The sequence below is a fragment of the Echinicola salinicaeni genome (genome assembly GCF_014280965.1).
Classification (GTDB): domain Bacteria; phylum Bacteroidota; class Bacteroidia; order Cytophagales; family Cyclobacteriaceae; genus Echinicola; species Echinicola salinicaeni.
Genome location: NZ_JACODZ010000007.1, coordinates 115,343 through 173,013, shown reverse-complemented (window position 1 = coordinate 173,013; position 57,671 = coordinate 115,343). Strand labels below are relative to the sequence as shown.

General features: G+C 39.1%; 50 protein-coding genes (2 of these 50 running past the window's edge). 31 read left to right on the top strand and 19 right to left on the bottom strand.

Annotated features, from left to right (window positions below):
* The 4 genes from H7U17_RS14890 to H7U17_RS14875 form a co-directional block, all read right to left on the bottom strand.
* On the bottom strand, nucleotides 1–413 hold the 5' end (the start) of the coding sequence (locus H7U17_RS14890) for a glycoside hydrolase family 15 protein (RefSeq protein ID WP_186757546.1). The gene continues 1,378 nt to the left of window position 1, outside the view; the window shows 413 of its 1,791 coding nt (coding positions 1–413); the start codon lies at nucleotides 411–413; the stop codon falls past the left edge of the window.
* A gap of 199 nt (nucleotides 414–612) precedes the next feature.
* The gene (rsmG, locus tag H7U17_RS14885; protein WP_186757545.1) at nucleotides 613–1,257 is read right to left on the bottom strand and encodes a 16S rRNA (guanine(527)-N(7))-methyltransferase RsmG; all 645 of its coding nucleotides are present in this window, start codon (nucleotides 1,255–1,257) and stop codon (nucleotides 613–615) included.
* Between the two features lie 206 nt (nucleotides 1,258–1,463).
* Complete coding sequence (locus tag H7U17_RS14880) at nucleotides 1,464–2,075, bottom strand: RNA polymerase sigma factor (RefSeq protein WP_186757544.1); 612 nt, start codon at nucleotides 2,073–2,075, stop codon at nucleotides 1,464–1,466.
* Nucleotides 2,066–3,196, bottom strand: coding sequence for a glycosyltransferase (locus H7U17_RS14875; protein WP_186757543.1), 1,131 nt, complete (start codon nucleotides 3,194–3,196; stop codon nucleotides 2,066–2,068). The genes H7U17_RS14880 and H7U17_RS14875 overlap by 10 nt, the downstream gene beginning before the upstream one ends.
* A gap of 133 nt (nucleotides 3,197–3,329) precedes the next feature.
* Between H7U17_RS14875 and tgt the strand changes: the two genes are divergently transcribed.
* From tgt to H7U17_RS14855, 4 genes are all read left to right on the top strand, one after another.
* Nucleotides 3,330–4,460: a tRNA guanosine(34) transglycosylase Tgt gene (tgt, locus tag H7U17_RS14870; RefSeq protein WP_186757542.1), complete on the top strand. Its 1,131-nt coding sequence runs from the start codon at nucleotides 3,330–3,332 to the stop codon at nucleotides 4,458–4,460.
* A complete protein-coding gene (locus H7U17_RS14865; protein WP_186757541.1) occupies nucleotides 4,460–5,533 on the top strand; it encodes an LptF/LptG family permease in 1,074 nt (357 codons plus the stop codon). The genes tgt and H7U17_RS14865 overlap by 1 nt, the downstream gene beginning before the upstream one ends.
* 295 nt (nucleotides 5,534–5,828) lie before the next feature.
* The gene (locus H7U17_RS14860) at nucleotides 5,829–6,902 is read left to right on the top strand and encodes an LptF/LptG family permease (RefSeq protein WP_186757540.1); all 1,074 of its coding nucleotides are present in this window, start codon (nucleotides 5,829–5,831) and stop codon (nucleotides 6,900–6,902) included.
* Nucleotides 6,903–6,907: 5 nt separating this feature from the next.
* On the top strand, nucleotides 6,908–7,828 hold the full coding sequence (locus tag H7U17_RS14855) for a DMT family transporter (RefSeq protein ID WP_186757539.1): 921 nt from the start codon (nucleotides 6,908–6,910) through the stop codon (nucleotides 7,826–7,828).
* A gap of 73 nt (nucleotides 7,829–7,901) precedes the next feature.
* Here H7U17_RS14855 and ispE read toward each other — a convergent pair whose 3' ends face one another.
* The gene (ispE, locus tag H7U17_RS14850; RefSeq protein WP_186757538.1) at nucleotides 7,902–8,714 is read right to left on the bottom strand and encodes a 4-(cytidine 5'-diphospho)-2-C-methyl-D-erythritol kinase; all 813 of its coding nucleotides are present in this window, start codon (nucleotides 8,712–8,714) and stop codon (nucleotides 7,902–7,904) included.
* Between the two features lie 565 nt (nucleotides 8,715–9,279).
* Here ispE and ilvD point away from each other — a divergent pair.
* From ilvD to H7U17_RS14795, 11 genes are all read left to right on the top strand, one after another.
* On the top strand, nucleotides 9,280–10,962 hold the full coding sequence (ilvD, locus tag H7U17_RS14845; protein WP_186757537.1) for a dihydroxy-acid dehydratase: 1,683 nt from the start codon (nucleotides 9,280–9,282) through the stop codon (nucleotides 10,960–10,962).
* A gap of 53 nt (nucleotides 10,963–11,015) precedes the next feature.
* Complete coding sequence (ilvB, locus tag H7U17_RS14840; RefSeq protein ID WP_186757536.1) at nucleotides 11,016–12,710, top strand: biosynthetic-type acetolactate synthase large subunit; 1,695 nt, start codon at nucleotides 11,016–11,018, stop codon at nucleotides 12,708–12,710.
* 10 nt (nucleotides 12,711–12,720) lie between these two features.
* On the top strand, nucleotides 12,721–13,224 hold the full coding sequence (gene ilvN / locus H7U17_RS14835; protein ID WP_186757535.1) for an acetolactate synthase small subunit: 504 nt from the start codon (nucleotides 12,721–12,723) through the stop codon (nucleotides 13,222–13,224).
* 11 nt (nucleotides 13,225–13,235) lie between these two features.
* Nucleotides 13,236–14,279: a ketol-acid reductoisomerase gene (gene ilvC / locus H7U17_RS14830; protein WP_186757534.1), complete on the top strand. Its 1,044-nt coding sequence runs from the start codon at nucleotides 13,236–13,238 to the stop codon at nucleotides 14,277–14,279.
* A 160-nt stretch (nucleotides 14,280–14,439) separates the two neighbouring features.
* Nucleotides 14,440–15,837: a 3-isopropylmalate dehydratase large subunit gene (leuC, locus tag H7U17_RS14825; RefSeq protein ID WP_186757533.1), complete on the top strand. Its 1,398-nt coding sequence runs from the start codon at nucleotides 14,440–14,442 to the stop codon at nucleotides 15,835–15,837.
* Nucleotides 15,838–15,857: 20 nt separating this feature from the next.
* Complete coding sequence (gene leuD / locus H7U17_RS14820; RefSeq protein WP_186757532.1) at nucleotides 15,858–16,454, top strand: 3-isopropylmalate dehydratase small subunit; 597 nt, start codon at nucleotides 15,858–15,860, stop codon at nucleotides 16,452–16,454.
* Between the two features lie 129 nt (nucleotides 16,455–16,583).
* A complete protein-coding gene (locus H7U17_RS14815; RefSeq protein ID WP_186757531.1) occupies nucleotides 16,584–18,167 on the top strand; it encodes an alpha-isopropylmalate synthase regulatory domain-containing protein in 1,584 nt (527 codons plus the stop codon).
* Complete coding sequence (leuB, locus tag H7U17_RS14810) at nucleotides 18,136–19,203, top strand: 3-isopropylmalate dehydrogenase (protein ID WP_186757530.1); 1,068 nt, start codon at nucleotides 18,136–18,138, stop codon at nucleotides 19,201–19,203. The genes H7U17_RS14815 and leuB overlap by 32 nt, the downstream gene beginning before the upstream one ends.
* 98 nt (nucleotides 19,204–19,301) lie before the next feature.
* Nucleotides 19,302–19,889 carry a Crp/Fnr family transcriptional regulator gene (locus H7U17_RS14805; RefSeq protein WP_186757529.1) on the top strand — a complete coding sequence of 196 codons (588 nt, stop codon included), beginning with the start codon at nucleotides 19,302–19,304 and terminating at the stop codon, nucleotides 19,887–19,889.
* Nucleotides 19,890–19,933: 44 nt separating this feature from the next.
* Nucleotides 19,934–20,665, top strand: a complete 732-nt coding sequence (locus H7U17_RS14800) for an SDR family oxidoreductase (RefSeq protein ID WP_186757528.1) — start codon at nucleotides 19,934–19,936, stop codon at nucleotides 20,663–20,665.
* A gap of 93 nt (nucleotides 20,666–20,758) precedes the next feature.
* Complete coding sequence (locus H7U17_RS14795) at nucleotides 20,759–21,289, top strand: dihydrofolate reductase family protein (RefSeq protein ID WP_186757527.1); 531 nt, start codon at nucleotides 20,759–20,761, stop codon at nucleotides 21,287–21,289.
* A gap of 51 nt (nucleotides 21,290–21,340) precedes the next feature.
* On the opposite strand, the gene H7U17_RS14790 is transcribed toward H7U17_RS14795, so the two are convergent.
* The 9 genes from H7U17_RS14790 to H7U17_RS14750 form a co-directional block, all read right to left on the bottom strand.
* Nucleotides 21,341–22,507, bottom strand: a complete 1,167-nt coding sequence (locus tag H7U17_RS14790) for an FAD-dependent oxidoreductase (protein ID WP_186757526.1) — start codon at nucleotides 22,505–22,507, stop codon at nucleotides 21,341–21,343.
* Nucleotides 22,508–22,785: 278 nt separating this feature from the next.
* Entirely contained in the window at nucleotides 22,786–23,604 is an 819-nt protein-coding gene (locus H7U17_RS14785; protein ID WP_186757525.1) for an enoyl-ACP reductase FabI, read from the bottom strand.
* A gap of 121 nt (nucleotides 23,605–23,725) precedes the next feature.
* Nucleotides 23,726–25,375 carry a DNA repair protein RecN gene (gene recN, locus H7U17_RS14780; protein WP_186757524.1) on the bottom strand — a complete coding sequence of 550 codons (1,650 nt, stop codon included), beginning with the start codon at nucleotides 25,373–25,375 and terminating at the stop codon, nucleotides 23,726–23,728.
* A gap of 50 nt (nucleotides 25,376–25,425) precedes the next feature.
* On the bottom strand, nucleotides 25,426–26,328 hold the full coding sequence (gene porD, locus H7U17_RS14775) for a type IX secretion system protein PorD (RefSeq protein WP_186757523.1): 903 nt from the start codon (nucleotides 26,326–26,328) through the stop codon (nucleotides 25,426–25,428).
* Nucleotides 26,329–26,368: 40 nt separating this feature from the next.
* Nucleotides 26,369–27,580: a bifunctional phosphopantothenoylcysteine decarboxylase/phosphopantothenate--cysteine ligase CoaBC gene (coaBC, locus tag H7U17_RS14770; protein WP_186757522.1), complete on the bottom strand. Its 1,212-nt coding sequence runs from the start codon at nucleotides 27,578–27,580 to the stop codon at nucleotides 26,369–26,371.
* Between the two features lie 5 nt (nucleotides 27,581–27,585).
* Nucleotides 27,586–27,903, bottom strand: coding sequence for a DNA-directed RNA polymerase subunit omega (locus H7U17_RS14765; RefSeq protein ID WP_186757521.1), 318 nt, complete (start codon nucleotides 27,901–27,903; stop codon nucleotides 27,586–27,588).
* A 33-nt stretch (nucleotides 27,904–27,936) separates the two neighbouring features.
* Nucleotides 27,937–28,884: an outer membrane protein assembly factor BamD gene (locus tag H7U17_RS14760; RefSeq protein WP_186757712.1), complete on the bottom strand. Its 948-nt coding sequence runs from the start codon at nucleotides 28,882–28,884 to the stop codon at nucleotides 27,937–27,939.
* A gap of 70 nt (nucleotides 28,885–28,954) precedes the next feature.
* Nucleotides 28,955–29,671 carry a T9SS type A sorting domain-containing protein gene (locus H7U17_RS14755; protein WP_186757520.1) on the bottom strand — a complete coding sequence of 239 codons (717 nt, stop codon included), beginning with the start codon at nucleotides 29,669–29,671 and terminating at the stop codon, nucleotides 28,955–28,957.
* A 170-nt stretch (nucleotides 29,672–29,841) separates the two neighbouring features.
* Nucleotides 29,842–31,494, bottom strand: coding sequence for an OstA-like protein (locus H7U17_RS14750; protein WP_186757519.1), 1,653 nt, complete (start codon nucleotides 31,492–31,494; stop codon nucleotides 29,842–29,844).
* Between the two features lie 10 nt (nucleotides 31,495–31,504).
* On the opposite strand from H7U17_RS14750, the gene tilS reads away from it, so the two are divergent.
* The 5 genes from tilS (at nucleotide 31,505) to H7U17_RS14725 (ending at nucleotide 39,063) form a co-directional block, all read left to right on the top strand.
* Nucleotides 31,505–32,866: a tRNA lysidine(34) synthetase TilS gene (tilS, locus tag H7U17_RS14745; RefSeq protein WP_230981436.1), complete on the top strand. Its 1,362-nt coding sequence runs from the start codon at nucleotides 31,505–31,507 to the stop codon at nucleotides 32,864–32,866.
* Between the two features lie 6 nt (nucleotides 32,867–32,872).
* Complete coding sequence (locus H7U17_RS14740) at nucleotides 32,873–33,388, top strand: Crp/Fnr family transcriptional regulator (protein WP_186757518.1); 516 nt, start codon at nucleotides 32,873–32,875, stop codon at nucleotides 33,386–33,388.
* Between the two features lie 148 nt (nucleotides 33,389–33,536).
* On the top strand, nucleotides 33,537–34,475 hold the full coding sequence (gene mdh, locus H7U17_RS14735) for a malate dehydrogenase (protein WP_186757517.1): 939 nt from the start codon (nucleotides 33,537–33,539) through the stop codon (nucleotides 34,473–34,475).
* Nucleotides 34,476–34,612: 137 nt separating this feature from the next.
* On the top strand, nucleotides 34,613–37,336 hold the full coding sequence (locus H7U17_RS14730; RefSeq protein WP_186757516.1) for a hypothetical protein: 2,724 nt from the start codon (nucleotides 34,613–34,615) through the stop codon (nucleotides 37,334–37,336).
* Between the two features lie 65 nt (nucleotides 37,337–37,401).
* Entirely contained in the window at nucleotides 37,402–39,063 is a 1,662-nt protein-coding gene (locus tag H7U17_RS14725) for a mechanosensitive ion channel family protein (protein WP_186757515.1), read from the top strand.
* A 3-nt stretch (nucleotides 39,064–39,066) separates the two neighbouring features.
* Here H7U17_RS14725 and H7U17_RS14720 read toward each other — a convergent pair whose 3' ends face one another.
* Nucleotides 39,067–39,789, bottom strand: a complete 723-nt coding sequence (locus tag H7U17_RS14720; protein ID WP_186757514.1) for a VTT domain-containing protein — start codon at nucleotides 39,787–39,789, stop codon at nucleotides 39,067–39,069.
* A gap of 133 nt (nucleotides 39,790–39,922) precedes the next feature.
* On the opposite strand from H7U17_RS14720, the gene H7U17_RS14715 reads away from it, so the two are divergent.
* Together H7U17_RS14715 and H7U17_RS14710 are read left to right on the top strand one after the other, a co-directional pair.
* Nucleotides 39,923–40,447, top strand: a complete 525-nt coding sequence (locus H7U17_RS14715) for a hypothetical protein (RefSeq protein WP_186757513.1) — start codon at nucleotides 39,923–39,925, stop codon at nucleotides 40,445–40,447.
* A gap of 129 nt (nucleotides 40,448–40,576) precedes the next feature.
* Complete coding sequence (locus H7U17_RS14710; RefSeq protein ID WP_186757512.1) at nucleotides 40,577–41,722, top strand: cystathionine gamma-synthase; 1,146 nt, start codon at nucleotides 40,577–40,579, stop codon at nucleotides 41,720–41,722.
* Nucleotides 41,723–41,743: 21 nt separating this feature from the next.
* Here the strand turns inward: H7U17_RS14710 and H7U17_RS14705 are convergent, their stop codons facing one another.
* The 4 genes from H7U17_RS14705 to H7U17_RS14690 are packed head-to-tail and all read right to left on the bottom strand — an operon-like array spanning nucleotide 41,744 to nucleotide 49,449.
* Complete coding sequence (locus H7U17_RS14705; RefSeq protein WP_186757511.1) at nucleotides 41,744–42,583, bottom strand: hypothetical protein; 840 nt, start codon at nucleotides 42,581–42,583, stop codon at nucleotides 41,744–41,746.
* 6 nt (nucleotides 42,584–42,589) lie between these two features.
* Nucleotides 42,590–43,549, bottom strand: coding sequence for a Smr/MutS family protein (locus H7U17_RS14700; protein ID WP_186757510.1), 960 nt, complete (start codon nucleotides 43,547–43,549; stop codon nucleotides 42,590–42,592).
* Nucleotides 43,546–44,841, bottom strand: a complete 1,296-nt coding sequence (locus tag H7U17_RS14695; RefSeq protein ID WP_186757509.1) for a cryptochrome/photolyase family protein — start codon at nucleotides 44,839–44,841, stop codon at nucleotides 43,546–43,548. The genes H7U17_RS14700 and H7U17_RS14695 overlap by 4 nt, the downstream gene beginning before the upstream one ends.
* 33 nt (nucleotides 44,842–44,874) lie before the next feature.
* The gene (locus H7U17_RS14690; RefSeq protein WP_230981434.1) at nucleotides 44,875–49,449 is read right to left on the bottom strand and encodes a translocation/assembly module TamB domain-containing protein; all 4,575 of its coding nucleotides are present in this window, start codon (nucleotides 49,447–49,449) and stop codon (nucleotides 44,875–44,877) included.
* A gap of 57 nt (nucleotides 49,450–49,506) precedes the next feature.
* Here H7U17_RS14690 and tsaD point away from each other — a divergent pair, with 57 nt between their 5' ends.
* The 9 genes from tsaD to rpsA all read left to right on the top strand — a co-directional run.
* Nucleotides 49,507–50,517, top strand: coding sequence for a tRNA (adenosine(37)-N6)-threonylcarbamoyltransferase complex transferase subunit TsaD (gene tsaD, locus H7U17_RS14685; RefSeq protein WP_186757507.1), 1,011 nt, complete (start codon nucleotides 49,507–49,509; stop codon nucleotides 50,515–50,517).
* A gap of 14 nt (nucleotides 50,518–50,531) precedes the next feature.
* Nucleotides 50,532–50,996, top strand: a complete 465-nt coding sequence (gene smpB, locus H7U17_RS14680; RefSeq protein WP_186757506.1) for an SsrA-binding protein SmpB — start codon at nucleotides 50,532–50,534, stop codon at nucleotides 50,994–50,996.
* Nucleotides 50,997–51,024: 28 nt separating this feature from the next.
* Nucleotides 51,025–51,771, top strand: coding sequence for a C40 family peptidase (locus H7U17_RS14675; protein ID WP_230981433.1), 747 nt, complete (start codon nucleotides 51,025–51,027; stop codon nucleotides 51,769–51,771).
* A 4-nt stretch (nucleotides 51,772–51,775) separates the two neighbouring features.
* The gene (locus H7U17_RS14670; protein ID WP_186757504.1) at nucleotides 51,776–52,291 is read left to right on the top strand and encodes an HNH endonuclease; all 516 of its coding nucleotides are present in this window, start codon (nucleotides 51,776–51,778) and stop codon (nucleotides 52,289–52,291) included.
* 164 nt (nucleotides 52,292–52,455) lie between these two features.
* Nucleotides 52,456–53,772, top strand: coding sequence for a gluconate:H+ symporter (locus H7U17_RS14665; protein WP_186757503.1), 1,317 nt, complete (start codon nucleotides 52,456–52,458; stop codon nucleotides 53,770–53,772).
* 53 nt (nucleotides 53,773–53,825) lie between these two features.
* Entirely contained in the window at nucleotides 53,826–54,287 is a 462-nt protein-coding gene (locus tag H7U17_RS14660) for a RidA family protein (RefSeq protein ID WP_186757502.1), read from the top strand.
* Entirely contained in the window at nucleotides 54,274–55,416 is a 1,143-nt protein-coding gene (locus H7U17_RS14655; RefSeq protein ID WP_230981432.1) for a D-TA family PLP-dependent enzyme, read from the top strand. The genes H7U17_RS14660 and H7U17_RS14655 overlap by 14 nt, the downstream gene beginning before the upstream one ends.
* A gap of 53 nt (nucleotides 55,417–55,469) precedes the next feature.
* On the top strand, nucleotides 55,470–56,540 hold the full coding sequence (locus tag H7U17_RS14650) for a dipeptidase (protein ID WP_186757501.1): 1,071 nt from the start codon (nucleotides 55,470–55,472) through the stop codon (nucleotides 56,538–56,540).
* Nucleotides 56,541–56,794: 254 nt separating this feature from the next.
* A protein-coding gene (gene rpsA, locus H7U17_RS14645) for a 30S ribosomal protein S1 (RefSeq protein WP_186757500.1) crosses the window boundary here: on the top strand, nucleotides 56,795–57,671 show its 5' end (the start). The gene runs 896 nt beyond the window's last position; the window shows 877 of its 1,773 coding nt (coding positions 1–877); it begins with the start codon at nucleotides 56,795–56,797; its stop codon lies off the right edge, out of view.

Here is a 57,671-nt window from a genome sequence, read left to right as displayed (position 1 = left end):
TTCAGAAACTTTTCTCCTCTATTGGTTACAGGTTTACAGTTGATTTTGACTTTGGGCTCTCCCATGATAGGTACTATTTTCCTTACCAACATCAAGGGTTTATGATAGCGGTCAAAATTATGGAACCTTGGGGCAAAGTCTGTTACTGAATAGGCCTCCTCTCCATTGTCCAGGGTGATGGTTGTTTTGAGGATATTGGTGTTTTCTAGATATTCCTGATCTGAGGTAAAACTACCTTTTTCAGGAAGCACATTGAACTCTCCTCCTTTTTCCTTATCCAGCATGCTGCCAAATATGAAATCACTGTCAAATCTTGGAAAGCACAACCAACTTATATTGGTGTTTTTTTCAATGTGGGCGATGTAAGCACAGTTTCCGATTAGTCCGGTACCGTAATGATGCGTTTTATTCATAATCAATAGTTGAATGGTATAAAAAGTGAGCGGCTATTCTGGAATAGCTTTGAAGATAAGAAAAAAAGGAAAGTTGAAAAACACTATTTTGGCATTTTTTGCACTGCTTGCGAATAAATAGGTTAATAAATAGGCTGGTTTTATGCAAAAAATGAAACTGCCCATAAATCTAGGATTTATGGGCAGGGCTGTGGTTTTTCTATCTTTTCCCTTCAAATGGAACGTAAACCACTTTTTTGGTTTCGAAGAATTCTTCTTTGAAATAGTCATCCAAATGATAGGTCACATATGAAATATCCAGTTCTTCCATTTCTTCATCTACTTCTCCACCTTTCAGGTAAAGGATGCCATTTTGGAATTCGTTAAAATCTTCTTTTTTAAACTTTCCTTTTACCCAAGGGTAGAAGTTGGCCATCCGGGTCACTGCCCTGCTGACGATAAAATCATATTTTCTGGCTAAGGATTCTGCGCGGACCTGTTGGGCTTCAACATTGCTCAGTTTTAGGCTTTTGGTGATATCTTTGACCACGGTGATTTTTTTGCCTATTGAATCTACCAAATGGAAGTTGGTGTCAGGAAAGAGTATGGCCAAGGGAATGCCAGGGAAACCACCGCCTGTACCAATGTCCAGCACCCAGGTGCCTGGTTCAAAATTCATGACCTTTGCGATTCCCAAAGAATGTAGGACATGGTGAATGTAAAAGGAATCCATGTCCTTTCTACTGATTACATTGATTTTTTGGTTCCAATCCCGGTAAAGGTCCCCCAAGGCAGCAAACTGTTCTTTTTGTTTGTCCGATAGATCAGGGAAGTATTTTAAGATCAGGTCTAATTCCTGGTTCATAGCCTTTGTTTGTTATTTGCACTTAGAATCAGGCAAAGATAAGGCTTTCGCTTTAATGATGATAATAAAGGTGTTGGCAATAGCAGCCAAATGGATAAACAGGAAAGTTAAGTCAAGAGAGGTAATATAAAAGGCTGCTTTGGATTGCAAATCTAGAGCAGCCTTTTGTCTTGTATCTAATGTCTTATTTCTCCAATCTCAATCATCTAAATATGTTTGTCTTTCCCTTGGGCAATTTCATAGAGCAATTCCCTTGACCTGTGCAACTGTGCCTTTACAGTTCCTAGTGGTTTGTCCAGTTCTTGGGCAATTTCATCATAGGAAAGCTCATCGAAATACCTCAGTTTTACCAGTTTCCTGTATTTGGCGGGAAGCTTGTCCACAAAAATCCTGACCATTTCTATCCTTTGGCTTTTGATGAACTCATCCTGAGGATTATTGTCATCATCTTCCACGTCTATATTGACAGAATTACCCCCGTCATCGGTAAGGGTATTGTTCAAACTCATGGTCTTGAGTTTTTTCTTCCGGATAAAATCAATGGTATTATTGGTAGCAATCCTAAAAAGCCAGGTACTAAAAGTATAATCCTTTTTGAATTTATGCAGGTTACGGAATGCTTTGGCAAAGGCTTCCATGGTCAGGTCTTCAGCATCGTCTGCATCACGGATCATTTTTAGGATCATGAAGTAGACGGCCTTCTTGTACCGTTTCATTAAAGTTGCATATGCTTGCTGGTCTTTTTGATCTACTGCTTTGTCAATTAAGTCAAAATCTTCTAGCGCTTTGTCTGAGAACCCTCTTTCGTTTATTTCCATCTAACTGTTTTTGATAGGTAACCTTTTGCCCCAATAATCCAAAAATAACTTAAATACATTAAATCGAAAAACATCGTCCAGAACACTTTTTGATGTCCTTCAATTTTCTTTATCGCATTATTGATCGCAGAAAATTGGAGTATTGCCCTTATAATTATAATACTGATAATTATGGCAATTGGTTCCCATTGCCGAACAATACCCAACAAAGCTATTGCTGCAGTCCAAAAAAACAAATGACTAATCGCATAAATGCCTATTTTAGCTTTATCAGTGGTCTTATAGTATTTTCCAGTTTGAAAATGCCTCTTTTTCTGGATATAATATTCCTTAAATGTCTTCTTGGGAATAGAACGAGTAATGCTTTCCGGATGTATCACCACAGAAGTGTTTTTTCTTCCGGCGTATTTATTTACATAGAGATCGTCGTCTCCCCCTAGTATCTTCCAGAGATCTTTGAAGGCTTTTTGATCCATGAAGAATTGTCTGCGATAGGCCAGGTTTCTGCCTACCCCCATAAATGGGGCTTTCCATAGGGCAAAGGAAAAATACTGGATGGCTGTAAACCAGGTTTCATATTGGATAAGTGCATTTAGAAAGCCCTTAGCTTTTTCATAGCCACCATAACCTAGGGCGAAAACTTTATTTTCGTTTCGGATAGGCTGGGTCATTCTGCGGATCCAATTTTCGGAGGCGGGACAACAGTCCGCATCTGTAAGTAAAAGCACATCATATTTTGCCACTTTTATACCAAGCGTGAGCGCATATTTTTTTGGCGTGACATGCTCAGGGGTATAATTGACCGTAACCGTTCTGAGTCTGGGGTAATCAGACATCAATTTTTCCAGCAGGAACCTGGAATCATCATTTGATCGGTCATTGACTACCAATACCTCATATAATGGGTAATTTTGTTTGAATAGCTCAGGGATGAGTTTTTTTAGGTTTTCTTCTTCATTTCGGGCTGCTATAATAATACTGACCCCTTCTTGGTTTTGGTGCAAGTCGGGGCTGGGTTTCGCTTTATAAAAGAAGCTTAGCCTTCCATAAACAAAAATTAGATAAATAAATTGAATTAATGTTGCTGCCCCTAAAATGAGCCACAGAAAATTGATGATCATGCGTTGTTTAGTTACAACGTAAAGATAAAATCAAAAACAGCAACTCTTTTAAGGATAAGCTTATATTTTTGTGCTTGATTTGATAACTAAATCATAACATGGTCGTTTTGATCTTGTTTGAAAAGAAAAATAAATGAAATTCATTCTCGAAAATAAAGACGAAAAGAGTAAAGCCCGGGCAGGAGTGGTGAAGACAGATCACGGGGATATACAGACACCTATATTTATGCCTGTTGGAACGGCGGGTTCTGTAAAGGCAGTGCATCAAAGAGAACTGACCTATGATATCAAAGCCCAGATTATTTTGGGGAACACCTATCATCTTTATTTGAGGCCTGGCTTGGATATTTTGGAAAAAGCCGGTGGTTTGCATAAGTTCAATGGCTGGAGCAAGCCTATTCTTACAGATAGTGGAGGATATCAGGTTTTTTCTTTGGCCGGCACTAGGAAGATTACCGAAGAAGGGGTACTCTTTAAGTCCCATATAGATGGCTCCAAACATAAGTTCACGCCGGAAAATGTGATGGATATTCAAAGGTCCATTGGTGCAGATATCATTATGGCTTTTGATGAATGTACTCCTTATCCTTGCGAATATGGTTATGCCCGTGAATCCATGGAGATGACCCATAGGTGGCTGAAACGTTGTATAGAACAAGTAGATAGCACGGAAGGGAAATATGGCTATAACCAGACTTTGTTTCCTATTGTGCAGGGAAGTGTTTACAAAGACCTGAGAAAGCAATCAGCAGAATTTATTGCTTCTTGCGGTCGGGACGGTAATGCCATCGGAGGTCTTTCAGTAGGAGAGCCTGCTGAGATGATGTATGAGATGACTGAGTTGGTGACAGATATTTTGCCTAAGGACAAGCCAAGGTACTTGATGGGGGTAGGTACTCCTGCCAATATTTTGGAGTGTATTGCTTTGGGTGTGGACATGTTTGACTGTGTGATGCCAACCAGGAATGCCAGAAATGGTATGCTATTTACTTCTGAGGGAATCATGAATATGAGAAATGAAAAGTGGAAAGATGACTTTTCACCTATTGATCCTAATATCAATAGTTATGTGAGTAATTTTTACTCAAAGGCCTATTTGAGACACCTGACCATAAGTAAGGAAATTTTAGCTGCCCAAATTGCCAGTATTCATAATTTGAGTTTTTACCTTTGGCTGGTAGGGGAAGCTCGTGAAAAGATCAAATCAGGGGAGTTTTCTGCTTGGAAAGATATGATGGTGAAAAAAGTCAGCAGAAGGTTATAATGAAATTATTGGATAAACTTATTATAAAGGATTTTCTCAAAACTTACTTTTTTGTGGTTTTGATGCTGATCATGATTGTCTTGGTATTGGACTTTACCGAGAAGAATGATGCGTTTATCCGAAATGATGTGCCTACTCCCGAAATTCTGGAGTACTTATTCAATTATGGGCTTTATTTGAATAATCTGCTTACTCCGATTACTGTCTTTATCTCGGTGATATTTATTACCTCCAGAATGGCGGGAAGAACGGAGATCGTAGCCATATTGAGCAGTGGGGTGAGCTTTATGAGGATGTTGGTGCCTTTTTTAATGGGCGCTTCCTTGATTGCTGTTGCCAGTTTCCTGTTGAATGGCTGGGTCTTGCCGGGTGCTACAGCAGGAGTATATGAATTTAAAAGGGAATATTTAAAAGACGAAAGTCAATATAATTATCAAAACCTCCATGTAAAAGTGGCTCCTGATGTGTATGCTTATATATCAAGGTATTATACAGGTCCAAAAACGGGCTATTCTTTTACCTTGGAGCATATCAAAGAAGGAGAGCTGCTGTCAAAACTTTCAGCAGATAGGATTGTGTGGGATACTGCCGCCAATGCCTGGGAGGTTCGGAACTGGAAGCTTAGGGAGCTGAAGGAAATGAGAGAGGAATATTCCGTGGGAGAAAGGATGGATACGGTACTTTCCATCACTCCTGAAGATTTTGATCTTCCGCCAAATCATCATGAAACCCTTAACCTTCCAGAACTCAGTAGCCAAATCAAGGTTTTGGAGGACCGTGGAGCAGATAATGTGAGTTTTTATAAGATTGAGCGATATGTTCGGTTTATGTCTCCTTTTGCTGCTATCATTCTGACTTTTATAGGGGTGATCGTTTCTTCCAAAAAGACCAGAGGTGGCTCTGGCTTTAAGATAGCACTGGGTTTCCTGCTGGCATTCGTTTATATCATTCTGTTTTTGCTTTCAAGGACTTTTGCAGAGGCTGGAACTTCCTATCCCTTATTGGCGGTATGGCTTCCTAATCTCATTTTTGCCACAACAGGTTTGGTGATGTATAAGACTGTTCCTCGATAAAATATAAGTTGGATTGATTGTTTTGGGTGTTTGTATGATGCCAATTTATACATCAAGAAAATCTTAGCTCTCTTCCAAGGAGGGGATATTGGGCTAGACAAAGAGGATGAAGGTTGAATTTTTATCTGTCAACCCTATTAGTAAATAGGGGTTTGAGTGAATTTTCAAAAAGGCTTAATTGAGATATTGGACTGTAAACAAGAAGTTTTTAGTTGATAAGCTAATAAGTATTCATAATTTACGTTTTACCTTTGCTTGGATGAAAATGGCTGGATAAAGTCAGTAGAAGATTATAATGAAATTACTGGATAGACTTATTGTAAAAGATTTTCTCAAAACTTACTTTTTTGTGGTTTTGATGTTGATCATGATTGTCTTGGTGTTGGACTTCACCGAGAAGAATGATGCCTTTATCCGTAATGAGGTACCTACTTCCGAAATCCTGGAGTATTTATTTAATTATGGGCTTTATTTGAATAATCTGCTTACTCCGATTACAGTCTTTATCTCGGTGGTTTTTATTACTTCTCGGATGGCAGGAAGAACGGAGATCGTCGCCATATTGAGCAGTGGAGTGAGCTTTATGAGAATGTTGGTCCCTTTTTTAATGGGAGCTTCTTTGATTGCTGTGGCAAGTTTCCTTTTGAATGGCTGGGTCTTGCCCGGAGCTACTGAAGATGTATATGAATTTAAGCGAGAGTATTTAAAAGAAGACAGTCAGAGCCATTATCAAAACTTTCATGTTAAAGTGGCTCCTGATGTTTATGCTTATATTTCAAGGTATTATACCAGTTCAAAAACTGGGCGTTTCTTTACCTTGGAGCATATTAAAGACGGCGAGCTCTTGTCAAAACTTTCAGCAGAAAGTATTGTGTGGGATACTGTCGCTAATGCTTGGGAGGTACGAAACTGGAAGCTTAGAGTGTTAGGTGAAATGGGAGAGAAATACATGGAGGGAGATAAAATGGATACAGTGCTTTCCATCACTCCTGAAGATTTTGATCTTCCGTCAAATCACCATGAAACCTTGGCCCTTCCCGAACTGAATAAACAAATTAAGGTGTTGGAGGATCGCGGGGCAGATAATTTGAGCTTTTATAAGATTGAGCAATATGTTCGGTTTATGTCTCCTTTTGCCGCTATCATTCTGACATTTATAGGGGTGATCGTTTCATCTAAAAAGACTAGAGGTGGTTCTGGTTTTAAGATAGCGCTGGGTTTTATGCTGGCATTTATCTATATTATTTTGTTTTTGCTTTCGAGGACTTTTGCAGAGGCTGGGACTTCCTATCCCCTATTGGCGGTATGGCTTCCTAATCTGATTTTTGCTGTAACAGGTTTGGTGATGTATAAGACTGTTCCAAGATAAAACATATGGATACTAAAAGTGTCAAGGACTATATAATGCTTCATTTCGTAGTGTTGATTTGGGGTTTTACAGCCATTTTGGGTTTGTTGATCAGTATACCTGCGGTTGAAATTGTCTTTTATAGAACCTTGATGGCTACGGTCATACTTGGGATGGTTTTTGCTATCAAAAAAAGAAAACTAGGGCTTCCCTTTGATGAGTTAGCAAAGATTCTTGGTACTGGTGCTTTAATAGGACTCCATTGGATTTTATTCTTTGGGGCAGCCAGAATTTCTACAGCTTCCGTTTGTCTGGCTGGAATGGCCACTTGCTCGCTTTGGACAGCTTTTATAGAACCATGGGTAAATAAGGTTAAGATAAAATGGTACGAAGTGATCTTGGGGATAATGGTCCTGGCAGGGCTTTATGTAATTTTTAGCTTTGAGCTTCAATATTGGGAAGGGCTTTTAATGGCTGTTGGAGCTGCGTTTTTAGGGGCCTGTTTTACGGTAAGTAATGGGCGGCTTACGAAAAGACATTCCCCTTATTTAATTACTTTTTATGAGATGATGGGGGCATGCATTTTTACTGCCCTGTTTATGCCTTTTTATGTGAATTACTTCTCTGGAAACGGCACTTTGGAGATGGTGCCGACTTTAAGTGATTGGTTCTGGCTTTTCTTATTAAGTGGGGTATGTACGGTATATGCCTTTTCTGTTTCTGTAGAATTGATGAAAAGGTTAAGTGTGTTTGTGATTAATTTAACGGTGAATCTGGAGCCTGTCTATGGGATTATTTTGGCGGTATTGATTTTTGGCGAGGAAGAGCAGATGACTTCAGGATTCTATATAGGGGCCTTGATTATCCTTATATCTGTATGTTTATATCCGGTTTTTAATTATGTATATAAAAGGAGAAAGAATAAACAGTTGTTGCGCGTTCAATAAGTCCATCATCCTGATCTTAGAGGGGAGAATTTGATGCTTCAAATCTATAAACTTGAAGCATCATGTTTTTGCGCTAAAATTGAAGTTCTCCTTTAAAGGTGAAGTAGTCATTAGGCCAGTCTTCGAGGACGGGTTCCTTTTCGAAAAGTCCAAATATTGTTGATCCAGAGCCAGACATAGCGGAATAAAATGCGCCTTGTTCGTAAAGTTTTTCCTTTATGGAGGCAATTTCCGGGTATTTGGGGAATATGCTTTCCTCAAAATCATTTTTTAGTTGTTCTTTCCAGAGTGTGCGGTCTGCCAGCGTTTTTTTAAGGTCATAAACTGGTTGTTTAGGGCTTATCCCTGCATAAGCTTCCTTGGTGCCAATATGGATTTTCGGATTGACCAGGGCGATCCAACAGCCTGCAAGGTCAAGTTTTATTGGTTCTAAAATTTCACCTCTTCCGGTAGCGATCTTGGGGGTGTTTTCTATAAAAAGCGGGCAGTCGCTTCCCAATTGTGCGGCATAATCCTCCAGAAACCAATCTTCAAGGTGCAGATCAAAAAGGCTGTTCATCATTTTGATAGCAAAGGCACCATCTGCAGAGCCTCCTCCCAGCCCAGCTCCCATAGGGATGGCTTTGTGAAGGTGAATTTTGATATGAGGAAGTTCGTTAAAATCCTTTCTCAATAATTTAAGGGCTTTGAGAATGATATTGTCCTTTTCTTTTCCTGGTATGGCGAGCCCCGTTCCTGTAAAGGAAGTTTTATTAGCAGTGGATATTTCCAAAGCGTCACAAAGTGGGACGGGGATCATGCAGGTTTCAATATCGTGATAGCCGTCTTTTCTTTTTTTTGTAATATGTAGACCAAGATTGACCTTGGCATTTGGGAATTGTATCATATTGATAGGTAAAAGGATTTGTCTTGCAAATCTATTAAAAACAGGGTATTAATTTCGAAGGCTTTGCTTTATGTTATTTATAAATTTTGAATGAATGCTTGAATAATTGTCAAAACATTGGTTAGTGGACTGTTAAGTAGGTAAATTTTTAACAAAAATTAAATAAATTTAAAATTCAGAAGAAAATTCTGAAAAATGAATAAATCTTTTTTTTATAAAAGATAAAAAAGGGTAATACCTAAATAAGGTGTTTCATATTCCTGTAAATGTGTGGGTTTGCAATAGTTTAATTTTTGATTCAATTTAAAAAAAGAAATAAAATATTGTAAGTCTCAATTTAGGGTTTTACTTTTGTAAAGAAATTATAAAAAGTGAAGAGCAGAAACCACTAAACACACTAATAAACATGTTCAAAATAGTTAGCGTCATTAACCTTATCGTCATTCTCATTTTCAACTGTAAGTGAGGCGCTAAACTATTGTTAAAACATCCATAAAGCAATAAAGTGCCTCATCTCGTGAGGCACTTTTTTTTATAAAGATAATAACAGAATATTAGAGATAATATGAGTGATTTGAAGAAATATAGTTGGGAAATCAGTGATAATCAGGAGAATCCTGCTGCTATGGCGATGCTGTATGCGACTGGTATCAGTGATGAAAAGATGAAACAGCCTTTTGTAGGAGTGGCAAGTTGCGGTTATGAAAGTAACCCATGCAATATGCACTTGAACAGTTTTGCAAAGGATATTAAGGAGTCTGCAGATAAGGCAGATCTTTCTGGCTTTGTTTTCAATACCATTGGTATTTCTGATGGGCAATCAATGGGTACTTCAGGAATGAGGTACAGTCTTCCTTCTAGAGAAGTGATTGCAGATTCAATTGAATCATTCATTTTAGGACATTCTTTTGATGGAGTGGTGACTATTCCTGGTTGTGATAAGAATATGCCGGGTGTGGTGATGGGGATGCTTCGTATCAATCGTCCAGGAATCATGGTCTTTGGAGGTACGATCAGATCAGGAATTTATAAAGGTGAAAAGTTGAATATTGTTTCGGCTTTTGAGGCTTATGGTAAGAAGATAAACGGTCAGATTTCTGATGAGGATTATATGGGCGTTATCAAAAATGCCTGTCCTGGAGCGGGAGCTTGTGGAGGTATGTATACGGCCAATACCATGTCTTCAGCAATTGAAGCTATGGGGCTGTCTTTGCCATTCAGTTCATCCTATCCAGCTACCTCAAAAGAGAAAAAGGAAGAATGTAAAAATATAGGGAAGTATATCAAGCAATTACTTGCACTGGATATTAAGCCAAAAGATATCGTTACCAAAAAGAGCATTGAAAATGCTGTACGTGTTACTGTGGCTCTTGGAGGAAGTACCAATGCGGCTTTGCATATCTTAGCCATTGCGAGGACAGCTGGGATTGATTTTACCCTTGAAGACTTTAAGCGGATCAATGCTGAAACTCCTGTACTTGGTGACTTTAAGCCAAGTGGGAAATTTATGATGGAAGATCTTTATGAAATGGGCGGTTTGCCTGCTTTCTTAAAATACTTCCTGAATGAGGGGCTTTTGCATGGTGACTGTTTGACTGTAACAGGAAAAACCATGGCAGAAAACCTAGAGGGGATCGAGCCTGTGAAGACTTCAAAAGATAGTGTGATTCATCCATTGGATAATCCAATCAAAGAATCAGGACATTTATGTGTACTTCATGGAAACTTAGCGCCAGAAGGTGCCGTAGCCAAAATTTCCGGTAAAGAAGGAAAGTCCTTTACAGGGATAGCTAGGGTGTTTGATAGCGAGCCAGAGGCCAATGAAGCCATGAAAAACAAGGAAGTTCAGAAAGGTGATGTGGTAGTCATCCGTTATGTAGGTCCAAAAGGAGGACCTGGAATGCCAGAAATGCTCAAGCCTACTTCCATTATTATCGGAGCGGGGCTTGGTTCTGATGTGGCTTTGATCACAGATGGTAGGTTTTCTGGTGGTACGCACGGATTTGTTGTGGGGCATGTTACACCTGAGGCCTACTTGGGTGGTCCTATAGGTTTGATCCAAGATGGTGATAAGATCACTATCAGTGCCGAGACCCTAGAAATTAGTGTTGATGTTTCGGATGAGGAGTTTGAAGCAAGAAAGAAAAATTGGAAGAATAAAGACTTAAGTCATCTCCAAGGAACGTTAAAGAAATATGTCCAATTAGTGTCTACTGCGTCTGAGGGTTGTGTTACTGACAAACAGTAAAACAATAGACCAACCGACATAAGACTTAAACCTCAAATATAATTTAAATACACATGAAAGATTCGAGAATCAGAGGAGCTGAGATCGTAATCAAGTCTTTGGTAGCCGAAAACTCAGAATATATTTTCGGTTATCCTGGAGGAGCCATCATGCCAGTGTATGATGCGCTTTATGATTACGCGGACCAAATCAAGCATGTACTGACCAGACATGAACAGGGAGCTATCCATGCCGCTCAAGGCTATGCACGAGTCTCTGGTAAAGTCGGGGTTTGTATGGCTACTTCAGGGCCAGGCGCTACTAACCTGATCACAGGTATAGCAGATGCCATGATTGATAGTACTCCTCTGGTCTGTATAACAGGACAGGTTGCTTCTGCATTATTGGGTACCGATGCGTTTCAGGAAACTGATGTTGTGGGTTTTTCAATGCCAGGTACCAAATGGAATATCCAAGTACGTAGGGTAGAGGATATTGCTCCTGCCATAGCCAAAGGTTTTCATATCGCTAGGTCTGGAAGGCCAGGACCGGTATTGATAGATATTACCAAAGATGCTCAGAATGATTTGGGTGAATTCAATTATGTTCCTTGCTTGGGTATCCGGTCTTACAGACCTTATCCAAAGGTAAAGGAAACTCAAGTAGCCCAAGCTGCTGAGGTAATTAATTCAGCCAAAAAGCCTTATGTGCTTTATGGACAAGGTGTTGTGATTGGTAAAGCGGAAGAAGAGCTAAAAGCATTTTTGGATAAAACCGGAATACCCGCAGCCTGTACACTTCTTGGCTCAGGAGCTCTGAGTGAAGATCATCCTCAGTATGTTGGGAAATTAGGGATGCACGGGAACTATGCCCCTAATATGCTTACTAACCAATGTGATGTTTTGATCGCTATAGGGATGAGGTTTGATGATCGTGTGACTGGTGATTTGAAGCGTTATGCTAAGCAAGCCAAAGTGGTACACTTGGAGCTTGATAATGCAGAAATTGATAAAAATGTAAAGGCAGAAGTAGCTGTTTTGGGAGACTGCAAGGAAAGCTTGCCTATGCTTACAGAGAAAGTTAACCAAAACAGCCATGAGGAATGGCTAAAGGAATTTAGGACGTTAGAGGAGAAAGAAAAGAGCGCTGTGGTTTCTCTTGATCTTTTGCCTACCAAATCAGGTTTGACCATGGGAGAGGTCATCCGTTATATCAATGATTATAAGAAGGATGATGCTATTTTGGTTACTGATGTAGGTCAGCACCAAATGATTGCATGGAGGTACTTTAAGTATAAGACTACCAGGACACAGGTTACATCAGGAGGTTTGGGTACAATGGGCTTCAGTTTGCCAGCAGCTTTAGGTGCGCAATTGGCTGATTTAAACCGTCAGGTGGTTTGTGTTGTTGGAGATGGAGGTATTCAAATGACCATACAGGAACTAGGTACCATTATGCAAACCCAAAGCCCTGTAAAGGTGGTGTTATTGAATAATAACTTCCTGGGAATGGTAAGACAGTGGCAACAGCTTTTCTTCGATAAGCGTTATTCATTTACTGAATTGGATAATCCAGACTTTATTAAGATTGCAGAAGCCTATAATATGAAAACCTCTAAGGTTACAGAAAGGGAGGACCTTAGTGATTCGGTAGCAGAAATGATGATACATGATGGCCCTTATTTCCTTGAAGTAGTGGTGGAAAAAGAGGACAATGTATTCCCAATGATTCCTACCGGGTGTTCAGTTGAAGAAGTTAGATTAAGCTAAGCCGCATATTATGAATCGATATACAGTATCCCTTTTTACGGAGAATTTCATTGGTATTCTTAATAGAGTGACATTGATTTTCACTAGAAGAGGTGTGAATATAGATGCCCTTACAGCTTCAGAAAGTAAGGAAGATGGTGTGCATAGGATCACCATAGAAGTAACCACAACTGAAGAACAGGTAATTCAGATTGTAAAGCAAACTGAAAAAATAATCGATGTCATCAAGTCTTTTTACTATAAAGATGATGAGGTCGTTTATCAAGAGATCGCTCTTTATAAAATCCCTATCAGCAGTCTTGATCCAGGCTTGGAAAAAGTTATCAGGCAGTACAATGCCAGGATTATTTCTGCAGAAAAGGAATTTGTGGTGATCGAAATGACAGGTCATAAAGAAGACACCAAAGCTTTGTTGGAAATTCTTAAGGATTTCAATATCCTGGAATTTGCCAGATCAGGTAGGGTGGCTGTGGCCAAACCAATGGGAACAATTGAACAATATTTGAATAATTAAAACTAGAAACAATGAAACTGAAATTCGGAACAGTTGAAGAAGATGTAGTAACAAGAGAAGAATTTCCTCTTGAGAAAGCCAGAGAAGTACTTAAAGACGAAGTGATTGCTGTATTGGGCTATGGTGTACAAGGTCCAGGTCAAGCACTTAACTTGAAAGATAATGGTTTTAATGTAATCGTTGGTCAGCGAAAAGATTCCAAAACTTGGGACAAAGCTGTTGCTGACGGTTGGGTTCCTGGTGAAACGCTTTTTGAATTGGAAGAAGCCTGTGAAAAAGGTACTATCCTTCAGTTCTTGCTTTCTGATGCAGGTCAGATCGCTCTTTGGCCAACTGTAAAGAAACACCTTACTCCAGGTAAGGCATTGTATTTCTCTCACGGTTTCGGTGTGACTTACAATGATCAAACTGGTATCATCCCTCCAAAGGATGTTGACGTGATTTTGGTTGCTCCTAAAGGTTCTGGTACTTCTTTGAGAAGAATGTTTGTAGAAGGTAGAGGTTTGAACTCTTCTTTCGCGATCTACCAAGACGCTACAGGAAAAGCTAGAGAAAGAGTTATCGCATTGGGTATCGGAGTAGGTTCTGGCTACTTGTTCGAAACTGATTTTTACAGAGAAGTTACTTCTGACCTTACAGGTGAGAGAGGGACTTTGATGGGGGCTATCCAAGGTATTTTCGCTGCTCAGTACGAAGTATTGAGAGAGAATGGTCACTCTCCTTCTGAGGCTTTCAACGAGACTGTTGAAGAATTGACTCAGAGTTTGATGCCATTGGTAGCTGAGAACGGTATGGACTGGATGTATGCTAACTGTTCTACTACTGCACAAAGAGGTGCTTTGGATTGGTGGAAGCCGTTCAGAGATGCATCTAAGCCAGTATTCGAAGATCTTTACAAGAGCGTTAAAGATGGTAAGGAAGCTGCTAAATCTATCGAGTCTAACAGTAAGTCTGACTACAGAGTGAAGTTGGAAGAGGAATTGAAAGAATTGAGAGAATCAGAGATGTGGCAGGCAGGTGCTACTGTACGTAAGCTGAGACCAGAGAACAACTAATAACACTTAAGGGGAATGTTTCGGGAATTATATAAATACAAAATGGTGTTAAAATATGACGAGAAACTTTCCTGAAAGAAAAAATTCGGGAGGAATAGGAGAAAGAAATAATTCTGATTCCTATTCCTTCTGGACTTTATGACGATTGACAACAGAAGCGATGGAAAAGAAAACATTATTTGACAAAGTATGGGACGCGCACGTTGTGAAGTCAGTCCCTGACGGACCAGACGTGTTTTTCATAGATAAGCACTTTATCCATGAAGTAACCAGCCCAGTAGCCTTTCTTAATCTTGAAAAAAGAGGAAACAAAGTACTCTTCCCAGAAAGAACAGTGGCTACGCCAGATCACAATGTACCCACTATAGATCAGGAGAAAACCATAAAAGACCAACTTTCCCGTATGCAGGTGGAGAAGCTGCGAGAAAATTGTTCTAAGCATGGTATTGAACTTCATGACCTGGGTACTGACCACCACGGTATCGTTCACGTAATCGGGCCTGAATTGGGGATTACCCAGCCTGGGATGACGATTGTATGTGGAGATAGCCATACCTCAACACATGGAGCTTTCGGAGCTATTGCCTTCGGTATCGGTACTTCTGAAGTAGAAATGGTATTTGCTTCGCAGTGTATCATGCAGTCTAAGCCTAAGCGCATGAGAATTACAGTGGATGGTGAGCTAAATGAGGGAGTTACTTCTAAGGATATCATTCTTTACATCATCTCTAAAATCTCTGCCAGTGGAGGTACTGGATATTTTCTTGAATATGCTGGCTCAGCAATTCAAAGTTTAAGTATGGAAGCAAGAATGACCATCTGTAATATGAGTATCGAAATGGGTGCTCGTGGTGGTTTGATTGCTCCTGATGAAACGACATTTGAATACCTAAAAGGTAAAGAGCATGCACCAAAAGGTGAAGATTGGGACAAAGCCGTAGCTTACTGGAAAACCCTTAAAACCGATGAAGGTGCAGAATTTGACTTGGAGTATAAGTACGATGCAGCGGATATAGAGCCAATGATCACTTATGGTACTAACCCGGGAATGGGAATCAAGATCAAAGACAATATTCCTAGTACCGATGGTATGGAAGGAAGTAATAAGAAGACTTATATCAAGTCGCTTGACTATATGGGCTTTGCCCCTGGAGAGCCTATCAAAGGCAAAAAGATCGATTATGTATTCGTAGGTAGCTGTACGAATGGCCGTATAGAGGATATTCGAGCAGTAGCGGAGTTTGTGAAAGGTAAAAAGAAAGCAGAAAATATCACCGCTTGGATTGTTCCAGGTTCAAGAGAGGTAGAAAAACTAGCCATTAAAGAAGGTTTGGTTGATATTCTTGAAGAAGCAGGTTTCAAATTAAGACAACCTGGATGTTCCGCATGTCTGGCCATGAATGATGATAAAATTCCTGCTGGTAAATATGCAGTGTCTACATCAAATAGAAACTTCGAAGGTCGTCAAGGTCCAGGCGCTAGAACGCTTTTGGCTTCACCTTTGACAGTGGCAGCAGTAGCCATTACTGGTGAAGTAACCGACCCACGCGAAGTATAATCATCTAAAATTGATCAAAAATGGCTTACGATAAGTTTAATATATTAAATAGTACCGTGGTCCCATTGCCAACAGAAAATGTGGACACGGACCAAATCATCCCAGCCAGATTCCTAAAAGCTACCGAAAGAAAAGGTTTTGGAGAAAGCTTGTTCATGGACTGGAGATATGACAGTGAAGGAAATCCAAAGTCTGATTTTGTGCTAAATGATCCAACCTACTCTGGTAAGATATTGGTAGCAGGAAAAAACTTTGGTTCAGGATCTAGTAGAGAACACGCCGCTTGGGCTATCTATGATTATGGCTTTAGATGTGTGGTTTCTAGTTTTTTTGCTGATATTTTCAAAAATAACGCCTTGAATGTAGGGATTCTACCAGTAACCGTTTCTCCTGAATTTTTGGAAGAAATATTCACAGAGGTGGAAAAAGATCCTTCGACTAAAGTGGAGGTAAATATCGAAAAGCAGACTATTACGCTATTGAGCACTGGTAGTTTTGAATCTTTTGACATCAACACCTATAAAAAGGGGAACATGCAAAATGGCTTTGACGATATCGATTACCTTTTGAATATGAAGGATGAAATCGTTGCATTTGAAGCAGCAAAAAAAATATAAATAAAATTAGTAGCAGAAAGTTAGGAATGAATTCATGCCATGGTGCATAGTCATGGCATGAATATCTCTTTCAATAGATATATTAATATATAACTTTAGCATACTAGTTATTCAATACAAATTTTACAAATGCGTCTTCAAAAGAAAATAGAAATCATGGATACCACTTTGAGGGATGGAGAACAAACCTCAGGCGTATCCTTTTTGCCTTCTGAGAAGCTCCAGATAGCTAAATTGCTTTTGGAGGAACTGAAGGTGGATAGGATTGAAGTGGCTTCCGCCAGGGTTTCTGAGGGAGAACTGGAAGGGGTGAAGAAAATCACGCATTGGGCTTCAGAAAAGGGGTATTTGGATAAAGTTGAGGTACTGGGGTTTGTGGATACGCCCGCCTCAGTAGATTGGCTGACCGAGGCAGGCGCCAAGGTGCTCAATCTACTTACCAAAGGTTCCCTGAATCACCTAACCTACCAATTGAAAAAAACACCTGAGCAACATTTTAGTGATATTGCCAAGTGTATTGCATATGCTGCTGAAAAGGGTATTTCGGTAAATGTATATCTGGAAGACTGGAGCAGTGGCATGCGTAACAGCAAGGATTATACCTTGAGATTAATCGAGTTTTTGGTTGGGCAAGGTGTTCGCAGGATTATGCTTCCCGATACTTTGGGACTTCTTAAACCTGCTGAGGTGGCCCATTTTGTTTCGGAAGTGACGGGCAGTTATCCAAACGTTCATTTTGATTTCCATGCCCATAATGATTATGACCTATCTGTAGCCAATGTTTTGGAAGCAGTGAACAATGGGATTTCAGGAATCCACAGTACCATAAATGGTCTTGGAGAACGTGCAGGAAATGCTCCACTAGAAAGCATTGTAGCTAGTATCACTGACTTTACAGATGTACAGTTAAATGTCCAAGAAAATAAAATCTACCGTATCAGTAAATTGGTAGAGCAGTTTTCTGGACTTCATATTCCCTCTAACAAACCAGTAGTAGGTGAAAATGTGTTCACCCAGACCGCAGGTATTCATGCCGACGGTGACAATAAAAAAAATCTTTATTTTAATGACCTGCTTCCGGAGAGATTTGGAAGGACAAGGAAGTATGCCCTAGGTAAGACTTCTGGAAAAGCCAATATCCTTAAGAACCTGATGGAACTGGGAATTTCCCTTGAACCTGATGAATTGACCAAAGTGACTCAAAAGATCATTGAATTAGGTGATCAAAAAGAAAGAGTTACAACAGAAGATTTGCCCTATATCATTTCTGATGTATTGCAGAATAATTCTATCAAAAAGGATATTAGCATAGAAGGTTATCATATGACCCATTCTAAGGGATTAAAGCCAACCGTGCAGTTGCGATTAAAGATCAAGGATAAGTTTTATGAAGCTCATGCCTCAGGAAATGGACAGTTTGACTCTTTTATGCTTGCGCTTCATAAGATATACCAATCATTGGAAAAGCCACTTCCAAAGTTAACAGACTTTAGTGTGAGTATTCCACCAGGAGGAAAAACCGATGCATTTGTGGAGACGGTAATCACTTGGGAATTAGGAAGGATTTTTAAGACTAAAGGCTTGGATAGCGACCAGACAGTGGCGGCAATGATGGCCACTGAGAAAATGCTCAACATCATTGAACAAATCAATACAGGAAAACCAGAAAACAAGAATTTATATGGAAATGAATCTAGCGCTATTACCGGGTGACGGTATTGGCCCTGAAGTGATCGATCAGGCAGTAAAGGTGGTTAAAGCAGTTGGTCAAAAATTTGGCCATACGATTTCTTTTAAAGAAGCAGTTGTAGGTGCTGCAGCTATTGATGCTACTGGAAACCCTTACCCTGATGCAACCCATGAGGTTTGTATGCAGTCAGATGCCGTATTGTTTGGCGCTATTGGTGACCCAAAGTATGACAACGATCCAAAAGCTAAGGTAAGACCTGAACAAGGCTTGTTGGCCATGAGAAAGAAATTGGGACTTTTCTCTAATGTAAGACCTACATTCACTTTCCCTTCATTGATCCATAAGTCTCCATTGAAAAAAGATCGTATCGAAGGAACTGATTTTGTGTTCTTAAGGGAATTGACAGGAGGTGTCTATTTTGGTGAGCCTAGAGGAAGAAATGAGCAAGGTACTAAGGCTTTTGATACCAATGTTTACTCTAAAGAGGAAGTAGAAAGATTGGCCAGAATGGGCTTTGAATTCGCTCAGAAGAGAAGGAAATTATTGACCTGTGTAGACAAAGCCAATGTAATGGCTACATCTAGATTGTGGAGAGAAACCGTTCAGGAGCTAGAAGCTGAATACCCTGATGTAAAAGTGGAGTATGAATTTGTTGATGCTGTAGCCATGAGGTTGATCCAGTGGCCTAAGGCTTATGATGTGTTGATCACAGAGAACCTTTTTGGTGATATCTTGACTGATGAGGCAAGTGTGATCTCAGGATCTATGGGCTTGATGCCATCTGCATCTTTGGGAACTGATGTGAAATTGTTTGAGCCTATTCACGGTTCTTATCCTCAAGCTGCTGGTAAGGATATTGCCAATCCGTTGGCGACTGTACTTTCTGCAGCCATGATGTTTGAATATGCCTTTGATCTTCAGGAAGAAGCCAAAGCCATTTCTGATGTGGTTAATCTTTCTCTTGCTGAAGGGGTAGTTACTGAAGATATTGCTGAAGGTGGAAAGTCTTATAAGACCTCAGAAGTAGGAGACTGGTTGGCTGAGCAAATTTTGAAATAATTAGTTTGCCGCTGATATGAATAGTTATGACGGAGTCCTATGAGGGCTCCGTTTTTTGTTAGGTACTTATTATACATAATTTTTTATATTGAGTTATTATGAAAGAACAGTTCCTCCATTTCGTGCTCAAAATAATATCTCTTAATCAGGATGAGCAGGAGAAGTTGACTTCAATTTGTGATATTACTCATTTGAAAAAGGGAGAACTATGGCTTAGGGAAGGTCAAATTCCCAAATCTTTTGCTTTTTTAGCACAGGGAATATTGAGAATTTACTATGCGGATGATCAAGGGAGCTATGTTACAAAAAGCTTTTTCCAAAAGGGAAGTGTTGTCTCGGCTTATACAGCTATGCAGGGGAATGAAGCAGCTTATTTTAATATAGAAGCATTAACTGAAACTGTTTTGGTAGAAGTGAATTATCAGAAATGGTTGGAAATGTATCATACTAACTCTGGTTGGAAAGATTTTTTGCTAACATTACTTACCAAGGGATATATCAAAAAGGAAAGGCGTGAGAGGGAATTGTTACAGCTTTCTGCTGAAGACCGTTACAATAATTTTTTGAATGAATATCCGGATCTTGACAAAAAAATAAATCAGCATTATATCGCATCCTATCTAGGAATCACTCCTGTAGCTTTGAGCCGAATAAGAAAAAAAATGGGTTTGATTAACATGGGTTAATGAAATTGACTCTTGAAGCTGCTTAATTGTAGAAAAAAACGATTATGCAACTTCATAACAATACCATATTTATTACGGGAGGGAGTTCGGGAATAGGACTAGAATTGGCTAAGAGGTTTATTGAAAAAGGGAATAAGGTACTGGTCTGTGGTAGGTCCAAGGTAAAATTGGATAAAGCAAAGCAAATGCTTCCTGAATTAGTTGTCTATCAATGCGATATTTCTGTCAAAAAAGAATGCAGAAGGCTGTTTCAAAGAATTTCAGTTGAGTATCCAGATTGTAATGTGCTGATCAATAATGCTGCAATTGTTCATAGGACGAATTTTCATGAGGATGAGGATATGGTCAATAAGGCTGAACTTGAAATAGCTACTAATTTGATCGCTCCTATAGTCTTGACCAAGTTGTTTTTGCCCTTACTTCTCAAAAATTCCGGTTCGTATATCATTAATATTTCATCAGGATTGGTCTATAGTCCAAAAGCTGCATACCCCATTTATAATAGTACTAAAGCAGGTTTGCATTCGTTTTCCCAAACGATGCGTATGCAGTGTGAGCATTCCTCCCTTAGTTTGGTTGAAGTATTTATGCCAGTGGTGGATACTCCTTGGCATAGTGGCAATGTGCCTCAAATGGCTATTAGCGTGGATCAAGCTGTGCGTAAAATGTTAAAGGGGCTTGAAAAGGGACAGATGGAAATAAAAGTAGGGAAGGTGAAAATGCTTTATTGGTTACACCGGTTTTTTCCTTCTTTGGCATCAAAAGTCATTAATTGAGGCAATTAATGTCCATCTTAGCAGCCCTGGCCCAAATTTCTTTTATTAAAAGTACTATTCTAGTAATTTCATTCAGATATAAAAAAAACAATTATGAGTAGGGAAGTAATACTTTATATCGCCATGAGTTTGGATGGCTATATTGCTACAGAAGATGATAATATCGACTTTTTGTCCAAGGTGGATGTGCTAGGGGAGGATTATGGATATGGTGATTTTCAGCATCAGGTAGATACATTGATTTGGGGAAGAAAGACCTATGATAAGCTATTGTCCTTTGGTATTCCTTTTCCACATAAAGACAAGAAATGTTATGTGCTTTCAAAGAGCAGAACCGGGAGGAATGAGGATATAGAGTATTATGGTGGAGATTTGGTTGAATTAATTTCCAAGCTGAAAAATGAGGAAGGTAAAAATATTTACTGTGATGGTGGAGGTGAAGTAGTTTTTAGTCTGTTAAAGAATAAGTTGATAGACAAAATGATCATATCCATTATTCCCCATTTATTAGGAGCAGGTAAAAGACTTTTTAATGATGGAAGGCCAGAGCAAAGTATGGATCTGATGAAAAGTGTTTCATATCCTTCAGGCTTGGTGCAGCTATGGTATGATATGAAAGATTAAATGAGGAGCCATATATAGAGCATTGTCGATCCATATATGGCTTTTAAGGCTTTAACTTTTCATGATTTTCATCATTTCGGCAACACCTTCAAGATACCGATCAGTTACTTCATCGTCTGGTGTGATGTCCCAGTTATTTTCTATTCCGTTCCCGCCAAGCATAATGCCGTCTTTTCTAGGTATAAAATATACGCCAGACATACTTGCCCTATAAGTTAATTCAGGTTGGGGGATTAGAAAGCAAAGCTGTCCTGAAATGGGCATCATTTCTTCGTCTCCAAATAACTCAAGGGAGCCTAGTCCTGTACAATTGGCGATGCATTTTTGTGGAAGCGCATCGATGTCCTCTGGTTTATTGAAAGTCTTAAATTCGATTTTACCTCCTGCCAGAAGGAAATCATCCCGTAGCATTTTCATAAAGATGGGGATATTGAAAATGGTGGTGGGAGATTTATAGACATGCTTTACTTTAAATGGATTATCTCTATGGTTCAGCTGGTTTGGTGAAGGATAAAAGTTCATTTCATGGCTGAAAAGCTGGGCTTTGGCAGCATATTTTTGATGACCATTATTTGAGGAATGGTCATTGGATGCAATATGGTAGTTCTCCATCCAATTGACCATTTGGTTGATGCCCAACAATCTTTGAAAGGTGTTGAAAGAATGGGAGCAGGCCTGCTGAAACATCTCCGTGAAGGCTGGAGTAATGTTCTCCTTTAAAATCAGTCTGGAAGTCGGTGACCAGGTTCCTGTGGCCATGGCTGAGGTGACTCTAGGGAAAACTTCTTTGGTGTAAATGGTGACATTATAGCCTCTGTCTTGAAGGGTTCTGGCCGTAGTCAAACCAATGATGCCACAGCCTATTACTGCAACTTCTTTGCTGTATAAAGTGTCAATGATATCAGCAGCAATTTTTGAAGTGCCCCAAGAAAGTGACCACCCACTGCCTCCATGGCCATAATTATGAACAATTTTTTTATTGTCCAATTCTTGCAATTCAATTCTCGGTCCCTTTTTTCTAAATGGCCTTAAGCCTACAGATTCTTTTATGACTCGCTTTTTAGAAACATTTACCTTGGGAAGGCCTTTTGAGGAATTGATATAGAAATTGCCGTCTGACCCTGTAGGGATATAGCGGGTACAAGCTCCAAGACCTAAGCCTGTACTTAAGCCTACCAATGTGGCTTTCCTAATAAAGTCTCTTCTGTGATTTTTCATTGATTACCCTTTTGTTTGAGTTGTTAAATATTAATTGGCTTATTATTTAAACTTATAAGGGTAACTATAGGGAAGTAATTAGAGCTTGGTCATCTCTTTCCTAAATTATGAAAATTTTATTGATATTCTAGTTTTGTTGAAGAAAAAGTCGTTAATGTCGGTTTTATTTACAAAAGCATTAAAAAAAAATGATCTTATTTGGAACTAGAAATTGCCACCAAGTTGTCCTAAATAAATAAAAGGGATAAAAAAAAGCTCCCTTTTGGGAGCTTTAAAGATTATTTCAAGTCTGTAAGCTTTTCCATGATATCTTCAGAGATGCCGGTGCTGGAATAACCGCCATCGTGGTATAAGTTCTGCATGGTAACCATTCTGGTATAGTCAGAGAACATGGTGACGATATACTCTGCACAGGCTTCGGCAGAGGCATTCCCTAGTGGAGAAAGTGACTCGGCAAAGTTAAAGAAAGAGTTGAATCCTCCAATTCCTGAACCCGCAGTAGTCACTGTAGGTGATTGAGAGATGGTGTTTACCCTAACTTTTTTATTTTTACCATATCTGTATCCAAATCCTCTGGCAATACTTTCCAATAGGGCTTTGGCATCAGCCATATCCGTATAAAATGGATAGACTCTTTGGGCAGCGATATAAGAAAGGCCTACTATAGAACCCCATTCGTTCATTACATCTTGCTTTTCTGCTACTTGCATCATCTTATGGAAAGACAAGGCAGAAATATCATAAGACTTCATGGCCCAATCATAATTAAGGTCTCCATACTCTCTGCCTTTTCTGATATTTGGAGACATTCCAATAGAGTGCAATAAGAAGTCAAAGTTTCCACCTAAGAATTCCTTTGCTTCTGCATATAGTTTTTCGATGTCTTCTACTGAAGTGGCATCAGCAGGGATGACGATGGTATCACATTCTTTTGCCAATTCTTGGATTGCACCCATTCTCATAGCGATAGGGGCATTGGTAAGGACAAACTTAGCTCCTTGCTCTTTAGCCTTTAGAGCGGTTTTCCAGGCAATAGAGTTTTCATCCAATGCACCGGTAATAATTCCTTTTTTTCCTTGAAGTAGATTCTCAGGCATGATATGTTTTTTAATTGATTTCGCTTAAATAATCCGTAAAAATAAATAAAATTTTAGGCAAACTTACGTGATTGATATGATAAATGTCTTTCTCTAACTTTCTAGGAAGAAAGATCAGGTTTTACTTTAATAGATCCATGGCACTTTTAAGTGCAGATTCTGAAGGGTTGGCTCCTGCAATCATTTTTGCAATTTCTGTTATCCGCTCCTCTTCATCTAAAGTACGGATCTTACTAATGGTTCGGTCTGAACTATTGTCCTTGTAAACAAAATAATGCCTATCTCCTTTAGCTGCTACTTGAGGTAAGTGACTAATACAAATAACCTGATGGTTCTCTGCTATTTGCTGCATCATCAATACCATCTGTAAGGCCACTTCACCGGAAATCCCTGTGTCTATTTCATCAAATATCAATGTCGGGAGGGCTACCTTGTCGGCCATGATATATTTAATGGCAAACATTAATCTGGAGAATTCACCACCTGAAGCAACCTGTCGGATAGCTTGTGGCTTGACTCCTTTGTTGGCTGAGAACATGATTTCGACCTCATCTGTGCCATTTGAGCTAGGTGCTATTCGGTCATGTGAAAATTCTATTTTTGCATTTTCCATACCCAGCTGGCCTAGAAGTCCTGTTATTTCCTGAGCAAATTCCTTGAAGCTTTTTTGACGTTTTTTGGAAAGCACCTCTCCCGCTTTTAATAGGCTTTGCCATGCTTGATCGGTTTCATTTTTCAAGCGCTCCAATTCTTCATCTAAATGATCGATCTGAAAGGCCTTTTCAGCCAGCTCTTTTTCCAGTTCCATCAATTCTTCCACAGACTGAAGACCATGTTTCTTCTGTAGTTGGTAGATCTTGCTCAGTCTTTCCCTGATTTCTTCCAGCTTTTCAAAATCAACCTCTATCTTACTGTCCTCATCCTCTAAGGTGGCAGAAATATCATTGACCTCGATGCATACACTTTCAAATCGCTCTTTGAGCTCAACGAATCTGTTGCTAAAACGGCCCAGTTGCTGAAGTCCCTGGTTGACTTGCATCAGTAGGGTAGTGGCAGCAAGTTCATCACCATTCAATAATTGGAGGTTTTCATTGATTTTGGCTTTGATTTCCTCCGCGTTATCGAGGATTTCCTGCTCATTTTCAAGTTCTTCTTGTTCTCCTTCTTGCAAACTGAGTGCAGAAAGTTCCTCCAGTTGGAATTGATTGAAATCAGCTTCTTTTCTTAGTTCAGCTGCTTCATGGGCAAGTTTATCAAATGCTTTATTGACTTTTCTATAGGTTTTGTATGCTTGATTGTATTGTTCTCTTTCTGCTTGGGTTTGGGCAAAGGCATCAATTAGGTTTAATTGATATTCTCCAGCTCCCAAAAGTAGGGTGTCGTGCTGGGAGTGAATATCCATTAAGGATTTTCCTAGGTTTTTTAGCACTTCCAGTTTTACTGGTGTGTCATTGACAAAGGCCCTTGATTTGCCTGAAGGAGCTATTTCCCTTCTAATGATACATTGCGACTCAAAGTCCAAATCTTCTGATTCAAAATAGTGTTCCAGCCCATAATTGAGGATGTCAAATTCTCCTTCAATAATACATTTTTTAGAATCATTGAAAAGGGATTTGGTGTCGGCCCTATTTCCTAATAATAGTCCCACCGCACCTAGCATGATGGATTTACCTGCTCCTGTTTCACCAGTAATCATATTCAATGAACTGGAAGGCGTCATTTCCAAAGTTTCAATTAATGCATAATTTGAAATGCTCAGGCTTTTTAGCATACTGTAATAATGTTTTTCTTTGATTGGAGGTAAAAGTAAGCAAAAACCAGCTATCCTTTGAGGATGTCATTGTATTTTCTGGCATTGTTAGGGTCTACTTTAAGCAGAATATCAACAGCCTGTTGTTGGATTTCCTCTGGTGCATTTTTGAGTACTTTACTGATTTCATCAGATTTGGCATCCATAAAAGATATTGCCAAAATACTATTCGGTATAGTACGGTTTACTTCTTCCAGTTTTTGAAGGGCAGCTAGGATGTTTTTGTAAGCATCTTCTGGAGACTTAGTCAATTGGTCCATACCCATTCTATGATATAGATAATAGGCCTCCCTGATGGAGCGGGTAACCTGTGAACTGTAAAGTTCGTCCATCAGCCAATAGCGGTTTCTTCTATTGCTCGGACTTTGTTCCCAGCCAGGTCTTGAAGATTGCTGAGCATTGGATACAATATTATTGGCAATCTCCAAATAGGGCTCTCCCCCCTCAGGGGAAAAGGTGTCATAATCTATCCCAATGACAATATTGGCGTAATAAGCCAAAAGGGAAGTTATTTCGCTCAAATGGGAATACCTATTGAATTCCATGGGCTGTGATTCAAGAAATTCAAAACTCCAATTTCTGTCTACAAAGTTGAAGGTAAGGCTTTCATAGCTCGTGCCATAGATAGGGCGGACGGCTTGTATTTGTACGGTAGCTTCAAAGAAACCGACTTGAGGCATGTCATTAATCGTGATCAAAATATTCCCTTTGATGCGCTCTTCTTGGGTAAACTGGTCATTGGTCCAGCTTCGTCCATTTAAAAACTGCTCAAAGGAGTTTTTCATTTGATCAAAAATATCTTTGTTTTGGGTTCTGGCCCTGTCGCTATTGATCGCAACCGTAAAGTTGAGTTCCTGCGCTGCAACCTGAAATGTGGATATAAAGCATAAAAGTAAAATCAGTTTGATCCTCATATTCTTTGGGTAATGCTTAAATATAAAAATAATGTTCTAATCAGTTTTCTGGATCCAGTTGTTTTTTTAACGAGTCAATAATTAAATCGGCGATTGCAGATTTGGGTAATAAGTCAGTGACCTGCTTTTGGCCTGATTGATGAAAGATCGTTACTTTATTGGTGTCATGTTTGAAACCTGCCCCTGAATCATTCATGGAATTAAGTACAATAAAGTCAAAGTTCTTCTTTTTTAGCTTGGCTTGGGCATTCTCTTCCTCCTGGTTTGTTTCCAATGCAAAGCCAATATGGAATTGGCCTTCTTTTTTTACTCTACCCAAGCTTGCTGCTATGTCCACGTTTTTCTTTAGGACTATGGACATGCTTTCTTCATTTTTTTTGATCTTTTCTTTGGCCGGATCAGCTGGGGTATAATCGGCCACAGCTGCCGCAAAAATACAAATGTCCATATGAGGATGCACAGCTTGGGCAGCCTTGTACATGTCTTGGGTGCTCGTTACTGGACTTATTTTGATATTAGGATGGTTGACCTCGATATGGCTTGGTCCTAGGATCAGGTCAATTTTGGCCCCACGACTCGCGAGGTTTTCAGCAAGGGCGACACCCATTTTTCCACTGGAGTGATTGCCTATGAATCTCACCGGATCTATGGCCTCTTGGGTTGGTCCTGCAGTGATCATTATTTTTTTACCTTCAAAATCTTTTGACTTGTTGAAGTGATGAATGATCTTTTTCAAGATGTGCTCAGGTTCCATCATTCTACCTTGACCACTGAGTCCACTGGCCAATTCTCCGCTTTCTGCGTCCAAGATGATATTGCCATATTCCTTTACTACAGCAAGATTTGATCGAACAGAGGGGTGTTGGTACATGTCCAAGTCCATTGCAGGAGCCAGCATTACTGGGCAGCGAGCTGAAAGATAAGTAGCGGTAAGTAAATTGTCAGAATTGCCCTGGGCAAGTTTGGAAAGGGTACTTGCACTAAGCGGGGCTATAAGAAAAATGTCTGCCCAAAGTCCCAGTTCTACATGGTTGTTCCATTCACCGGTTTCATTTTTATGAAACTGGTGATATACTGGTCTTTTGGAAAGAGTAGATAATGTCAGAGGGGTAATAAAGTCAAGAGCAGAAGTACTCATAATGATTTGTACTTCTGCTCCTTCTTTGACCAGTAATCTGGTTAAGTGAGCTGCTTTATAGGCGGCAATGCTTCCTGTAACAGCAAGTAATACTCTTTTGCCTTGCAGCTGCATGATGATTATTCTTCTTCTGAATCAATATTCGGGTTACGGAAGTGGACTTTGTCATCCATAAACTCTTCCATGGCCAAATTAGTAGGCTTTGGCATTCTTTCGTAGAATTTGGAAATCTCTATTTGTTCCTTGTTTTCAAAAACTTCTTCCAAATTGTCTACAGTAGAAGCAAATTCAGATAGCTTGTTGTTTAATTCTTCTTTGGTAGCCAATGAGATTTGCTTGGCTCTTTGAGCTACGATATGAAGGGACTCATAAAGGTTGCCAGACTTTTCGGCTACTTTGTCCAAGTCTCTAGTGATAATTGAAGGATTAACTGCCATATTGATATAAAGTTTATTTTCTATTTGATCGAATTATTTGCTGCCAGCATTGGCAGGCTTTATTGCTTCTTCTAGCTCAACTTCTTCTTCCTTTTCTTCTTGTTGTTCTTTTTTTAGAGCGGCTTCTCGGGCTTTGATTTCCTCATACTGCTTTTTCAGCTTTTGATGGGAATTCAATTCAGACCTTGATTGCTCAATCAAAGAAATTACTTCATTATTGAAATCACTAGAAGGATATTTTCTCTTGAAATCTTCTCCAAATTCAATGGCATCCTCAAGTCTTTCTTCTTTTTTATTAAAAACACTTCTTTCAGCATAAGCTGTGCTTACCTCTACTAACTTATAAGCTAGCTCTTCATTGTGTTCACTGTTTGGATACCTTTTGGCAAAATTTTGGAAGTTAACTATACAAGCCAAGTAGAATTGACCGGGGAAAAGCCCTTCTGTAAGTCTATAGTACATTTGAGACTCTTCGTAAGCCTTTTTCTCAAACCTTGACTGAAGATCTGTCACCATGCTCATCGCACGTTCGTAAGAATCTGATTCTGGGAACCTGTTGATGAATTGTTGGATGGCCGATACAGCCTCTTTGCTGCTCTTTTGGTCCAAATTATAGTCAGGAGCATCCATGTATAGGGAGTAAGCATGCATAAATAATGCTTCCTCTGCCATTGGACTTCGGCTATAGCTTTGGTAGAAATTGTTGAAATAACTTGCTGCTTCTATATATCTTTTTAATCTGAAATGGGCGTACGCATAGTTGAACTGGGCCAATTCAGACTTTTCGCTTCCACGGATTACTGGTAATACCTTATCGTAAAGGATAATGGATTTACTGTACTCACCTTCTTGGTAGTATTCGTTGGCCGCAGTGTAAACGTCATCCCAGTTGGTACTTTTCTCCAGCTTGTAAAACTTGCCGCAGGAACCTAATGAGATGATGATTACAAATAGTAATGTATACTTAATAACTGTGTTCATCATTTTCAATCTGCAAATATAAGGGAATTTGATTCTGTATCAAAGTTAGTTAGCGTGTATCTAGCAAGGATTATTTTTTGACAACGAGCTTCTTGGTGACTATATTTTTACCGTTGACAATCAAGGTGTATAAATATACCCCAGGGTTAAAGTCACTGACATTGATCAGAAGTGTTTTTTGTTGGGGGGAAAGCGTCAATTCTTCAATTGGGTTTCCAATAAAGCTATTGATCGCCAGTTTAATTGTAGCATTAGGATCTTTTATCTGATAATCTATTTGGGCAATTCTATTACTTGGATTGGGGTAAACTTCACCAAAAGATATAGCTTCATGATCTACGATTTCAGCATCTTTAGGCGCGAAGACTTCATATACCCCTTCTATGATGAATACATCACGAAGATTCTCGGTATTGGAGAAATGTAGGTCAAAAGTACCTTTAGTTTCCGTAATTCCCGTGCTGAATTCTATATAAAGATCTGTGAATATCTCACCTGGTTCAAGGCTTATTTTAATTTTAGCCAGATCTTTTCTAGGATCAAAACATTGTTCTCCTATACACAAACTAATATCTTGAGAGGAACCGATTTCACCACGCATGAATTTCAAAACATATTCCTTTGCTTCGTCGGAATCATTTTGAAGAATAATGGATTGTCTTTGGGTACTATTGATTTTTCCGGTGAATTGGGCTTTATCGCTTAGTACACGCACCTGTCTTGCTTCAACTGCGGACAGTTGAAAAAAGATAAAAAACATGGTGAGTAGCGATAAAAAATTTTTCATGTAAATGTTATTCCAATAAGATGTTCTTTTAATCCGTTGTAATCCTTTATGTTATACGTATAAAAATACCGATAAGATTTGTTCTTTTAAAAGATTTGCGGTTAAAAAATGTTAACCCCTGTAAAATTTATTTAAATGGTAATCGTTTTGGCTGTTTTTAAGGGAAAAGCTTAAGGAGTTTTTATGTTTTTATTTTGGCTATTTAACCATTCATTTATGATTTCTTGAATTTCATCCTCGTTCGGGTAAGGGATTCTGATGTTTGGTTCATTGAATAGGTTGGATGGATTTTCTTCCTTTTCACGAGGTTTTCTCCATTCATTAATCATTGCCATATCAGGCCTTTCCTCAATGCGCCATGAAAACCCTTTTAGTTGGGTGACCTTTTCAGTGATAAGGTGTGGTGGGATAAAAGATGCTTCTGGGTTTATGGTATGATTGATTTTACTCACATTCCCATTTTCAAAATGCATGATTATTTTGCCACATAGTAATGTGTTGATACCCTGAACAGTGGTGTCGTTTTCCAATGCGTAATATAGTGACTCTCCATTGCCATCAACATCTAATCTGGATATGTCCCCTTCTGCAAAGTGACCAGTCATTTGCCTCCCTTTGATTTGGTTAAAGTTGGCAATGGTGTCTGCTGTAATCACAAAGGAGTTTTCTTTAAGAAAAACCTTGTCTATGTCTTCATTGGCAATTACAAAATTTATGCTGTCTGCCGATATTTGGCTTTTATTGTTCCAAAGCAAGGGGTCCCTGTAAAGATAGATAGTGGAGTCAGAATAAACATATGCTGTTGAGTCTGCCCTGCCGGATAAATTCCCTTTGATCATTCTTGTGTTTGGGAATGCAAGCATGTACCTGTTTTCTGCAGATTCGCTGTCTTGACTGATCAAGGTGTCAGCGGCCATGTAGAGCGTGTCCTCCTTGAAATATTTTTGAACAAGTGCATTGCCAAATACCTCAGAGTATTTTCTGCCTTCCCAGTATTGTCCCTTGTCACCAAATATTTCAAGGTTCCTTTCTTTGTTGAAGATGCTGACATTTTCTCTGGCTTCATAATACTTCTTGGTATCATCATAAAATAGGGTGTCGCCAGAGACCCTGCTGGTTTCATTTTCAACATCACCTTGGAAGAACCTAAATAATTTGTTTTGTGTGTCATAGAAACTGCCCTTTTTGGCATTCAGCTCATCTCCTTCTGGGGATCTTATATTGGTTAATCCTTCAGTTTCTGCTGTTTTGTTGAGGGTATAGTAATAAAGTATATTGGATTTAAGGGTGTATTCAGGGTTGATCAGTATGACATTGTCTTGGAAAGTTATTTTTTCTATCTGTGTTTCATAGCGGCCTTTTTGGCTGGTCAGAACATTGGTGGAGTCCACTACTTTGCCAAAATTATAATAATCAGCTATGCCATGCCTTCTGTCATAATCTAGGAAGTCAGTGTAAAGTGTGGTGCTGGCTTTTTTGAATACCACATTGTCCCTAAGTTTTGCTAGCTGTGTATTTCCGTCATAATCTGCGTAGCGGCTAGTGCTGGAAACAGTATCTACAGGGTTGTTCATTCTGACATTCCCAAAAAGCTTGGCCTTGTTTTCCTTTTCATAGAAATATGCCGAATCACAATAAATCATGGTGTTATCCTGTTTCATCACCACGTTATTGATCAGCTTTTGGATATTACCTACAGATCGAAGCCTGTCGGACTTAATGATCTTCAGGGTTTTTGAAGCTTGGTTTTGAGCCTGGCTGAATTCAAAGCTGAAAATTAAAAATATCAGTGAAAGGAAGTATGTTGGATTCTTTTTTAGCATTCTGGTTTATATGAACGACAAAATTAATCAAAAATGGTATTTTTGGTTTATGCTTGATCAGTTTATCCAACATATACGGGGAAAAAATCTTTTAGATACCAGTAAGCGCTATCTTTTGGCCATTAGTGGAGGGATTGATAGTGTTTGTTTGGCTGTGCTATTGAAAAAAGCACAGATTAATTATACGATGTTGCATTGTAATTTTGGCTTGAGGGGAAATGAAAGCAATGGCGATGAGCATTTCGTTCAAGAACTTGCCAAAAGCTTGAAGGTGCCGTTATATGTGAAATATTTTGATACAAAAGCGTATGCTGCTTCCCAAGGTGTTTCCACCCAAATGGCCGCTAGAGAGCTTCGCTATCATTGGTTTGAAGAAATCCGTAGGGAAGAAGGCTTTACAGGTATAATAGTGGGACACCATGCTGACGACCAATTGGAAACTATTCTTTTGAATTTACAGAGAGGAACAGGTATAGAAGGAGTATATGGCATGTCTGATATTAGAGATCATATCATACGGCCATTATTGCCGTTTGGGCGGAAGGATCTTGAGGAATATGCCGCCAAAAAAGGTATTGCCTGGAGAGAAGACAGCTCCAATAAGGAAAGTGATTATAAAAGGAATTTTCTAAGGAATGAGGTTTTGCCATTGATGAAGTCCCAGGATCCTTTAGTGGAGGATAAGCTTCATCAAAGTTTTGATAGATTAAAAGATACGGGACGGGCATTTTTTTACCTGTACGATGCTTGGTTGAACAAGAATGTCAAAGAAGAAAACCAAGTTCTTTTTATGAAAAAGTCCGTATTGGATAATGTGCCGGGTAAGAAATCATTGCTGTATTATTGGTTGAGAAATTATGGCTTTAATTCGGACCAGGTGGCAGATATGTTGGTGGTGATTGAGGCTGGCGAAGTAGGGCGTAGGTTTACAGGCAAGTCATATATGGTAAATATTGATAGGGAGTATATCTATTTGGGTGACCTTGAGTCAAGGAATAATGACTTGAGCATCGAGAAGAATGATTTGGTCATTAATTTGGGAAAAAAATTCTATGATATATTGGTCTTGGAAGAAGGTTATTCCTTAGATAAAAACCCAAAAAATGCGATGTTGGACAGAGGGAAATTGGATTTTCCCCTGCAAATAAGAAACTGGAAGGAAGGTGATAGGTTCAGGCCTTTAGGTATGAAAAAGTTTAAAAAAATCAGTGATTTTTTGATAGATTTGAAAGTACCTGTAATTGCTAAAAGAGAAACTAATGTCCTGTGTGATGCTAATGGTGAGATTGTTTGGGTGATGGGATACAGGGTTGATGATCGCTATAAGGTCTCACCTGCCACAAAAGAGGTGATGTATTTAAAATTAAAATAGAGGCATATGCTTAACCCTTTTAAAAGAACCTATTCAGAGGGAGAATTAGAAATTTTTGAATTTTTAGCCAATACCGTTTTTTTCAATAAACTGAAATATGCGGAAATGTATCGTTTTTTATCGGCTATCCATAATAGGAAATATGTAAAGGACGAGGTGGTGTTTTTTAGAAATGACCCTAGTCAGGCATTATATATAGTAAAAAGTGGACAGGTAAGCCTCAATGTCGATATAAGAAATGATTTTGAAAATATACTGAGGTTAAGAAGGGGGATGGCTTTTGGGGAAAATTCCCTTTTGACAGATGCAAAACGAGTCTATACAGCCATAGTGGATTCGGAAGAGGTGGAGTTGATGGTTATTCCGCATTATGCCGTTAAGGAAGTTTTTGACAGTAGCCCCAAAATCAAGGCAAAGATGTTGGCATCACTTGCTGAGTACTATAATGCCAATAATCACAGGTTGTTTTCTGCCTACAAAAGTTCCTTTGGATTTTTCAAGCTAGGGCAGATGTTTGAGTAATTAGTTCGGTCATGCTCAAAGTTCTTGTGCTTATAGCCGAATAATGGCTTCAACTAATCAATAGAATACTTTATTAAATAGGCTTTCTTTAATATCTTAGCGGAGCTTTTCAAAAGTTCAATCAAAAAAATAAAATAAATCATAAATCATGACTAAAGTAACCGTAGTTGGAGCCGGTAATGTGGGTGCTACTTGCGCTGATGTATTGGCATACAGAGAAATCGCTGAGGAGATTGTATTGGTAGATATTAAAGAAGGTGTAGCTGAAGGTAAAGCTTTGGATATTTGGCAAAAAGCTCCTATCAATGCTTATGACAGCAGAACTGTAGGAAGTACAAATGATTATACCAAAACTGCTGACTCAGATGTGGTAGTAATTACTTCAGGTCTTCCTCGTAAGCCAGGTATGACCCGTGACGACTTGATCGAAACCAATGCAGGTATCGTGAAATCAGTTACGGAAAATGTGATCAAGCATTCTCCTGATGCTATCGTGATCATCGTATCTAACCCACTTGATGTGATGACATTCCAAGCTCATATCACTTCTAAACTTCCTCGTACTAAAGTAATGGGAATGGCTGGTATCTTGGATACTGCTCGTTACCGTGCGTTTATCGCTGAGGAGTTGAATATTTCTCCAAAAGAAATCCAAGCAATTCTTATGGGTGGTCATGGTGATACGATGGTGCCACTTCCTAGATATACTACAGTAGCGGGTATTCCGGTGACTGAGTTGATCGACAAGGACAAGTTGGATGCAATTATCGAAAGAACTAAGTTTGGTGGTGGTGAATTGGTGAAACTAATGGGAACTTCCGCATGGTATGCACCAGGTTCAGCAGCAGCCCAGATGGTTGAGGCTATTGTTAAAAACCAAAAAAGAGTATTCCCTGTTTGTATCAAATTGGAAGGTGAATATGGAATTGATGATTGTTATTTAGGTGTACCAGTGATTCTAGGTAAGAATGGTATAGAGAAGGTTATCGAACTTGATCTTAATGATGACGAAAAAGCATTATTGGAAACCTCCAGAACTCACGTAAAAGAGGTGATGTCTGTATTGGAAAATATCGCTGCTAAATAAATTTAGTTAGATGAATTAGTTTCAAAATCCCGGCCATTTGGTCGGGATTTTGTTTTTTTGATGGAAGGATAGTTTGATTGTATTACTGTAAGTTTTTAATTTACTAAATTGAGTAAACCTTAATTGGCTGGAAGAGTATGTTAAAGCGTCTTTTGGTGATTTTGCTTGTCGCAATTATTGGATTGGCAGCTTACCTTTTTTATAGTTCAAAAGTTTTTACAGAAGAGATAGATGCAGTGGATTTGGTATCGGACCAAGCTGTATTTGTATTTGAAACTGAGGAGCCTGTTCAGGTGTGGAACCAGCTGGTCAGCCAGCGCATCTGGAAAAGACTTTCTGATGTGCCTTCTCTGAAAAGTGTAGAAAATCAATTGGTTGTTTTGGACAGCCTTACTGGTAAAGGAGGGAAATTGGAGAGTACTTTGAAAGGAAACCAGTTTGTCGTCTCTCTACATCCTACGGCCAAATCAGAATTCGATTTTCTGTTTTTAGTGGCTTTTAAAGAAAAACAACAGGATCAATTTATAGCCTCCATTAGAGAAAAAGTAAGGCCAGAAAGTATCAATAATAGGCTTTATAGTGGAGAAACTATTTTTGAATATAAGGACGAGGAGAACCAGACAACCTTGTCTTTTGCACTACTTGAAAATGTTGTTGCGGCAAGTTATAATTCATTTTTGATTGAGGAGGCAATACGCTATGTGCAATCTGAAAAATTAAACAGCTTTAAGGATACTTATAGTGAGCTCTACAAAGCTCAAAGTGCTTATAAAGATGGTTATGGGATTTTTAGGATGGGCAGTAAAGGAGTGGCTACTTTTATAAAAGGAATTGTGAAGGAGGAACATCTTGGGTTGATCAATAATTTTTCCCAACATCAAATTGCTGCTAACCTTGAACTGAAGTTTGCTGAGAATAAGGTTTTTCTAGATGGCTTTACTTTTTACCAAGATGGAAAAAAAATGGACTTCTCCAATGAGAAAAGAGGAGGAGGCAGCCTGTTCAGTAATTATATTTCCAATCGCACCTCGATTTATTATCAATACAATATCAACGAAACTTCTCAAATCCAAGATATTCCGAATTATGCCTTCGAAAGAAAGAATACTCTATTAGGTGAAGTGGAAAAATACTTGGTGAACAAAGGTTTCTTGGACAGGCTGACAGGAGAAATTGGTTTTATGATTCTGGAGGAATTACCTAATATGGATACTGATAAGGTGGTTATCTTGAAAACCGCTGAACTGGAAGAACAATTAGATCTATTGAAATCATTTAGCCTTTCATTAAGTCAGGGGGACACCAGTCAGCTGATTAGTAACTATTATAAGGAAAATGAAGTCTTTATGATCAATCAGGATGAGTTTCCTGCTCATCTTTTTAATGGACAGTTTTTGGGTTTTAACAGAACTTATGTCAGCAGTTATGAAGATATGCTGGTATTTGCTAATAATATGAAAGCCGTAAAGGTGTTTTTGGATGATATCTACAATGACAATACCTGGGGCAGGTCCATTAATCAAAGGCGGTTTTTAGAAGGCGTATCCAAGAATGCCGGGTTTAATTTTATAATGAATATACCACGTTTCTGGAATACCCTTCTGAAGGTAAGTACTCCAGATTGGCAGGCATTACTGCAAAAATATGCCCCTCAGCTTAAATCAATCGACTTGGTAGCTTTGCAACTCAGTGAACTAGGAGACGAGCAATATGTGAATTTGGAATTGGGTTATAATTTGGCCCCAATTAAAACTGTTCAAGATATTCTATTGGCTGAAAGTATGGAGTTGGAATTTGAACAGGAGTTGGTTTATGGGCCTAAAGCCATAGAAAACTTTAATGACAGAAGCACTGATTTTCTGGTTCAAGATAAATCCAATACCATTCACTTTTTTAATGATGAGGGCGAACGGATATTTAATAAGCGTTTAAATGGAAGGGTAGTAAGTGATATTTTTCAAATAGATTATTATAAGAACGGAAAGCTTCAAGTGTTATTCGCTACTGAAAGTGCAATTTATGCTTACGATAGGTTGGGCGATCCTTTGCCGGGATACCCCATGTACATGCCTGATGGTGTGACAATAGCTCAGTTGAATTTGGTGGATTATAATAATACCAGAGACTACAGGTACTTTGTGGGGGCTACAGCAGGGGAGCTGTATATATTTGATAAAAAAGGAAATAACCTGGAAGGTTGGACACCTAGGGAGACGTCGGGAAGATTGGCAAGTGCGCCTGCCCATCATAGACTATCTGGAATTGGAGATTATATGGTGGCTTTAAATGCAAATGGTGAGTTATATATCATGAACAGGAGAGGGGAATTACAAACTGGCGGCCCTGTGAACTTAGGAGAAGGAGTTTCAACAGATTATGTTCTATTGCAACGTGGTGACCATAGTGATACGCAGATGGAGACCATTACAGCTGAAGGAGAAGTAGTTCGTGTGAATTTTAGGGGAGAAGTGACTTTTAGAAATCAGTTATTGAGACCAGAAACTAATACAGCGTTTAACCTGGTCAAAGATCAGTCTGGAGACCAATATTTGTTTGTGATACATGAGTTCAATAAAGTAACTGTCATGAATACGGAATTGGAAGTTTTGTTTGAGAAAAATATGGCTTCGGAGGAATTGGAGTTCCAGTTCTATTCTTTTGGCTCAGATAAAAATATCTTTGTGATCATAGACAAGATACAAGAGTTTATATATCTATATAACCTTGAAGGAGAGCTGTTAAATACCCGGCCTATTAATGGTAGCCATAAGATAGAAGTGAAATATTCAGGAAGTAAAAATGAATATAGCATTTATGCCATTCATCAAAATCGTTTTGCAAGCTATAAAATGCCTCTCTAAGTAAGGTGTAGTTTGTACTTTGTAATTATGTAGATTTGTGAAATCTTCAAAAAAATACTTGAATTATGGGATTCCGAGTGAAGCTGTTCCTACTGGGATGGGCAATTATTATAAGTAATAGTATAAATGCGCAGGTTTTACCTGATGTTCCAAATGCTGGGGTAAATGATACTGTATCCTATTCAAACCTATCCTCACCCTATCATACTACCTTGACTTTTTTTCATAATTTGCAAGAAGAGAACTTCAGGCCAGAAGTGGCAGCAAAGGCTTTAGGAGGTGACCTGACAGATAAAAGAGCTGTCAATCAGGCGGTGGAGTTGAAGCAGATCTTTGATGGAAAAGGGGTCTTTGTAGATATAGATAATATTCCAAATGAGCATGATTATGTAGATAGCACACATAATTATCAAGCCAAATACTTTTTTGATACCAATCGGTTGCCTATGATCTTTCTTGAGAAAGATGGGGACAACTGGGTTTTTTCACGGTTTACTGTGGCTAAGATTGATGAAATGCATAAAGATACCTATCCTTATGGAACAGATAAGTTGCTGAACTTATTACCAAAGATAGGTCAGCAGGAATATTTTGGACTTCATTTGTGGCAATTGGTAGGGATTTTCATCCTAATACTATTTGTTTTTCTTGCCCATAAATTGTTCACCTTTATAGTTGACAGGGGAATGTACCATCTGTCAGTGAAAATCGGTTATGCACATGTCGCGGAAAAGTATCTTTTGCCTGTGGCAAGGGTGGTCAGTATTTATTTTATTGTGCTCCTGTTGGACTTATTTATAAGGGTTTTACAGTTGCCTATAGAGATGATTGCTTGGATAGCGATACTGTTAAATGCAGCCAAACCCTTTATCATTACCATTGTATTTTATAAGCTGGTTGATTTACTGTCCGCTTATTTTGAGAGGCAGGCAGATAAGACCGAATCCAATCTTGATGACCAGTTGGTTCCTTTGGTAAGAAAAACACTGAAAGCCTTTGTGGTGGTAGTGGGATCTTTGTTTATCCTGAAGGAAGGTCTTCAAGTCGATATCTGGCCCTTCCTAACAGGGCTTTCGATAGGTGGTTTGGCCTTTGCATTAGCCGCTCAGGATACTATCAAAAACTTTTTTGGATCTGTGATGATCTTCATTGATAAGCCCTTTCAAGTGGGAGATTGGATCACTAGTGGAGATGTAGATGGTACCGTGGAAGAAGTTGGTTTTAGATCTACAAGGGTGAGGACTTTTAGGAATTCATTGATGTATATCCCTAATGGAAAAATTGCCGATGCCACTGTTGATAATCATGGTCTTAGGCAGTACAGGAGGTTTTACAGCACGATTACAATTACCTATGATACTCCTCCCGAACTGATCAATGTGTTTGTGGACGGATTAAGGGAGATAGTGAAAAGCCATCCAAAAACTAGAAAGGATTATTATAATGTGTATTTCAATAATATGTCCGCATTTAGTCTGGATATCATGTTTTATGTTTTCTTCGAGGTGCCTACCTGGGGAGATGAGCTCCAAGCAAGACATGAGGTGTTGATTAAAATAGTAAAGTTGGCCAATGAGCTAGGGGTCAATTTTGCCTTCCCAACCCAAACGGTTCATATGGAAACTTTCCCGGAAAAACAGGGTTCATCTCCGGTGTATGAAGACAATATAGACCATTACAAAAAGCGACTGGATGCTTTTGTAAAAAGTGAAATGGGAAAGAAATAATAATCAAGGCTTAGTACTACTGGAAGAAGAATTTCTGAAGAAGCGGATAATGCCCCAGATGCTCAGCAAGAGTAGTCCCAGAAAAAGGAAGATCTGAAGACTTCCTTTTCTGTTTGACAGGGCTTCCATGAATGATTCGGCCATCACGCCAATACTAAAGGCCATTAGGGTTCTGGGCAACATGCCCAGGACGCCATAAAACAAGAGCTTTTTCCAACCTGTTTTGAGTAAGGCAAAGAGCAGGTTGGACAGGGCAAAAGGGATGACAGGGCTGATCCTTACAAAAAATATCAAGTTCCCTATTTTGCTTCTTTTTTCTTGGACTACTATGGCGGCTTTGGGATAACTTTCAAGAAGGATGTTTAGGCTATTATGGTCTAATTTTAACCCGATAAAATAACCCAATAAACTAGCTAAGGAATAGGCGAAGACCAATATAGGAAAGGCCGCCCAGCCCCATATAAAACCAGAGACGATGGCCAATAAAGTGGTGGGGCAAAAAGCAATTCCCATCATTATACTCCCAATAATAATAAAACCGATAATGTTTATGAGGTCTATAGACGCTGGAAGAGAAGCACTGTATTCATAAAGAAAACTTAGGGTAAGAGAGCTGCCAATGATTGGGATAATCATAACCCACAGCAGGGCAAAGGCCATAGCTGGGTTGTTATGATAAGTTGTTTTAAGACGGTCTATAAGGGGAGGAGTGCTTTTAGCAGGCATTTTTAAATCTAATCTGCGTCGAAAATAGGTAAAATATTTTGTTTGGTTCCTATCTTACACTTTTTAGCAAATAGGCATGTAATTTGTTTATTCAAATAATCGTAGTTAAGATCTAAACTTAAATTTTTTTAATATGAAAAATGTAATGCTCTCGTTGGTTTTATTCTTTAAGATTGTCATTACAGCCTTGTCGCAAGAAAAAGCCATTATTACGCTAAATGGGATACCACAATCTGCTACAAAATCAGCCATTCAAAAACAATTTGGAGCACCAATAAATATTCTTACGCCCAATTATGAGTGTGGTTTTTTGTCTTCAGATGAGCAAGGAGAGGTGTTTTATTCTATGGAGTATGACGGTTTCAAATGGACAGGGAATGAAAAGCAGAACTATGTCTTGGATGAGCTAAAGATGGAAAAAGCAGCTGGTTTGATATTAGTCTTTCAAGGACAAATAATAGATCAGAATACCACAAGCACTACTTTTTTAGCTCTGGCGGATGATTTAGAGATAAGTGTTGATGTAGGAGCTAATGCATGGTCAATAGATAAGGAAATGGAGGTGATTAGCATTATAGTTTGGCTAGTTGATGATGCTTATAATTTTTACTTTGTAAACGACCGTTTTAATTTCCTTGAATATTGGTCTCCTTGTTGATAATGGAAATGCTGCATTTTTAGCGATTCGTTTTGAAGTGTTTTTTGGGGTTTTATGGGGAAGAGAGCTGTAAATTTGTTTTCTTTGATTTAAGTTCAACAGCAATAAGTACAAATGACGAATAATAATATGAAATTTGGAACAAAAGTAATCCATGCAGGTGTGGAACCAGACCCATCTACCGGAGCTATCATGACTCCTATTTTTCAAACTTCAACTTATGTTCAGACGTCTCCCGGAGATCATCAGGGCTATGAATATTCCAGAACGCATAATCCAACTAGGACAGCTTTGCAGAACAGTCTTGCAGCCTTGGAAAATGGCAAACATGGGCTGTGTTTTTCTTCAGGCCTTGGAGCTATAGATGCGGTAATTAAGTTGTTTAATCCTGGAGATGAAATCATCAGTACCAATGATCTATATGGTGGTTCTTATCGAATTTTTACTAAGGTGTTTGCCAAATTTGGTATCAAATTTCATTTTGTCCCAATGGAGGACCCTGCCTCAATAGAGAAATATATTACTGAAAATACAAGGATGATTTGGGCCGAAACACCTACTAATCCGATGATGAATATTGTGGATATAAAGGCATTGGCAGCAATAGCTCAAAAGCATGATGTGCTATTAGGAGTGGACAATACTTTTGCTACACCATTTCTGCAAAACCCATTGGATTTAGGAGCTGATTTGGTGATGCATTCAGTTACCAAGTATTTAGGAGGTCATTCTGATGTGGTTATGGGAGCCCTAGTGGTCAATAATGATAAATTGGCTGAAGATTTGGCTTTTATCCAGAATTCTTGCGGTGCCACTCCTGGTCCACAAGATTGTTTCTTGGTCTTAAGAGGGATCAAAACCTTGCATTTGAGAATGGAACGTCACTGCCAAAATGGAAAAACCATAGCTGGTTACCTGAGAAATCATCCAAAAGTGGATAAGGTTTTCTGGCCTGGATTTGAGGACCATCCTAATCATGATGTTGCCCTTGAGCAAATGCGTGGTTTTGGGGGCATGATTTCATTCACCATCAAAGGCAACAACATTGAGGACGCTAAAAAAGTATTGGAAAATCTACATTATTTTTCTTTGGCTGAATCTCTTGGAGGGGTGGAATCACTTTGCGGCCATCCGGCCACGATGACCCATGCCAGCATTCCCAAAGCAGAGAGGGAGAAAGTAGGTTTATCAGATTCATTAATTCGATTGAGCGTGGGTGTTGAAGATGCTGAAGATCTTAAGAATGACCTTGCACAGGCCTTGGATAAGCTATAAAAAGAACTACTTCCTTGAAGATTATCCTAGAATATTTGTGAACAAATGATGGGATTTGCTAACCACTTTGGTGGTTAGCTTTTTTTTGTTGCTTTTTAAGGTATGGATCAGGTCCAGGTATTTTTTAGATGGCGTTTCTTCTGTATTGGAATGTACAAAAGTAAGGTGTTGCAAGAAAAGGTGATTTTGATACCATTTGTACAAAAGTTGGCTGAGCTGGTTCATATGCTCGTGAACGAGTTCTGTAAAAGTGGCATTGAGGCCTGAGACTATTCTTACATTTTCAAGGGTGATAATCACTTGAAGTCCTTCATAAATATCCTTGATTTCTTTTGCTTCAAGTTTTGTTTCACTGTCAAACTTGAAGAAACCTAGTTCTTCATTGATGATTTGGGTGGTTGAAGTGTTGATCTGAAGAGGCTTCAGGGCTTTGCTAAATTCAAAAGCCTCTTTATATAGCGCTTCCCATACTTCTAGAGGAGTACCCATAATGATGTCATAGGCATCCGTATATATCTTATTTTTATCCTTTAAGAGGATCTTTTCATAGGATTTATAACTGAGGTTGGATTTGGCAGATGTTGTTCCTAATGCTTGTTGGATAAGCTTAATATGTAACACCTTCTTAAGCGCTTTAAAAAGCTGTTTATAGGGGCCAAATAATTCGAATTTCAATTTTTTTTCATTGAAATGGATTCGGCTCAACAAGTCTATATAGATTTCCAAAAAGATTAGTTTCTCCTCCAGCTCAATGGCTTTTTTGGATTTAAATTGTTTGGCAAGCGAGGTGAAAAGCTTTTTTGCAATGGTGTATTGCTGGTCGAAGAGCTGAAATATCGGAGAAACTTGTTGAACTTGCATTTTGGTCTAATTTATACGTACAAGAGTGGCACCATATCCAAATCGGCTCTTTTGGGTATCTTGAAAATACTTAATATTTTCCAATTGACTGAGGTATTTATGAATTTCTTTTCGAAGAACCCCATTGCCCAAACCATGTATAAAGGTGATTTCATCCATTCCAGTAGCGATAGCATAATTTAAATTTTTTTCAAATGTTTCCATTTGGAGTTTAAGCATTTCTGTATTGCTCATAAACTCGTGATCCTTTGTGAGTTTTTCTATGTGAAGATCAATTTGCTTTTCTGGTCGCTTGAATTGTTGGCTTACGGGTTCCTCTTCCTTGCCCTTGTTGAGCTCCTGATTAAGCTTGTTGATATCCAAAGCCCGTGTTTGCTGATCAATGGCAAATAAATATCCCTTTTTCCCAGTTACTGGTGCTACTTGCTGATTTTTGAAAAAAGAAGAAGCTTTGAACTTTACTTTTTTCTCAAAAGGGGCAATGGTTTTCTCCGCCCGATGGTTAATAGGAATAAATTGCAGAAAAAGCGGAGGCCAGTTTTCAAACTGTGGAATGGATTTTTCATCCAACTTTTTAGAACTTAGTGCACTGATGGTTCCTGAAGAGAGTGTTTTGGAGTTTTCTCCAAAAATATCAGAAGCCATAAAGACATAATCCTTTTCGGTATTATTGATCAAGTGGAGGCTCAGGGTTTTATCGTTGATAGTAACATAGCTCAAATATAAACCTTCGCTCGTTTTAATGCTTTTGGCAGCTGGAAGTGGATTTTCTTTTTCTATAGCCTTGGAGCCATCACTTCCGAAATATTGTTTTTCGGTTTCATGAATCACCACCACTTCATTTTTCATCGCAGGGATTCTAAAACCGTCCTCAATTTCAATTTCTATTCTTCCACCACTTGAAATTTTGGTAATGGTTCCTTCCTCATTTCCGTGCAGTAAGCGCACCTTATCTCCAATATTCATGATTCTAATGCTGATTTATATGTTTTGAGCGCTCTTTCCCGCGCTTTTTTATGATCTACTATTGGCTCAGGGTAGCTGTCAGAGCCGAATTCTTTGACCCATTTTTTGATGTATTCAAGGTCCTTATCGAATTTTTTTATTTGCGAGCTGGGGTTGAAGATCCTAAAATAAGGTTGTGCATCTGTGCCGGTTCCAGCGGCCCACTGCCAGTTGCCATTATTAGAGGCGAGCTCATAATCCAGTAATTTCTTTGCAAAATACGCTTCTCCCCAACGCCAGTCAATTAAAAGATGCTTTGTAAGAAAACTGGCCACGATCATTCTCACCCTATTGTGCATATGTCCTGTAGTGTTTAGCTCACGCATGCCCGCATCTACGATGGGATAGCCTGTTTTTCCTTGACACCATTTTCCGAATTCTGCTTCATTATTTCGCCAAGGGATTTTGTCGTATTGACTTTTAAATGACTGGTCAATCACTTGTGGGTTGTGAAAAAGAATCATCATAAAGAATTCCCTCCAGATCAATTCACTAAGAAAAACGTCATTTAATTCAGCTACTTCCAGTGCCAGTGACCTTACGCTTATCGTTCCAAAGCGCAAATGAATACCAAGTTTGGAAGTTTGGTCTTGAGCAGGAAAATCACGGTTTTGATCATAAGTTTTGACCAAAGCTTTGTCGATCTTCAGGGGAGGTAATTTGATGTCAGTTTCTTTAAATCCAATATCATGTAATGAAGGTATTTCAAAAGCAGGTGTTTGATAAAGATGATTGAAATCAGTTGTTAAAATTTGTGGTGGATTTGACCTGAACTTTTTCAGCCATGCATTTTTATAAGGTGTATATACTTTATAGAATTTGCCGCTTTCATTCAGGATTTCATCTTTTTCGAAGATTACCTGATCTTTGAAATCCAAAAAATCAATTTTATGGCTTTTTAAATATTTTTCGATTGCTTGATCTCTTTCCAATGCATAGGGTTCATAATCCCTATTGGTATATACAGAGGATATCTCGTATTCCTTGGAAAGCTTTTTAAATATATCCAATGGCTTCCCGTGTTTGACCATTAAGGAAGCCCCTTTCTTTTTTAATTGTTCGTTGATAGAAATCAACTGTTGGTGAATAAAGGTTACTCTTGCATCTTTTTTATCTTCGAGTTCATCTAGAATAGTGGTGTCGAAAATAAAAAGCGGCAATACATTACATTCATTTTGACAGGCATAAAACATTCCTGTATTGTCTTCTAGTCTAAGGTCTCTTCTAAACCAAAAAATACATACTTTCTCCATGGTAAATCTTTTTAGAGATAGAATACAAAAATACTACTTATTGTTTGGTTCTTCTTTAATATTCTCCTCAATCGGTCTGGATTCCAGTATATTAATCTTAGGGAGATCATCTGGGGTTTCAGGGTTAGAGTCATCAGGGCGCTGTGTATTATCCTGATAGTCATACCGAAGAAAATCATCAGTGTCATTGATCAGTAATTTCTCTTTTTTCTTTTTGCTGATATTTTGGAAAAGTTCCTTTAGGGAGCTGAATAATAAGGTTTGCGAAACAGATACCCCATAAGTATTGACCCTGTCGATATTCAATGTGGATAGGTTGCTGAAATTATTTCTATTATAAATTCTGACTCTATACCGTCCATCATTGGTGATCAGGTACTCAGCCTGCCAGTCACCGGCAATGCTGCCTAAATCTGCATTTCCCTGAGGGTCTGTAAAGCTTCCATCTCTAGTTACTCTCAAACGGCCATCCAAGAAAGTATAGGCAACCCTTAACTGGAAGGTTTCCAGTGCTGAATTGTCCAGTGAAGCCAAATCGATATTGATTTCCAGATTTTGATCTACCTGCGAAATGAGTGCGTTTAGCTGGGAAGAAACTAATTGGCTCAGATTAGAAAAACCAATGCCAGCACTGTTAAACTGTCCTTCTGGGGAAAACCTTCTCAGCATGATCAGTGAGAAGACCTGTCTGTTTTTTTCTTGTTCATCATTGGCTATTCTGTTTTTGAAAGCAGAAATGGTAGTTTGTGATTCTCCTTCTGGAAACTCAGAAAAGTCAAAGTCAAAGTTGATATCTGGAGATAGCAGGGGACCGTTTAGATCCATGATTACCTTTACAGGATATCTTCTATATAGTTGCGAGTTTTCAAATTCCGGACTGCCATTTTGGGTGTTTTGCAAGCTGGTGAGCGATACATTTTCCTCATAAGTAGCCTCAATATCCATGACACCTTCATAAGGGTCACCATACCAAGAGATTCGTCCTCCAGGGAGAATCTCAAATTGTCTGTTAATGATATTATAAAGTGAGAAATTGTATTTAGCGTCTACGATTTCATAATCCCCTGTCATGGTGAATTCACCTTGTGTATCAATATTAAGGTTAAGTATACCTTTGCCTCTTCCTTGGATATTTTCACCGGTTCTTGGGTCAATTTGAATTTCAGTATAGGCATCAGGAGTGACATCCAATACAAAATTCATCCTTACATTATTGATGGCAAGCTTTTCGACTGTTTCCTCTATTTTGATTTCTCGAGTGGTATCCCTTACATTGATGATATTGATAAATTCTTCTTGGTTTTGACCTTCTGATTCACCTATAGGGATATAAATTTTGGTATTGGGTTGGGTGGTGGCATTTGCAGTTATGTCCAAGTTGGAGGCTGCACCAAAGATCTTCAGTGTACCGCTGGCATATGCTGTACCATAAAAGAGGTCATTATCCCTGGCAGATGTATTGAGTACTTGGAAATTGTTGAGGTCGGAAGATATGTCCAACACAAAGTTCCGGAAGGCATCATGGGCTATTCCTCCGCTCATTCTGGCTGTGTTTTTCTGGACATCAGTAACATTCAGCCCCCTGAAACTTATTTCATTAGGGGTGAAATTGATATTACCGTCCACGGTGTAATAGGTGTTGAGATAATTTACCCGAACAGCACCACCGCTAATTTTTCCAATTCCTTCAATATTAGGTTGATTGAGTGTGCCAGTCATCTTTAGGTCGCCAGAAACAGTTCCTCCAAATTCTGTAAGGTATGTGGAAAGAAAAGGTTCTAAAATGTCAAGATTGGTGTTTTCTAGCTTTCCGTCCAAATTAATTTGGTCATCCATGGTATCTATATACCCTTTTACCTCGATGTTTTTGTTACTGTTTCTGTAATTTGCCAGGTTGAGATTCATTTTATCATCCTGGAAGTAGGTAGCCGCTTCTATATTACCGATTAGGAACTTATTGATATATAAGCTGTCAATGCTAAGGCTTCCATAAGTTCCAGTGCGTTCACTAAAACTGTTTAGAGCAAATATTCCATTGGCCCTGCCTTTATATTCCTTATTATCAAAAGTATTAAGGAAATCCATATTTACATCGTGGATTTCAAATCCTAGAATCTCATCAGGGTTGTCATTAATACGGCCATTGAAGGCCAAATACTGGTCTTCATGAAAAAGTTTTAGATTGTCAAAGTCAATTTGTTCCTCAGATATTGTAATGGAATTATCAGGGTCAAACTCCCAATAGTTATCAAGGATTTTGATTTCCGATGGTTCAAAAATTATATTCGTATTGGTTTTGGAAAGCTGGATTTCACTTTTGATCCTTGCATAGCTTTCAGTTTTAAGTTGATCAATATTAAGGTTGAAATCTATTGCAGACTCATTCCAAATGGCTTCTAAGCTTAGGTAGTTAAAGTTGATGTCGGGGGTGAGCTGTTGCTCTTTGGAATTGACATAGCAAGCAGCCAAAACCTCTCTTGAGTTCCTGATTTTAGAAGTGTTGAAGTCTAAGTCGTTTTCTAGAAATATTTTGTTATCGTATTGAATGGTGTCAATTCCTGAATAAAAGTTGAAAATGGTGTTTTCTGCTGTTTGATAAAAGGCTCCTTCCACTGAGGTGTTTTTAGAAATATAGAGGGAAGGTTCATAGAGGTTGATGATGGGATTGATATCGAATAAGTTCATGTTGATATCAATATTGTATTCTTCGAAGTCTTCAGGCGATTCTTCTTCAGTTTGAATTTCTGAATTGGTGAGGATGGCCAGATAATTGTCGAGTAAAAGCTGGATGTCACTGTAAACTTTCTTTGACTGGAAGTTCCCTGAGATACTGGCTACCAGTAAGTCTGAGTTAAGGGAAATCATCCTTGAATCCTCAGTAAAAACAGACTGAAAGAAGAAATTGTCAATAGAGAGGCTTCGGCCATCATGACTAATCAATAAATCCTTGAATCTCGCTATGCCTTCAACTTCGTCTACATCGGTGCCTTTAGTGTCCAGTTCTACTCCGCCGCTAACGAAAAATTCTTTATCTGTAAGGTTAATGGCTTTGAGATAGGCCGTGTCTAACCTGGCGGTAAGCCTAGCAGAATCCTTTTGATCTCTTAGGTCAAGTATACCGTTAATATTCATTTTTAGATTGGGATCATCTACTGTCAATTGTCCCCTGAATAGGTCTTTACCAAAAGTGGCATTGGTTTCTATCCCAGAGTAATTATAGCCTAAAACACCAATTTTACTTACTTTGGTATCCAATTCTAATAATGCGGTTTCCAGTGTTGTTCCAGTTCCCCTGAGATTTCCTTTTAGACTGACTTTTTGGAAAGTTTTTGGGTCTTCCATGATTGTGCCCAAGTTGAAATCCATTAAGCTAAGTTGTCCATAATACCGAGGTTGTCCTTTGTCTATCAGGTAGTTTAGCTTTCCAGTGAAATCACCAATTTGAGTCCTGAATTCTCCCTGTGTCTGAAAACGGGTGAGGTAACCGGTAAAATCCGCGTCAAAGAAAAATGTTTTGAATTTGTTGATCTCCTTGCTGCCTTTTTCATCTAGGTAAGGGGCAAGGTCTGTGCTGTTTACGGTGGAGTTAACTAAGGAAAGCTGGAAAAAAGTGCTATCTAATTTGGGTAGTCCATCGATATTGAACTTCCCGAAAAGCGCACTTCTTTTTCCAAAACGAATCAACAGTTCTTCAGAAAACAGGTCACTCACCTTTCCCGTTATTTGCCCGCTCAAATAGATTTTGTCATCAAAGTCAGGGATCTTACTGGTGAAATATTTCAGGTCTTTAATATCCAAAACCGATTCATCCAATTCGGCAAAAATATTTACCTGATTGTTGAAGTCACTTAAAGACTTGATGTTCTCGTAGCTGAATTTCAGGTAATTTTTTATAATGGTTTCATTAGACTTGAAATAAAGATTCTGAAATTCCATTTCTTGTGGAGAATAGCTGAATAGGGTCCTCAGCTGTTGGAATTCCATTCCAGATGTAGATTCCAGCCCACGTAAGTATATTATATCAAAATTGAAGTTGCTTCCTTCTGCCACAAAATCTCTGGCACCTCCAAAAAGTTTTCTGAATCTTAGGCGGGTATAATCAAAGCCATTTTCAATTTTTTCCTTTCTCAAATCAAATATGTCCAGTGAGGTTCCTTGGAAAAAAATATTGTCAATGATAAACTCGTTGCTTTTTTTGTGGTTTTTCTTTTTTCTCTTCCCTAAGAAGCGGTTGACGTTTTGAATGAAAGTCGAAATATTAGGAGTGGAATCACCAGGATGAATTAAGAATTTTAGCGTTCCACCCTTTAGCCTTATTTCATCAAAACCCGGGCTTTCTGCATTTAGAAGACCATTTAGCGAGAAATCAATGAAGATTTCATCCAAGTCTGCCATTAAACTGTCTTGCGGGTCTTTAACCGTAAGGCCCTTAAGACTAATGGTATCCCACCAACGAATATTTACATTTTGAATTTTTGTTTCAAAGCCAGTGTTCTTACTGAGTCTGGAGGCTAAAAACTGTGTTGCCTCGGTTTGAATTGCTGGAATTTGCAGTGCTCCAACAACCAAAAGAAAAAGGATCAGCAGAAAAACTGCTACTCGAAGCATTCCCCGCAAAGCTTTCTGCAAAAATTCCGTAACTTTCGATTTCTTTTCCAAAGGATTATGAAGAATATTAATATACTCGCTATTGAGTCCTCCTGTGACGAGACATCAGCGTCTGTTATATCTGACGGCAAAATACTTAATAATATTGTCGCCACGCAATCGGTTCACGAAAAATATGGAGGTGTTGTTCCAGAGTTGGCTTCTCGTGCCCACCAACAACACCTCATTCCGGTTATTCATGAAGCGATAGAAACTTCAGGCCTGAAAAAGGAAGAACTTTCTGCCATTGCATTTACGCGTGGTCCTGGATTGATGGGATCATTGATGGTTGGAGTTTCATTTGCCAAGTCGTTTGCCTATTCATTAGGGATTCCTTTAATTGATGTGAATCACATGCAAGCTCATATTTTGGCCCATTTTATAGATGAGCCAAAGCCAAAGTTTCCTTTTATCTGTTTGACGGTCAGTGGTGGCCATACCCAGTTGGTTTTGGTGAAGGATTATTTAGACATGGAAGTGGTCGGTGAAACTTTGGATGATGCGGTAGGAGAGGCATTTGACAAAACAGCTAAATTGATGGGATTACCCTATCCCGGTGGTCCATTGGTGGATAAATATGCGAAGGAGGGAAACCCTGAAGCCTATAAGTTCCCAGTTTCGGAAATGCCTGGATTGAATTATTCTTTTAGCGGTATCAAAACTGCTGTGCTTTACTTTTTGAGGGATCAGATAAAGGAAAACCCTGGTTTTATTGATGAAAATATAGCGGATATCTGCGCTTCAGTTCAATATTCGCTGATCAAAATGCTCATGCAAAAGCTAAGGAGGGCTGCTAGAGAATATAAGGTGAAGGATATTGCCATTGCTGGAGGAGTGTCAGCTAATTCGGGTTTGAGAAAGGAATTGGAGAGATTGGCAGGAGAATTGAATTGGAATGTTTATATTCCCAAATTTGAATATTGTACAGATAATGCGGCTATGATTGCAATGGCGGCGCATTATAAATATCTTAATGGAGAGTTTTGCGGATTGGATGTGAGTCCAATGGCTAAAATGAAGATTAGTTAATTTAGAGTTTAGAGATGGCTAAAGAGAATAAATTTAGTAAAGTAATCAATATAAAAAACAGAAAGGCAAGCTTTGAATTTGAATTCTTGGATACCTATGTGGCTGGATTGTCCCTAATGGGTACAGAGATTAAATCTATTCGGGAAGGGAAAGTGTCCTTGAAAGAGGCTTTTTGTTATTTTAGAAGAGGGGAGTTATTTGTTAAACAAATGCATATTACTCCTTATTCACAAGCTGCGCATTTTAACCATGATGCAGTTAGGGAGCGTAAACTTTTGCTTAATAGAAGAGAGCTTGATAAATTAGAAAGTAAATTAAGTGAGAAAGGGCTTTCTATTATTCCAGTTCGTATATTTATCAATAACAAGGGCTTAGCGAAAATGGAAATAGCTCTGGGTAGAGGTAAAAAGCTTCATGACAAACGTCAGGACATTAAGAAAAAGGATGCAAAACGAGAACTTGATAAAATGGCCTATTGATCAAAAATATGGTATATGCAGGTTAAGCATGATAAGTGTATATCAGGAACCAAGACCTGGAGCAGGTCTGCTTACACAAATACTTTTTGGCGAGACCTACCAGGTAGAAGAAGGGACGCCAGATGAAAAATGGCTCAAGGTTAATGTGGAGGTGGATGGATCGGTTGGATGGATTCCAGCCATACAACATGAAAATATTTCCAAGGAAGCATTTGACTATTATCAGGAAGAGGATTTTCAAGTGGTGACTTCTCCGCTTTCTTCTCTAAAATTCAGAGGGGAAACACTTTATATATTACCCGGAAGTAATTTGCATATCGGTTCCAGTGAATTGTTTGATATGGGTGGAACGGTTGCTTTCAAGGGAGACTCAAGACATTTTAAGAAAAAGGCAACGAGGGAAGAGTTGGTGTCCCTTGCTCGAATGTTTGTTAATGTGCCCTTTCTGTCCGGCGGAAGGGGCTTTTTTGGTATTGGGTCTGGAAGTTTTATCCAACTGGTTTATAAGATGGCTGGTTATATGGTGCCCAAGTTTATTTCCCAGTTTATCGATGCCGGAAAGGAAATTCCCTATACTGAAATTCAACTTGGTGATATTGTAATATTTGGAAATTCGAAAGATATTCCCCATCATGCAGGAATATATGTGGGTGAAAGTCAGGTGATTCATGTAAGGGGGAAGGTGAGAATGGATGAAGTGAAACTGGATGGTACTAAAATGGCTAAAAACAATTCTCCTTTATATCAGGTTTTGAAAATTAGGCGTTTAATGTAGAATAATGGAAAAGAAGGTACTTGTGCTCAACTTAGATCATACGCCGATAGCAGTGGTAACGGCTCAGAAAGCGATGGTGCTTACTATTCTGGAAAAAGTGAGCGTGTTGGCCGATTATTCTTTTCTAAGTATCCGTACCATAGATCAAGAGTTTAAATATCCAGCTGTGGTAAGGTTGGATGAATATAAAAATGTGCCTTACAGAGGTGTACTCCTCAATAGGAGCAACCTATTCAAAAGGGATAATAATGAATGCCAATATTGCGGTTCACAAAAGCACCTTACAGTGGATCATGTCGTACCCCGTTCCAAGGGCGGGAAAACTAATTGGACCAACCTAATAACTGCCTGTCATCGATGTAATGTTCAAAAGGGAGATAAAAAACCTGAAGAGGTGGGGATGTTACTGAGAAGAAAGCCCTTCAAACCAAACCTGTCTTATTTTTTGGCAGAGTATGCAGAAAAAAATGCGGAGGAATGGGTGCCATTTTTAAATATGAAAACGGTCCATAGTGGATGAATTTAACCAAGTGTTTTTAATAATATTGTATTGTGTCAGGTTGGGGAATGAATAGTGTGGTTTTCTTTTAAATATCATGATTTTATATTTTATTTTGGTTGAATTGCAAACAATTTAATTGATTAATTTTTATATTGGTTTTTTAACCAAAACCCAAGTTACCATTGACTATACTTTATGTGTTGCTGAGCATTCTGCTCTTAGTTTTGCTTATTGTTTGGGCAAAGATTAACCCATTTCTAGCTTTTTTAATTACCTCCATTAGTGCTGGCTTTTTATTGGGGATTCCCGTAGAAGAAATTGCTGGATCTGTTCAGCATGGAATGGGGAAATTATTGGGGGATCTAATTATTGTCATTACTATGGGGGCTATGCTGGGTAAGCTGGTAGCCGATAGTGGAGCAGCACAGCGGATAGCAGGCTTTTTGATGGGGATTTTTGGGAAGAAATATATCCATTGGGCAATGATGGTGACTGGGCTGGTAGTGGGTATTCCTTTATTTTATACTGTAGGGTTTGTGTTATTGGTTCCTTTGGTTTTTACTGTGGCTTACCAGTTTAAGCTTCCTGCCATTTTTGTAGGAATTCCTCTTTTGGCAGCATTATCTGTAACTCATGGTTTTTTGCCTCCTCATCCTTCACCCGCGGCATTGGTAGCTCAGTTTGATGCCAATATGGGGCTAACTTTATTGTACGGGATTATTATTGCCATTCCTACCATTTTGGTAGCGGGTCCTTGGTTTGCCCAATTTCTTAAGCAAATCCCTTCAGATCCCTTGGAGACCTTTAGGGCTAGCCCGAAGCCAGAAGAGGAGCTTCCAAGTGCTTTTAATAGTTTTTTCTCCGCTTTATTGCCGGTAGCATTATTGATAGGTACTACTGTTTTGGCCTTACAAGTTCCCGAAAGCCATAGGTTTTATCCCTATATCCTATTTGTGGCAGATCCAGGAATGGTTATGTTAATTTCATTGATAGTGGCTACATTTACCTTAGGCCTTGGGATGAAGGTGGACATGAAGGGCTTGATGGAGCAATATGTGCAGGCTGTAAAAGATGTCTCCATGATCATTTTGATTATTGCTGGGGCAGGTGCTTTAAAACAAGTCTTGTTGGACAGTGGAGTGAGCCAGGTTATTGCAGATTCACTGGAGACTTGGGATGTTCATCCCTTATTGCTGGCCTGGACTATTACAGCAGTAATCCGGGTTTGCGTTGGGTCGGCAACTGTCGCGGGACTGACCACTGCAGGGATCATAGCCCCTTTGATACATGATTCTGGAGTTGATCCAAATTTGGTGGTATTATCTATAGGGGCCGGAAGCCTGATGTTTTCTCATTTTAATGATGCTGGATTTTGGATGTACAAGGAGTTTTTTAATGTAAGTATTAAGGATACCATCAAATCATGGTCGTTAATGGAGACCATTGTAGCCGTTGTGGGCTTGATAGGAGTAATGACTTTAGATTGGCTTTTGTTTTAAGGATATGTTAAATTATTCCAATAAGAGATTGACAACAAAAAAAATAAATATAGATGTCTGCTGAAGAGAGTTTTAAAAAGCTGGGGCTCAATTTGCCTCCAGCTCCCAAGCCTTTAGGGGTTTATAAGCCTTGTTTGATCGACGGGAAATACCTATACCTTTCTGGTCATGGTACAGTACAAGATGATGGCAGTCTTATTATGGGACGAATAGGTATGGATATGGATGTGGAAGAAGGGAAATTGGCCGCTCGTCAGGTTGGCTTGGCGATGCTTTCGACCGTTCGAGAAAACTTGGGCAGCCTCAATAAAGTAAAACGGGTAATTAAGGTGCTTGGAATGGTGAATTGTGTCGCTGACTTTGAAAAGCATCCTTATGTGATTAATGGCGTCAGTGAACTTTTTGCCTCAGTTTGGGGAGAGGAAAATGGTATAGGAGTGAGGAGTGCTGTAGGTTTTGGTTCCTTGCCTGATAATATTCCTGTTGAAGTGGAGGCTGTGTTTGAATTACATTAAAGAAATGCTTTTGGAAGACTTACAAAATTGGTATGATGTTAAGGGGATTGAAAAGGTAGATTCACCGTCTTTGTTGGTGTATCCAAGGAAGGTGAAACAAAATATTAAACGTGCCATCTCCATGGCTGGTGGTCCGGAGTTTCTTCAGCCTCATGTTAAAACCTTCAAGTGTCAAGAAGTCGTGGACTTACTGATGAATGAAGGGGTTACAAAGTTCAAGTGTTCAACAATAGCTGAAGCTGAAATGTTGGCCATGTCTGGGGCGAAGGAAGTGTTGATCGCCTACCCTATGGTGGGACCAAAGGTAGACAGGATGGTGAAACTGATTTTGGTCTATCAGGATACCCAGTTTTCCTGCTTGGTGGACTGTCCTGCTCAAGCTAAACATCTTTCCGATCATACCCATTTGGCGGAGGTTTATCTCAGGGTGTACTTAGATCTCAATGTAGGTACAGATCGTACTGGGATACGGCCAGGTGAAAAAGCTGAGGCACTTTTTGATCTATGCAAGGCGACGAGCCATTTGATCATACAGGGGGTGCATGTCTATGATGGACATCTCCGACAAATTGATATTAAGGATAGAAGGCAGGCTTGTAATGAGGCTTTTGAGCCTGTTCAGGAACTGGCCTGTAAAATGGAACAGAAATACGGGAAAGCACTTTCTGTCATTGCCGGTGGAAGCCCGACTTTTCCCATTCATTCAAAAAGGGAAGGAGTGATTTGCAGCCCGGGAACTTTTCCATATTGGGACCGTGGATATGCCTTGAGCTTGCCAGAGCAAAAATTCACCTATGCGGCTGTATTAATCTGTAGGGTGATTTCAAAACCAGCTCCAGACTTGATTTGCGTTGATCTAGGATATAAGTCTGTGGCATCTGAAGGTCCCTTGGAAAATAGGGTTTGGTTTTTGGATTATCCTGATTTGGTTCCTGTAAGCCATAGTGAGGAGCATATGGTCCTAAGAATAACCGAGGATATGAATTTGACCATCGGAAAATTATTGTTTGTGATACCGTATCATATTTGTCCTACAGTAGCTATGTATGACAGGGTGTTGTCTATAGAATATGAAAAGGTATCGGGAAGATGGGCGACTTTGGCAAGGCGAAGAAGAATTAATATTTAAATGGATACGCTGCTAAAGAAAATAAATAGAGACCTATAAATAATACGAGACCTATGTTTACTGTAGATGCCCATTTGGATTTAAGTATGAATGCATTGGAGTGGAATAGGGATTTAACCCAAACAGTCGAAGCGATCAATAGCAGAGAGGATGGACTTGATGATAAACCGGACCGTGGAAAATCTACAGTGTCATTGCCTGCGTTGCGGGAGGGGAATATTGGTTTGGTGGTGGCAACGCAAATTGGCCGTTATGTGGCTCCAGGGAATACTCTTCCTGGTTGGCATTCTCCTGCACAGGCTTGGGCGCAGACACAGGGGCAGTTAGCTTGGTACAAGGCTATGGAAGATGCAGGTGAAATGGTTCAAGTGAGAGATTTGGTTGGATTGGAAGCTCATCTTCAGTTATGGAGCGATGATGCTTCTACCAATGATAAGCCAATAGGATATATTTTGTCTTTGGAAGGGGCTGATTCCATTGTCAATTTAAGTTATTTGGAAAAGGCCTATGGGTATGGTTTGAGGGCTTTGGGGCCTGCACATTATGGGCCTGGCAGATATGCCCAGGGAACAGATGCTACTGGCTTTATGGGCAAGAACGGACAGGAGTTGTTAAAGGAAATGGAAAGGCTCAATATAATCCTGGATGCCACACATCTTTGCGATGATAGTTTTTGGGAAGCGCTTGACCATTTTAACGGTGCGGTATGGGCAAGTCATAATAATTGCAGGGCTTTGGTCGATCATAATAGACAGTTCAGCGATGAACAGATCAAGGCATTGATAGAAAGGGGAGCGGTGATTGGTGGAGCTTTGGATGCTTGGATGATGGTGCCTGGATGGGTGAGGGGAGAGTCTACGCCTTTGAGTACTGGTTGTAATTTGGAGAAGATGCTGGATCATTTAGATCATATTTGCCAGTTGGCTGGAAATGCAGATCATATAGGTATAGGAACTGATCTTGATGGTGCATTTGGAAAAGAACAATGCCCTTATGACTTGGAGACTATTGCTGACCTGCAGAAATTACCTGATATGCTTGCCAAAAGAGGTTATACAAAAGAGGATATCAATAAAGTTATGCATGGTAATTGGCTCCGATTTTTAAGAAATGTTTGGTCATGACCTGTTAAAAGGCTTTTTTCTGAATGCTTGATGTGCTAACCTGTTGAAATACAGGGTTTATTTCTTCTTGTGGCGTCTCTTTTTACTACTAATTTTTTTATAGGTTACTGTTTCTAGTTATAAAATTTACGTACCTTTGCAGTCCGTTCAGGTGAGCGGTTCCTGTTTTCCTTGTTTGGAATTTGGGAATTTTACAACTAAAAACCTCAGCCTGAAGACTCTAGGGCTGTTGAAAATCAGAGTCGTTTACTAATATGTCTAATAACGAAGATTTTAACTGGGACAAGTTCGAAACCAAAGGTTTTGGTGAAGGTTACACTTCTGCAGAGAGAGCAGAAATGGAAAAACTTTACGACCAAACCTTGACTGAAATCAGTGAGAAGGAAGTAATCAAAGGTACTGTTGTAGGTGTTAATGATAAGGATGTTATCATCAACATTGGTTTCAAATCTGATGGTTTGGTACCAAGAACTGAATTCCGTGACCTTCCTGATCTTAAGATCGGTGATGAAGTAGAACTTTTCATTGAAGAACAAGAAAATGCTTTGGGTCAATTGGTTCTTTCTAGAAAGAAAGCCAAAATGGTTCGTGCATGGCAAGACATCGAAGATGCGCTTGAGAACGACAATGTGATCGAAGGTCTTGTTAAGAGAAGAACTAAAGGTGGTTTGATCGTAGATATCTACGGTGTAGAAGCCTTCTTACCAGGTTCTCAAATTGATGTGAAGCCTATCAGAGACTTTGATGTTTATGTAGGTAAGAAAATGGAAGTGAAAGTGGTTAAGATCAACCACGCTAACGATAACGTAGTTGTTTCTCACAAAGTATTGATCGAAAAAGATCTAGAGAAGCAAAAAGCAGAAATCCTAAACAACCTAGAGAAAGGTCAGGTATTGGAAGGTGTGATCAAGAACATGACCAACTTCGGTGTATTCATCGACTTGGGTGGTGTAGATGGTCTACTTCACATTACAGATATCTCTTGGGGCAGAATCAATCATCCAGAAGAAGTGCTTAACCTTGATGACAAAGTTCAGATTGTGGTACTTGACTTTGATGATGACAAGAAGCGTATTTCTTTGGGTATGAAGCAGCTTACTGCTCATCCTTGGGATTCTCTTTCTGCTGAAT

Bases quoted from the DNA above. Each gene is read 5' to 3' on its own strand.
- H7U17_RS14720 (WP_186757514.1), bottom strand. From the start codon at position 39,789: ATGCCTGCTAAAAGCACTCCTCCCCTTATAGACCGTCTTAAAACAACT.
- H7U17_RS14815 (WP_186757531.1), top strand. From the start codon at position 16,584: ATGCGTCTTCAAAAGAAAATAGAAATCATGGATACCACTTTGAGGGAT.
- H7U17_RS14790 (WP_186757526.1), bottom strand. From the start codon at position 22,507: ATGAAAAATCACAGAAGAGACTTTATTAGGAAAGCCACATTGGTAGGC.
- H7U17_RS14880 (WP_186757544.1), bottom strand. From the start codon at position 2,075: ATGGAAATAAACGAAAGAGGGTTCTCAGACAAAGCGCTAGAAGATTTT.
- H7U17_RS14875 (WP_186757543.1), bottom strand. From the start codon at position 3,196: ATGATCATCAATTTTCTGTGGCTCATTTTAGGGGCAGCAACATTAATT.
- H7U17_RS14695 (WP_186757509.1), bottom strand. From the start codon at position 44,841: ATGGAGAAAGTATGTATTTTTTGGTTTAGAAGAGACCTTAGACTAGAA.
- H7U17_RS14860 (WP_186757540.1), top strand. From the start codon at position 5,829: ATGAAATTACTGGATAGACTTATTGTAAAAGATTTTCTCAAAACTTAC.
- H7U17_RS14765 (WP_186757521.1), bottom strand. From the start codon at position 27,903: ATGGCAGTTAATCCTTCAATTATCACTAGAGACTTGGACAAAGTAGCC.
- H7U17_RS14730 (WP_186757516.1), top strand. From the start codon at position 34,613: ATGTTAAAGCGTCTTTTGGTGATTTTGCTTGTCGCAATTATTGGATTG.
- porD (WP_186757523.1), bottom strand. From the start codon at position 26,328: ATGAGGATCAAACTGATTTTACTTTTATGCTTTATATCCACATTTCAG.
- H7U17_RS14740 (WP_186757518.1), top strand. From the start codon at position 32,873: ATGCTTAACCCTTTTAAAAGAACCTATTCAGAGGGAGAATTAGAAATT.
- mdh (WP_186757517.1), top strand. From the start codon at position 33,537: ATGACTAAAGTAACCGTAGTTGGAGCCGGTAATGTGGGTGCTACTTGC.
- leuB (WP_186757530.1), top strand. From the start codon at position 18,136: ATGGAAATGAATCTAGCGCTATTACCGGGTGACGGTATTGGCCCTGAA.
- recN (WP_186757524.1), bottom strand. From the start codon at position 25,375: ATGCTAAAAAGCCTGAGCATTTCAAATTATGCATTAATTGAAACTTTG.
- ilvN (WP_186757535.1), top strand. From the start codon at position 12,721: ATGAATCGATATACAGTATCCCTTTTTACGGAGAATTTCATTGGTATT.
- H7U17_RS14670 (WP_186757504.1), top strand. From the start codon at position 51,776: ATGGAAAAGAAGGTACTTGTGCTCAACTTAGATCATACGCCGATAGCA.
- smpB (WP_186757506.1), top strand. From the start codon at position 50,532: ATGGCTAAAGAGAATAAATTTAGTAAAGTAATCAATATAAAAAACAGA.
- H7U17_RS14710 (WP_186757512.1), top strand. From the start codon at position 40,577: ATGAAATTTGGAACAAAAGTAATCCATGCAGGTGTGGAACCAGACCCA.
- H7U17_RS14755 (WP_186757520.1), bottom strand. From the start codon at position 29,671: ATGAAAAATTTTTTATCGCTACTCACCATGTTTTTTATCTTTTTTCAA.
- H7U17_RS14675 (WP_230981433.1), top strand. From the start codon at position 51,025: ATGATAAGTGTATATCAGGAACCAAGACCTGGAGCAGGTCTGCTTACA.
- leuD (WP_186757532.1), top strand. From the start codon at position 15,858: ATGGCTTACGATAAGTTTAATATATTAAATAGTACCGTGGTCCCATTG.
- H7U17_RS14660 (WP_186757502.1), top strand. From the start codon at position 53,826: ATGTCTGCTGAAGAGAGTTTTAAAAAGCTGGGGCTCAATTTGCCTCCA.
- ispE (WP_186757538.1), bottom strand. From the start codon at position 8,714: ATGATACAATTCCCAAATGCCAAGGTCAATCTTGGTCTACATATTACA.
- H7U17_RS14700 (WP_186757510.1), bottom strand. From the start codon at position 43,549: ATGAATATTGGAGATAAGGTGCGCTTACTGCACGGAAATGAGGAAGGA.
- H7U17_RS14650 (WP_186757501.1), top strand. From the start codon at position 55,470: ATGTTTACTGTAGATGCCCATTTGGATTTAAGTATGAATGCATTGGAG.
- ilvC (WP_186757534.1), top strand. From the start codon at position 13,236: ATGAAACTGAAATTCGGAACAGTTGAAGAAGATGTAGTAACAAGAGAA.
- leuC (WP_186757533.1), top strand. From the start codon at position 14,440: ATGGAAAAGAAAACATTATTTGACAAAGTATGGGACGCGCACGTTGTG.
- H7U17_RS14795 (WP_186757527.1), top strand. From the start codon at position 20,759: ATGAGTAGGGAAGTAATACTTTATATCGCCATGAGTTTGGATGGCTAT.
- H7U17_RS14760 (WP_186757712.1), bottom strand. From the start codon at position 28,884: ATGAACACAGTTATTAAGTATACATTACTATTTGTAATCATCATCTCA.
- H7U17_RS14750 (WP_186757519.1), bottom strand. From the start codon at position 31,494: ATGCTAAAAAAGAATCCAACATACTTCCTTTCACTGATATTTTTAATT.
- tsaD (WP_186757507.1), top strand. From the start codon at position 49,507: ATGAAGAATATTAATATACTCGCTATTGAGTCCTCCTGTGACGAGACA.
- H7U17_RS14725 (WP_186757515.1), top strand. From the start codon at position 37,402: ATGGGATTCCGAGTGAAGCTGTTCCTACTGGGATGGGCAATTATTATA.
- coaBC (WP_186757522.1), bottom strand. From the start codon at position 27,580: ATGCAGCTGCAAGGCAAAAGAGTATTACTTGCTGTTACAGGAAGCATT.
- H7U17_RS14865 (WP_186757541.1), top strand. From the start codon at position 4,460: ATGAAATTATTGGATAAACTTATTATAAAGGATTTTCTCAAAACTTAC.
- ilvD (WP_186757537.1), top strand. From the start codon at position 9,280: ATGAGTGATTTGAAGAAATATAGTTGGGAAATCAGTGATAATCAGGAG.
- H7U17_RS14705 (WP_186757511.1), bottom strand. From the start codon at position 42,583: ATGCAAGTTCAACAAGTTTCTCCGATATTTCAGCTCTTCGACCAGCAA.
- rsmG (WP_186757545.1), bottom strand. From the start codon at position 1,257: ATGAACCAGGAATTAGACCTGATCTTAAAATACTTCCCTGATCTATCG.
- H7U17_RS14800 (WP_186757528.1), top strand. From the start codon at position 19,934: ATGCAACTTCATAACAATACCATATTTATTACGGGAGGGAGTTCGGGA.
- H7U17_RS14715 (WP_186757513.1), top strand. From the start codon at position 39,923: ATGAAAAATGTAATGCTCTCGTTGGTTTTATTCTTTAAGATTGTCATT.
- ilvB (WP_186757536.1), top strand. From the start codon at position 11,016: ATGAAAGATTCGAGAATCAGAGGAGCTGAGATCGTAATCAAGTCTTTG.
- H7U17_RS14785 (WP_186757525.1), bottom strand. From the start codon at position 23,604: ATGCCTGAGAATCTACTTCAAGGAAAAAAAGGAATTATTACCGGTGCA.
- tgt (WP_186757542.1), top strand. From the start codon at position 3,330: ATGAAATTCATTCTCGAAAATAAAGACGAAAAGAGTAAAGCCCGGGCA.
- H7U17_RS14805 (WP_186757529.1), top strand. From the start codon at position 19,302: ATGAAAGAACAGTTCCTCCATTTCGTGCTCAAAATAATATCTCTTAAT.
- H7U17_RS14690 (WP_230981434.1), bottom strand. From the start codon at position 49,449: ATGCTTCGAGTAGCAGTTTTTCTGCTGATCCTTTTTCTTTTGGTTGTT.
- H7U17_RS14855 (WP_186757539.1), top strand. From the start codon at position 6,908: ATGGATACTAAAAGTGTCAAGGACTATATAATGCTTCATTTCGTAGTG.
- tilS (WP_230981436.1), top strand. From the start codon at position 31,505: ATGAACGACAAAATTAATCAAAAATGGTATTTTTGGTTTATGCTTGAT.